Here is a 57,671-nt window from a genome sequence, read left to right as displayed (position 1 = left end):
TCAGTGACGGCTAATGCCGCCTTTATCATCCAGATTATCTCTTTATTTTCATATGTTTGTGATTTTATGACGGACCATCTTTCCGTGTTGGTCTGATAAATGCTTTGTGGGGGCAGACCGTGTTGTCACCTGCCAGGTGGGTGAGGGCGGTCGGGTGTAACGAACCATTTAGGATCCCTCTCTATGAACAGCTTCGTGATTGCAGATCCCAGTCTCTGTATTGGGTGTCGTACCTGTGAGGTGGCCTGCGCCGTTTCACACCAGTCAGGGTCCTGCAGCGGGACCCTTGAGCGGGAGGGCGGCCTGCATCTTGCCATCGAGGATGGACATCTGGTCTCCAAGGACAGCCATTTTCAGCCGCGGCTGAAGGTGATCGTGGGCAGCAAGGTGACCACGCCGGTGCTCTGCCGCCAGTGCGAAGACAAGCCGTGCGCCATGGCCTGCCCCAACAACGCCATCGTCACCGAGGATGGTTGCGTCAAGGTGCTGCAGGCGCGCTGCATCGGCTGCAAGTCCTGCGTGGTGGCCTGTCCTTACGGCGCCATGGCGGTGGTGGTGAAAGAGGTGGCCCCCACGGCCGATTCGCTCTTCAAGCGGCCGCAGACCAAGGCGCAGGCGCTCAAGTGCGATCTCTGCCAGCACCGCGAGGCGGGCCCGGCCTGTGTCGAGGTGTGCCCGACCCAGGCGCTGCGGCTGGTCACGCCGGCCCATCTTGACACCCTGAACCGGCAGAAGCAGCTGGCCAGTGCCGAGGCCCTGCTGGCGATGCCGACGCGGGTGTGAGCGGGCTTGCCGAGCCGTTTTTCGTTAACAAACAAGAGTGTGAGTCATGAAAAAAGTCATTACCGTGTGCCCCTATTGCGGCACCGGTTGCAAAATCAACCTGCTGGTTGAAAACGACAAGGTGGTGGGGGCCGAAGGCGCCAACGGCCGGACCAACGAGGGGCAGCTCTGCCTCAAGGGCTATTACGGTTGGGATTTCTTGAACGACACCAACCTGCTGACCCCCCGTCTCAAGAGCCCGATGATCCGCCGCGAGCGCGGTGGCAAGCTCGAAGCCGTCTCCTGGGATGAAGCCATCGAGTTCGCCAGTAGCCGCCTCTCTGCCATCAAGGCGAAATATGGCCCGGACGCCATCATGACCACCGGCTCTGCCCGTGGCCCCGGCAATGAAGCCAACTATGTGATGCAGAAATTTGCCCGTGCGGTGCTTGGGACGAACAACGTCGATCACTGCGCGAGGGTGTGACACGCACCCTCAGTCTCCGGTCTGGAGACAACTGTAGGTAACGGCGCCATGAGCAACGCCATTCCCGAAATTCAAGAGACCAAGTGCCTGCTGGTGTTTGGTTACAACGCTGCTGACTCTCACCCCATCGTTGCCCGCCATATCCTCAAGGCGAAGGCAAACGGGGCCAAGGTGATTGTGTGTGATCCCCGCATGGTGGAGACCGCCCGCATCGCCGATCAGTGGCTGCCGCTCAAAAACGGTTCCAACATGGCGCTGGTCAACGCCTTCGCCAACGTCTTGATCAATGAAGGGCTCTACAACAAGGCGTTCGTCGCCAACTACACCGAAGGGTTCGACACCTTCAAGGCCACTGTGGCCAAGTACACCCCGGAATATGTCGAGGGGATCACCGGCCTCAAGGCCGCCGATATCCGCGCCGCCATTCGCACCTATGCCGCATCGCCTGCGTCCATGATCCTGTGGGGCATGGGGGTGACCCAGTACGGTCAGGCGGTGGACGTGGTCAAGGGGCTGGCGGGGATTGCGCTGCTGACCGGCAACTTCGGTCGCCGTGGCACCGGTTGCGGGCCGGTACGCGGCCAGAACAACGTGCAGGGCACCTGCGACATGGGGATGCTGCCGCACCAGTTCCCGGGCTATCAGTCGGTGAGCGATCCTGCCATCAGCGCCAAGTTTGCCAAGGCGTGGGGGGTGGATGCGCTCTCCCAGAAACCGGGTTACCGGCTGACCGAGCTTGGCCACAAGGTGGAGGAGGGCAAGTGCAAGGCCTTCTACATCTTCGGGGAAGATCCGGCCCAGACCGAGGCCGATCTCGGTCAGTTCCGCCGTACCCTGGCGGGGATGGAGCTGGTGATCGTGCAGGATATCTTCATGACCCAGACTGCCGAGATGGCGGACGTCATTCTGCCCGCCACCAGCTGGGGTGAGCACGAGGGGGTCTACAGCTCGGCGGATCGCGGCTTCCAGCGCTTCTACAAGGCGGTGACGCCGCCGGACAACGTGAAGCCGGACTGGGCCATCTTCTCGCTGATGGCCACCGCCATGGGGTATCCCATGGAGTATCGCGACACCGAGCAGATTTGGGACGAGCTGCGCGGACTCTGCCCGCTCTACGCCGGGGTCAGCTACGACAAGATGGCCGATCTCAAGAGCGTGCAGTGGCCCTGTCCGACCGAGGATCACCCGGGTACCAGCACCCTGTTCGAGGGGAATGTGTTCACCACCCCGAGCGGCAAGGGCCAGCTGATCGCCTCCGAGTGGCGGCCGCCGCTGGAGCAGCCCTGTGCCGAGTACCCGCTGGTGCTCTCCACCGTGCGCGAAGTCGGTCACTACTCCTGCCGCTCCATGACCGGCAACTGCTCGGCGCTGCAGACCCTGGCCGATGAGCCGGGTTATGTGCAGATCCACCCGAGCGATGCCAAGAAGCTCGGGGTGAAGGATCAGGCGCTGGTCTGGATCTCGTCGCGCCGCGGCAAGGTGATCACCCGGGCCAACTACAACGAGCGGGTCAACGCCGGGGTGGTCTACATGACCTACCAGTGGTGGATCGGGGCCTGCAACGAGCTCACCATCGAGCACGTGGACCCCGTCTCCTACACGCCGGAGTACAAGTACTGCGCGGTGAAAATTGAGCGTATCGAGGATCAGCCGGGGGCGGAAGTGTACGTCCAGACTGAATACAGCGCGCTCAAGGCAAAATTGCGCAGCGCCGCCAAAGGGTAATCGTCGTTAATAAAGTGGATCCAGGCTCTGTATACAGGGCCCGGATCCGCTCATCCTTTTTTCAGCTGGCAGGTGTCCATCATGAAAAATGAATTAAATCTTTCGTTCGGGATCTTTTATGTCTCCGCTTATTTGCTGGTGATGTTGTTAGGGATTGGGTGTTTTCTATGGCACGACGAATTGATATTTCTGCTGGGGTTTGCCTTCTTCGGCTGTTTTATCGCCGCACGCATCGCCATGAGTGCCGTGCTGGCGGCATTGAGCGTGCAGGCGGCCTGGCTCATTGCCTTTCTCTCCACCACCCTGGTCAACTGCCTGCTGGCGGGCGTGCTGGGACTCGGGGTCTACCTCACCCATCGGGTGGTATCGGTGGAAATAGCTGACAATATCAGTGGGTTATTGCTGGGGCTTCAGCTCTTTTCCGCCGCCTTCATCTTCGGCGGACTGAAGCTGCACAACTACCGGCTGCTCTCCTCATGAACCTGCGACAGCGACAACAGGGGCAGAGGATGGGCCAGTTGGCGGCGATATGTGGCGAATGACGGCGATAGTGACGCCATATTTGGGCGTGGCGGGAAATATCCGCTGACGGAGCTGTAATATGTGCCAGGGCCGGCTTGGTTGTAATGGGGATGGGGCTAACTTATTATGCCAGCCATCCTGCGATAATCTGCGCGATGCTATTTCGCTGCATGTTAGTTTTTATAATTAAGCGTTAAGTTTTTAAAAATTAATTATAACATCTGACTGCGATGGCTGATGCATTGTTTACCGTTGTTGCCGTGCTGCAATTGGCCGGCAAGGGTACCCATCTAGATGTAATGCGAGGCCTGAATGCTGAATGTGAGTGCCATTCCGTTGACCGACATCTCACCCATCTGGGATGACGGCTTTCTCTCCCTCTCCAAGAACCTGCTCTCTGCCGTCACCCTGGACGACTTCATCAAGAAGCTGAACCGGATCCAGCCCTGCTTTCGCCAGGTGGATCGGGTCAACCTCATCCTCAACCTGGGGACGGGGGAGGAGGCGGTCTTCTACTACCTGGGGGAGCAGGGGCCGGCTCACCTCATCTGCCGCAAGGCCGATCTCCATTTTTCCCGCGAGCAGGCCATCGTGCTGCCGGCGAGCCGCTTTCGTCACCGCTGTGAACAGCTGGCGAGCACCCCTGTCTATGACGGCTTGCACTCCTATTGTCAGCTGCCCATCACCACCGCCCGCAGTCACCTGGGCGGGGTGGAGTTCATCAGCCGCGAGGCCAATGCCTTCCCGATGGAGACCCTGGCCAAGCTGACCCAGCTGGCGGCCATCGTCGCCATTGCGCTGGAGAACGTGCTGGACAAGGAGCGCACCCTGGAGCAGGCCAACTCCCTGCGCCTTGAGCGCGACAGCTGCAAAATCCTGGTGGACGTGACCAACGCGGTGATCAAGCTGGTGCGCATCGCCGAGCTGCCCCAGAGCCTGTTCACCATACTTCACCACCACTTTGGCATCAGCAGCCTGTGCCTGGCCGAGTACAACGCCACCTCCGACAGCTTCAAAAGCTACCTGGTCAATCAACAGCAGCGCGAACAGCCCGGCATCATCAACCATTCGTGTTTTGAGAAGAACTGCCTGCAGGGGGCGCTCGGCCACAGCGAGCCCTTCTTCCTCTATCGCGAGCAGGGCCACGGCTGTCAGTCGAGCTGCCGCTTTACCTCCCAGATCCTGCCCCCCGACGCCGACAGCTCCTGCATTCTGCCGCTGCGCTATCGGGGCAACCTGTTGGGGGTGCTGATCCTCTCTCACCCACAGGCGGATTTCTTCGCCGACCTCGATATCTCGCTGCTCGAACAAGTGGCGGCGCGCACGGCGATTGCCATGAACAACGTGCAGGCGCAGCAGGAGATCTCCAACACCACCGGTGCCAGGGAGAAGACCCTTAGGGTCGACGGACCCGCGCCGCAGGGAGACTTTGCCAACATCATCTACCAGAGCGCCGTGATGGAGAAGGTGCTGGAGAAGGTGAAGCTGGTGGCCCAGAGCGACTGCACCGTGCTCATTCTGGGGGAGACCGGCACCGGCAAGGAGCTGATCGCCCAGGCCATTCACGCCTTGAGCGCCCGCCACGATCACGAGATGGTCAAGGTGAACTGCGCCGCCATTCCCACCGGCCTTATCGAGAGCGATCTGTTCGGCCACGAGAAGGGGGCCTTCACCGGCGCACTGACCCAGCGCATCGGCCGCTTCGAGCGGGCCCACAAGGGGACTCTCTTCCTCGACGAGGTGGGGGACATGCCGCTCGATCTGCAGCCCAAACTGTTGCGGGTCTTGCAGGAGCACGAGCTGGAGCGGGTGGGCAACAGCAACCCCATTGCCATCGATGTGCGACTGGTGGCGGCCACCAACTGCGATCTGCTCTCCATGGTCAAGAACAAGCGCTTTAGAAGCGACCTCTATTACCGCCTCAACGTCTTTCCCATCGAGCTGCCGCCCCTGCGCGAGCGGCGCGAGGATATTCCGCTCTTGGTCAACTTCTTCATCAAGAAGATCGCCAAGCGGATGCGCCGCACCATCACCTCCATCCCGGCCGACGCCATGAAGATGCTGGTGTCGCTCCCCTGGTACGGCAACATCCGCGAGCTCGAGAACATCATCGAGCGGGCGGTGGTGATGACCCGCGGCCACGTGCTCAACCTCTCGCCGGACGAGCTGCTGCCCCTCAAGGGCTTTCACAAGATAGAGACCCTGGTCTATGACGAGCCGGCCCGGGAGCTGTTTCGCGAGCCGCTGCCCGCCTTGCCGCAGGGTGACGAGGCACAGGGGGAAGATGAGCGGGTCAGCATCATCCGGGCGCTGAAGGCGTGCAATGGCATCGTTGCCGGTGAGCGGGGCGCGGCCCAGCGCCTGGGCATGAAGCGCACCACCTTGCTGTCGAAAATGAAACGACTCGGGATCTCGGCCAAAGATCCCCGCACCCTCAACTAAGGGGCCCCAGATGTTGCTTGAACTTGACCCCGACACCCCGCAGGCGCTCAGCGCCCATCGCGAGGTGGTCCATTACCATCAGCGCGGCGTCACCACCGACAGCGCCATGCAGCTGCCTTGCGAAACCCCGGTGGCGCTGGTCTACAACGGCATCGCCCACAGCGTGATGATGTGCTCGGCCGCCGATCTGGAGGATTTCGCCATCGGCTTCTCGCTGTCGGAGGGGATCATCGACAGCCTGCTCGATATCCACGACATCGAGCAGCAGAGCGCCTGCCGCGGCATCGAGCTGCACATCACCCTGGCCAATCGCTGCGTCCATCGCCTGAAAGAGAAACGGCGCACCCTGGCCGGGCGCACCGGGTGCGGCATCTGCGGCAGCGAGAGCCTGGAGCAGGTGGTGCGCGCCCAGCCAAGGCTGCCCGACAGCCAGCGCTTTGCGGTGGGTCATATCGACAAGGTGCTGGCGGCGCTGCGCCCGCTCCAGCTGCTGGGGCAGAGCACGGGGGCGACCCATGCCGCCGTGCACGTGGACGGCGAGGGCAACATCCTCGCCATTCGCGAGGACGTGGGGCGCCATATCGCGCTGGACAAGCTGGTGGGGCACCTGCAGCGAAGTCAACGGCGCGACGGCGCCATCCTGGTGACCAGCCGCGCCAGCTTCGAGATGGTGCAAAAGTGCGCCAGCGCCGGGGTGGAGATCTTGCTCGCCATCTCGGCTGCCACCGAGCTCGCGGTGGAGCGGGCCGAGCAGACCGGGCTTACCCTGGTGGGCTTTTGCCGCCCGGGGCGGGCCGAGATCTACAGCGGCCGCCAGCGCATCCTGCTGGCGAGCGCGGCGTCATCCCCCGTTTCGGCAGAGGGCTGAGGGCACAAGGCCATTGGCGCTCGGGGTTGGCTCGGGTATAGTCCTGCGCCAACAAGAGAGGTTCGGTCGCGCTCCTTGCCCGTCAGGGCACCGCGGCCGACACAGCGTCAAAGGATACCAAGCCCATGAAATTCAGCCCGCTGCTGGATGAGATGATGAAAGCCCTGCAGGTGCTGCCGGGTGTCGGCCCCAAGTCGGCCCAGCGCATGGCATTTACCCTGCTCGAGCGTGAGCGCAGCGGCGGCCTGCGGCTGGCCCAGCTGCTCTCTCGCGCCCTGACCGAAATTGGGCACTGCAGCCACTGCCGCACCTTCACCGAGAACGAGCGCTGCGAGATCTGCGCCAATCCCAAGCGCGAAGAGAACGGCCTGTTGTGCGTGGTGGAGAGCCCGGCGGACGTGGCTGCCATCGAGCAGACCGGCCAGTTCTCCGGCCGCTACTTCGTGCTGATGGGCCATCTCTCGCCGCTGGACGGCATTGGCCCGGAGGAGCTGGGGCTGGAGATCCTGGAGCGACGCTTGAAAGACGAGGCGATCAGCGAGCTTATTCTGGCCACCAACCCCACCATCGAAGGGGATGCCACCGCCTGGTACATCGCCGACATGGCCCGCGCCGCTGGCGTCAAGGTGAGCCGGATTGCCCACGGGGTGCCGGTGGGCGGCGAGCTGGAGCTGGTGGATGGCACCACGCTCTCCCACTCCCTGATGGGGCGTCAGCCCCTTAATTGAGTCAGCGCCAGCCCCTCAATCGGGCCTGCGCTAGCAACTGAACTGAATTTGCGTCGCGACTCAGCAGAATACCAGAACCCGCCTCGGCGGGTTTTTTGTTGGGCAAGAGGGTCGATTGGCGCAAAAATCGCCATTCGCACGCCTCGACGTTTTGTCCCCCCTTGAAATGGCGATCGCCGGCCCCATCTTGGATCGGGAATATGTTCAACCCGAATCGCCTGAGGATAGTGTCGATGACCCAAAGCGTTCATGCCGAAACCCACGGGTTTCAGACTGAAGTCAAACAACTGCTGAGCCTGATGGCCCACAGCCTCTACTCCAACAAAGAAGTGTTCCTGCGCGAGCTGATCTCCAACGCCTCCGATGCGGCGGACAAGCTGCGCTTCAAGGCGCTTTCCGATGCCTCTTTGTTCGAAAACGACGGCCAGTTGCGCGTTCGCCTGGTGGTTGATAAAGAAAATCGGACCCTGACCATCTCCGACAACGGGATCGGTATGACCCGTGACCAGGTGATCGAGCACCTGGGCACCATCGCCAAGTCCGGCACCGCCGAGTTCTTCAAGAACCTCTCCGGTGATCAGGGCCGCGACTCCCAGCTGATCGGTCAGTTCGGGGTGGGCTTCTACTCCGCCTTCATCGTCGCCGACAAGGTGACCGTGGTCTCCCGCGCCGCCGGTACTGCTCCGGAGCAGGGCGTGCAGTGGGAGTCGGAAGGGGAAGGCTCCTTCACCGTGGCTGACGTGACCAAAGCCGGTCGCGGTACCGACGTCATCCTGCACCTGCGCGCCGAAGAGGACGAGTTCCTCGACGACTGGCGCCTGCGCTCCGTGGTGAGCAAATATTCCGATCACATCAGCGTGCCGGTGGAGATGTTCAAAGAGGGCACACCGGATCGGGAGGAAGACGGTGAGACCATCGTCGGCACTCCGGGTGAGTGGGAGCAGGTCAACCGCGCCACTGCGCTGTGGACTCGCAACCCGAAAGAGATCAAGGACGAGGAGTATCAGGAGTTCTACAAGCACGTCGCTCACGACTTCGAAGATCCGCTCTTGTGGGGCCACAACCGGGTGGAAGGGGCGCAGGAGTACACCAGCCTGCTCTACGTGCCGGCCCGTGCCCCGTTCGATCTCTACAACCGGGATCAGAAACACGGCCTGAAGCTCTACGTGCAGCGCGTCTTCATCATGGACGACGCCGAGCAGTTCATGCCAGCTTACCTGCGCTTCGTCAAAGGGGTGCTGGACTCCAACGATCTGCCGCTCAACGTCAGCCGTGAAATCCTGCAAGACAACAAGGTGACCGTCTCCCTGCGCAAGGCCTGCTCCAAGCGCGTCTTGACCATGCTGGCCAAGCTGGCCAAGGATGATGCCGAGAAGTACGCCAAGTTCTGGAGCGAGTTCGGCAATGTGCTCAAAGAAGGTCCGGCCGAGGATTACGCCAACCGCGAAGAGATCGCCAAGCTCTTGCGCTTTGCCAGCACCGCCGGCGAGGGCGAAGCCCAGACTGTGTCGCTGGAGGATTACGTTGGCCGCATGAAGGAAGGCCAGCAGAAGATTTACTACATCACCGCCGACTCTTACGCTGCCGCCAAGAACAGCCCGCACCTCGAGATCTTCCGCAAGAAGGGCGTCGAAGTGCTGCTGATGTGGGAGCGGGTCGACGAGTGGCTGATGAGCCACCTGACCGAGTTCGACGGCAAGCAGCTGGTCTCCGTCACCCGTGGCGAGCTGGATCTCGGCGATCTGGAAGACGAAGCCTCCAAGCAGGCGCAGGAAGAGGCTGAAAAAGCCAACGCCGGTCTGGTTGAGCGTGTCAAGCAGAGCCTCGGGGATGCGGTAAAAGAGGTGCGCGTCACCCACCGTCTGACCGACTCACCGTCTTGCATCGTCACCGATGCCCACGGCATGAGCACCCAGATGATCAAGCTGATGCGCGCCGCCGGTCAGCCGGTGCCGGAGCAGAAGTACATTCTGGAACTGAACCCTGACCACGCTCTGGTGAAGAAGTTGGGCGCCATCGAAGACGAGGCGCTGTTCGGCGAGTGGGTCACCCTCTTGCACGAACAGGCCCAGCTGGCCGAGCAGGGCGGGCTCAATGATCCGGCGAGCTTCGTCTCCCGTATCAACCGTCTGTTACTCCAGGCATGATGTTTGGGCCCACTGCGTGCAGTGGGCTCTTTCTTTTCTGGCGCCTGCCCCGTTTGGGGCGGGCGCCAGTTGCGTGCAGCACTGCTGCATTTTCACTCATTTTTCGTACACGGATCTGCGCCAATGGTCGTATTGCCATGTCGGAAATATGGTGAAAAATAAGCCACTCACACGGGGCAAGCTTGTGAAAATGGGCGAAACCGTGTAGTTTTTTGCCTTCTCAAGAATTGAATAACCAATCAATAGGAGCGTGTATGCGCATTGTTCTGTTGGGGGCTCCGGGTGCCGGCAAGGGTACTCAGGCTCAGTTCATCATGGAAAAACACGGTATTCCGCAGATCTCCACCGGCGACATGCTGCGTGCCGCGATCAAGGCGGGCACCGAGCTGGGCCTCAAGGCCAAAGCCGTGATGGACGCAGGTCAGCTCGTCTCTGACGACATCATCATCGGCCTGGTCAAAGAGCGTATTGCCCAACCGGATTGCGCCAACGGCTTCCTGCTGGACGGTTTCCCGCGCACCATTCCCCAGGCGCAAGCCATGAAGGACGCCGGTGTTGCCGTTGACTTCGTACTGGAATTCGACGTGCCGGACGAAGAGATCGTCAAGCGCATGAGCGGTCGTCGCGTTCACTCCGGCTCCGGCCGTACCTACCACGTGGTGTTCAACCCGCCGAAAGTGGAAGGCAAGGACGACGTGACTGGTGAAGATCTGGTGATCCGTGCCGACGACGAAGAGACCACAGTGCGCAAGCGTCTGGATGTGTACCATCAGCAGACCGCACCGCTCATCGGCTTCTACGGCAAGGAAGCGGAAGCGGGCAACACCCGTTACGTCAAGATTGATGGCACCCAGCCGGTGGATCTGGTCAGCAAGCAGCTGGCGACCATCCTGGGCTAAGCCCGCCATTGCCATCGCCCCCAAGGGGCCAGCGGTAATGTGCCAGTGAGACAAGGGCCCGGCATGGGCCCTTTCTTGCATTCAGACATAACAACAGAACGACAGGAAGCATACGTGACCACGAAAACCGGGATCTTGCTGGTCAATCTGGGTACCCCAGCCGCGCCCACCACGGCCGCCGTCAAGGCGTTTCTCAGCCAGTTTCTGCACGATCAGCGGGTCGTCGACCTGCCGCGCTACCTCTGGTGTCCTCTGCTCCACTTCATCATCCTGCCAACCCGCTCCCCCAAGGTGGCCAAGCTTTATCAGCAGGTGTGGACCGAGCAGGGCTCGCCGCTGATGGTGATAAGCAAGCAGCAGCGTGCGGCGCTGGAGCAGGAGCTCAAGCGCGAAGGGGTCGAGGTGCCGGTGGAGCTGGCCATGACCTACGGCTCCCCTTCGCTGGATGAGGGCTGGCAGGCGCTCAAGGCCAAGGGGGTCAACCGGGTGATCCTGTTGCCGCTCTATCCCCAGTATTCGGTCAGCACCACCGCCTCGGTGTTCGATGGCTGGGCCAAGGCGATGAAAAAAGAGCGCAATCTGCCGGTGGTGCGGCTCATTCGTGATTACCATGCTCACCCCGAATATATCCAGGCGCTGGCCATGAGCGTGCGCCGCCACTGGGAACAGCACGGCCAGGGCGAGCACCTGCTGATGTCGTTCCACGGCATTCCCGAGCGCTACGAGCGGGAAGGGGATCCCTATGGTCACCAGTGCCGGCGCACCGCCGCCCTGCTGGCCGAGGCGCTCGGGCTGGAGGCCAGCCAGTGGACCGCCAGCTTCCAGTCCCGCTTTGGCAAGGAGGAGTGGCTCAAGCCCTACACCGACGTGACCATCGGTGGCCTGCCGGCCACCGGGATCAAGCGGCTTGACGTGATTTGCCCCGCCTTTGCCGCCGACTGCCTCGAAACCCTGGAGGAGATCCAGGTGCAGAACCGGGAGATCTTCATGGCCGCCGGTGGCGAGCAGTTTGAATACATTCCGGCCCTCAACAGCGATCAGGCCCACATCCGCATGATGGTGTCGCTGATCTGCCGCGAGCTGGCCTGACAGACATACAGCCGGTGCGGCCCATCGGCACCGGCTGCCAGTCGTTCGCTATCCAAGGAGAAGGAGTTTCACCATGATGCATATCACCCTGATTTACGCCGGCCTCTTGGGGCTGCTGTTCCTCTTGCTCTCCTTCTGGGTGGTCAAGCGCCGGGCCCAGTTCAAGGTGATGATAGGGGAAGGGGAGGCACCCGAGATGCGCGCCGCCATCCGGGCCCACGGCAACTTTGCCGAGTACGTGCCGCTCACCCTGCTGCTGATGGCGCTGTGCGAGCTGGCGGGCGTCGGGGCGTTGTGGCTCCATGTCGGCGGCCTGGCGCTGCTGGTGGGGCGCATCCTGCATGCCATCGGCATCCAGATCCCCAAGGCGCCCAACCTGCCGAGGCTGGTCGGCACCCTGCTGTTCTGGCTGGCGCTGGGGCTCTTCTCGGTGCTGGCACTGGCCAGCGGGCTTGCCGCCGGCTGAGTCTTGTTCGCTGTAAAAACCACCTCCTTGCGAGGTGGTTTTTTTGATGGGTTTTGGTAAACGTTTTCCTCTGCAGGCCGTGTCTATACTGACTTCATATTTTAATCAGGCGACTTTTCGGCGCGGCGGATTGTGTTAAAATCCCGCCCCTCTTTCCCCCAGAGCACAAGAACATTGCCATGAAATTTCCCGGTCAGCGCAAGTCCAAACACTACTTTCCAGTGGATCGTCGTGATCCCCTCATCTCTCAGAGCGCGGTGCTTGCGGAGCGGGGCAAGGCCTATGTGGTCGGGATTGACCAGACGCTGGTCGACATCGAGGCGCACGTTGATCTGGCATTTCTCGAGCGTTACGGCCTGAGCCGCGGCCACTCCATGCTCATCTCCGATGACGTGGCCGAGCAGATCTACAACGAGCTCAAAAGCAACAACATGGTGGTGAGCGAATTTGCCGGCGGCACCATCGGCAACACCATGCACAACTACTCGGTGCTGGCGGACTCCCACTCCATCCTGCTCGGCGTCATGAGCCAGGACATCCGCATCGGCAGCTACGCCTACCGTTACCTGTGCAACACCTCGTCACGGGTCAACCTCGACTACCTGCAGCCGGTAGACGGCCCGGTCGGCCGCTGCTTCACCTTCATCACCGAAGGGGGCGAGCGCAGCTTCGGCATCAACGCCGGCAAGATGGATCATCTGGATGTGGCCCACATCCCCGAAACCATCATCAAGGAGTCCTCCGCCCTGGTCATCACCGCCTATCTGGTGCGCGGTGAAGATGGCACCCCGATGAAGGACGCGGCCATGACCGCGGTACGCTATGCCCGCGAGGCCGGCGTGCCGGTGGTGCTGACCCTGGGTACCCGCTTCGTCATCGAGTCCGACCCCCAGTGGTGGCGCGATTTCATCAGCGAGAACGTCACCGTGCTCGCCATGAATGAGGAGGAGGGCGAAGCCCTGACCGGCTTCTCCGATCCGCTGGCTGCCGCCGACAAGGCGCTGGACTGGGCCGACATGGTGCTCTGCACCGCAGGGCCGGTGGGGCTCTACATGGCTGCCTACACCGAAGAGGACTTCAAGCGCGAAACCACGCTGCCGCTGCTGCCCGGTGTCATCCCCGAGTTCAACATGTACGAGTTCAGCCGCCCCATGACCCGCAGTGGTTGCCGCGTGCCCAAGCGTATCTACTCCCACATCTCTCCCTACATGGGCGGGCCGGAGAAGATCAAGAACACCAACGGGGCAGGGGACGGGGCACTCTCCGCCGTGTTGCACGACATGGTGGCCAACGCCTATCACCGCAGCGCCGTGCCCAACTCCGCCAAGCACGTGGCCGAGTTCCTCACCTACTCCTCGCTCTCCCAGGTGTGCAAGTACGCCAACCGGGTGAGCTACGAGGTACTGGCCCAGAGCAGCCCGCGCCTGTCGCGCGGTCTGCCGGAGAAGGAAGACAGCCTGGAAGAGGTGTACTGGGAGCGTTGATCCCGCCCCTTGCGCTGAAAACGCCTCCTTCGGGAGGCGTTTTGTCAGGTAAAACCCGGCCGCGGGCAGTTTTTTGTGTGATAAACCCCAAGATGCTTGAGTCCATGTCACTTTTGCGACACCATTTGGCCACCGCATTGCCACTCGGCACTGCCGTGGCCGCAGCACCCGATAGAGAGAGAGCCCCATGAGTAAGTTAACTGACAATCTTGACGCCAATTTCCAACTGTTCATCGAAGAAGTCCGCGAGTCGGGTCAGGTATGGGGCTTGCGTTACGGTGAAGACTGGGTCGTCTGCCGCTCTGCCGAGTTCGAAGATGCTGACGTGATGCCGCTCTGGTCTGCCGAAGGGGATGCCCGCCTGCACTGCGTGGACGAGTGGGCCGACTACGAGCCGGAAGTGATCGAGCTGGAAGAGTTTCTCGACATCTGGATCAACGATCTGGACGAAGACGACGTGCTGGTCGGCCCGAACTGGAACGCCGATCTGGAAGGGCAGGAGCTCGAACCCATCGAGCTGGCCAAGGCGCTGGTGGAACTGGACGCCTGAACCACACTGCATTGAGCCGGGCCTTGGCCCGTCTGATTAGAACCGATATCCGCACAGGATGTCGGTTTTTTTATGGCCGGCTTGCAGAATACTGAATGAAAAGGCGATTTGGCTTTGCACCCGCCAAAGGGATGGTCCATCATCAACCTTTTGCCGAGCGGGAGGAGCCATGTTTGTATTCGACGTCACCGGCGTTGCAGGGGCGCGAGCCGAGATCCGGGTTCAGGCGCTGGACTGGGGGCAGAGCGGCCCCGTCACCTTCCGCTGCGATGACGATCAACTGGCGGTGCTGCTGCTGACCGACTGCCGCTGCGATGCGGTGGGCTTCTTCAATCTGCTGGCGGGCTGCAAGCCGCTCTACCTGGAGCAGTGGCTCAGCTATCTGCAGGAGACCGGTCGCATTGCCAAGCAGAGCTGCCAGCTGGAGAGCCCGGCCCAGGAGGATTACCTCGCCAAGGCCGGTCTTGAACACGAAGAGCTCAATGCTCTGCTGGGGCAGGTCTATCAGGTGGCGGGTTTCAACCGGCTGCAGATCAACCGTTACCTCAAGAATCGCCATAACCCCACCACCCTGGCGACCCGTTACGATCAGAAGGAGCTGGAGCGCTATCGCCAGCTCAACGACATTATTCTGACTCTGCTGAAGTTGAAGCATCCTCAGTAAACAGCCCGAGCTGGCTGATATCCGGTCGCAACTGCTGGGGCTTGGCGATGAGATAGCCCTGCAGCCCGTCCACATACATGCCCTGCAGCAGCTGCTTCTGACCCAGCTGCTCCACCCCTTCCGCAATCACCTGACACCCCATCCGGTGTGACACGTCGACGATCATCCGCACGAACTGCTGGTTGGTCAGATCCTGCTCCAGCCCGGTGATGAGGGCCGGATCCAGCTTGATGTAGTCGGGCTTGAGCTCGCGAAACAGGTTGAATGACCCTATCCCCTTGCCGAAGTTGCAGATGGCGGAGCGACTGCCGTTGCGCCTGAGCAGCTCGAACACCCGCTTGGCCCCGGTCAGGTTGCGCTCCAGATGTTCTTCATCCAGTTCGAACACCAGGTTGGCGCTGGTGTTGGGGTCGTTGAGCAGTTGTCGGTCCAGCCAGATCAGAAAGGCGCTGTTTTGCAGCAGGTTGCTGGAGAGGTTGATGCCCCAGCGACTCTGATTCGAGCCAAAGGCCCGGTATTGGCGCATGACGTGGGTCACCAGCATCTGTTCCAGCCGCATCACCATGTCCAGCCGCTGGGCCATGGCGAACAGGGTGTCGGTGGGTAGCACAGTGCCGTCGGCACTGCTGAAACGGGTGTAGATCTCGTTGTAGGCCAGCATGCTGCGGTGCATGGGCTGGATCGGCTGGTAGGTGAAGCTGATCCGCTCCTGCTCCAGCAACTCGGTCAGCACCAGCTTCCAGTGATGCTGCCCCTGCAGTTCCACCACGCTGTCATCCTGCTGGATGGCCCAGCCGTTGACCGTCTCGGTCTGGGCGCGGGCCAGCGCCAGATCCGCCCTGGCCAGAATGGCCTCGATCTTCTGGCCGCTGCTGAGCCGGGTCAGCCCGGAGTAGGCGGCGCTCTCCAGTTCATGCTGCTGCTGATAGTGATCGAAGGCGATTTTCAGATCCCGCCCGAGCAGGGGGGGTGGGATGTTGGCGACCGGTTGCACCAGCACCGCGAAGTCGGCCCCCGAGATGCGGTAGACCTGATGGCCGGGGAAGCGGCTCACCACCCTGGTGATGATATTGGCGATATCCTTGATGTAGGCGTCTCCCGACTGAAAGCCGCGCTGGGCGTTGAGCTTGCCAAGCTCGGTAGCGCGGATCAGCACCAGGGTGGCGGTCTGGGTGTCCTGATCCCGCTGCAGCAGCTCGGTCATGTCGCGGCGAAAGGCATGGCGGTTTTGCAGCTGGGTCAGTTCGTCCTGGGTTGCCTGATTGTGCAGCTCGCTGATCTGGCGGTGGGCGTCGCGCTCGGCCTCGTTGAAGTGGGCGAGCAGCTGCTGCAGGGCGGCCTGGGCCTCGGGGGTGGTCAGACAGGTGGGGTCACGCAGTTGCAGTGCCCGGCACCACACCTGCTCCTGGTGACTGCGCTCCACCTGCTGGAGGCGCAGGGTCAGCATGCTCAGCAAGCCAAAGCCGAGCAGGCTGGTGGCGAGGATGATAAGCAGGGTCAGCAGCGTGCTGGTGAAGGCGAGCCAGAGCCCCTGCAACAGCAGCAGGGGAGCACAGAGGAGAGCGATCACCAGCAGCTGGTTGCTCCCGAGCTTGTTCAACATGGTGTCATCCTTGATGATGTCGTTGATGCTGAAATTCTAACCAAGCTCGCGCCGCAAAGCATGAGATCCCGCTCAACTCCTGGAAAAGGGTCAATTGAAATCAGTTAAATGTGAGTGAAACCACTTTCATGGCGCCGGAAACAGGCGAAGATGAATCGAAAATGGACCAAAACAATGCAGAGGTAATTATGTTGTTAGAACCCGTAAATACTGCCAAAGCACGGCAACTATTGAACCAGAGTATGGCCTTGGTGCTCGCGGGGGGACGGGGCAGTCGCCTGAAGCAGTTGACCGACAACCGCGCCAAGCCTGCCGTCCATTTTGGCGGCAAGTTCCGCATCATCGACTTCGTGCTCTCCAACTGCATCAACTCCGGCATTCGCCGGGTCGGGGTGGTGACCCAGTACAAGTCCCACAGCCTGCTGCGCCACCTGCAATCAGGCTGGTCCTTCCTGCGCTACCAGATGAACGAGTTCATCGACTTGCTGCCCGCCCAGCAGCGGGTGGACGAGGTGCACTGGTATCGCGGCACCGCCGACGCCATCTACCAGAACGTCGACATCATCCGTGACTACGGCCCCAAATACATAGTGGTGCTGGCGGGGGATCACATCTACAAGATGGACTACGCCGCCATGCTGCTCGATCACGTGCGCCTCGGCGCCAAGGTGACGGTGGCCTGCATTGAGGTGCCGCGCGCGGATGCCTCCGCCTTCGGGGTGATGAACATCGACGAGCAGCGCAAGATCCGCGCCTTCGTGGAGAAGCCGGCCAATCCGCCCGCCATGCCGGGTAACGAAAACGTCTCCCTGGCCTCCATGGGCATCTACATCTTCGAGGCGGAGTACCTCTATCAGCTGCTGGAAGAGGACATCCACAACCAGGAGTCCAAACACGATTTCGGCATGGACGTGATCCCGCGCATCGTGGGGGAGGGCAAGGCGTTTGCCCACCCGTTCACCATGTCCTGCGTGGGGGCCAAGGAGGGGCAGAAACCCTACTGGCGCGACGTGGGTACCCTGGATTCGTTCTGGGAGGCCAACATGGATCTCGCCTCCGTGGTGCCCGAGCTCGACATCTATGACGAGAACTGGCCCATCTGGACCAGCCAGACCATGACGCCGCCGGCCAAGTTCGTGCAGGACAGAAATGGCCAGCACGGCATGACCATCAACTCCATGTTCGCGGGGGGCTCGATCGTCAGTGGCTCCTTCGTGCTCAACTCCGTGCTGTTCACCCATGTGCGGGTGCACTCCTTCTGCACCCTGGATCAGGCCATCATTTTCCCCGGTGTCGAGATTGGCTCGGGTTGCCGGTTGCGGCGGGTGGTGGTGGACAAGGGCTGCAAGCTGCCCGACGGGCTGGTGGTGGGGGAGAACGCCGACGAGGACAGCCGCCGCTTCTATCGCTCCGAGCAGGGTATCGTGCTGGTGACCAAGGAGATGCTGGCCAAGCTGGGGTGATGTCACGCCCAACACCAGACGCCACAACTAAAAAGGGAGCCGATATGGCTCCCTTTTTCTATTCAGCGAGTGGCTGATTATTTTTCGGTGATCAGCGCCTTGGCGGCCATCACCATGGCGGTGCCGTGCTTGCCACCGGCGGCGGTCACTTGCGGGACGCCATCTTCGTCGGTGTCACCACCGGCCCCTTCGATGACGTTCTCGCCGGAGTCGCCGATCCACTCGGCCATCTGCATGCCGCCGTTGACGGTGCCACGGAACCAGCTCACGTAGCGCTGGGTCAGCTGGGCCAGCTCCAGCGCCGGGGCTTTCTCGCCGCCTTCGTTGCGCAGGTTCAGCATGGCGGAGCGCAGGGCGCCGGAGATGGCGGCCTGGGTCCAGGGGGTGTATTCGCCCTGCTTGCCGGCGAGCCAGGTACCGGCCTTGGCATTGAAGTAGGCCTTGTCGGCGGCGATGAACAGCTCGCGCGCCGCCGTGCGGTACTTGGCATCCGAGGTCGCCAGGAAGGCGGCGGTCAGGCCGCGGATGGCGGCAAACTGCGCATCGATGGACTGGCCGGCATCGAGCTTGCCACCCAGGGTGATCCCATCGTGTACCAGCCCATTTTTGCCCTTGAGATTGGTGAGGATGAAGTCGGCCTGCTGGCGGATCAGCACCAGCGCCTGCTGGCCCTGAGCGGTCTTCAGGTTCAGCTCGCCATTGTCACCAGCGGCGTAACCGACCGGCAGTGCATTCTGGGCGCGCTGGAAGATCTGCAGGGCGACCAGGCTGTAGGCGGCGTCAAAGGTGGTGACGTGCTTGCCCTGTTTGCCGGCCTGCCAGCTGTCGACCAGGGTGCCGGCCTTGGGTTCGAAGTGCAGGGCATTGAGGTTCTTGAACACCATGCCGGAGAGGTTCAGCGCCAGGGAGAAGGCATCGTCACCCGCTACCAGCTTGGCGGCATCGCTGCCCTTGTTGGCGGCCGGTGCGGCGGCGAACGGGGCACCGTCAAACACGGCGTGGAAGGCCGGGTTCTGGTTGGTGTTGGCGCTGCGCTGATCGGTGAAGGCGTAGAACTCGGAGAGCGGCCACAGCATCATCCAGGCGTCGCGCAGCTGGGCGGAGCCGTCCACCACCTCGAGCTTGCCGATGGCGCCGACGTCGTTCTTGCCGGTCTCGGTCACTTTTACCTGATGGGGGAAGTAGACGATACCCTTGGCCGGATCGTACTGCGGGGTGATCTTGGCGCCCAGCTGCTTGCCGTCAAAGCCGAGCTGACCCTGCAGGATGGCCAGCTTGTCGATGGACTGCTCGGTCAGCATCATGCCGTTGAAGCCGTCGGCGGCAGAGACCCCCAGCTTGTGCTTGCCGTCCTGATCCATGGTGGCGGACGCGGCTTCCACCTCTTCATCGGTCTCGGCCACGTGCATGCCACCGAGGAAGTCCTGGGACCACATCACCTCTTTGAGCAGGATGCCGCCCACGGCTGCCGGCACCAGCAGATTGTCACTGCCGCTCCAGCGCAGGGTGGTGTAGTCGCGGAAGTAGGCCGGCACCTGGGTCTTGACGCTCTTCTCGTTGCCCTTGGCGGTCTTGATGGTGATCTGGTCGCCGTTGACCGGGGTGGCGTTGACGGCTTGCGCGAACTCCGGATTGGCGGAGGAGTAGGGCAGGGAGAGGGGATACATGCCCTGCGGCACTTCATCGGCCGGGAAGCCGACCGCATCGGCCATGGCCAGCACCCGCTGGCCGAGGGAGGCCATGGTGCCGCCGCGAGCCTGGTTTTGCGGCCCGTTCACCAGATGGGGGCCCATGCCGGATTGGTAGTTGAGGGCGTACATCGCCTCTTCGGAGTATTCGTAGGATTCGATGCCGGCGGCGAAGTCGAACGGGGTTGGCTCATTGGCGCGGTTGGCGTCCAGCACATCCAGATCCAGACCGAGGGCCTCGGCCAGCGGCTCGCCGGAGAGTTCGAACTCGGTGTAGGCCAGCATGTTGGCGGCAGTGTTGAATGTCTTGTCTTCTACCTTGACGGCGGCGTGTGCGGCGCCGCTCAGGATCGCGCAGGCGATCGCCTGGACCAGTACGGTTTTTCTCATGTCCCTTCTCACCATATGTTTGATTTTATTATGACGCTTCTCATGAATCTAAATGAGAATGGTGTGCATTATGAGGCAAAGGGGGAAGCTTGAGAAGAAAAAACCGCGCCCCTGGAGTTGAAGAGAAGAGGGGCGCGGTTGGGGGTCAGAGCAGCTTGAAGGGGATGACCAGCCGGCCGGGCTCCACCTTGAGTGCCTCGACTTTATCTTTGATCCTGGCTTCGTTCTTGCGACTGCCGTCCAGCCGGTAGACGGGGGTCTGGGAGAGGAACAGCGAGAGCGACTGGTTGAAGGTGGGCAGCAGCGGGGTGAGGGCGGTGCCCACGTCGGCCGGCTCGGTCTTGACCGAGATGAGCTCGAGATCGCGCAGGTAGATGGCGCCCTGCTCGGCCACGTAGTCGGGGCGGGCGCTCAGGGAGAGGCGGATCTTCATCTGCTGGCTGCCAAGGGGGCTCGCCACCTGCAGATCGCCGGCGGCATCCAGTTCGACCCGGTTGGCCTGGCGGCGACCGATGCGGCTTTGCATCTCATCGAGGCGGATCTTGCTCGACATGATGCCGGGGATCCCCAGCTGCTTTTCGAAGGCGACCCTCTCTTTGAGGTATTGGTTGATCTCCCCTTCGCTGACGTTGTACTGGGTGAGTGAACAGGCGGCCAACAGCAGGCTGAGGGGGAGCAGAAGCAGGTGCTTTAACATCGAGGATCCCGTGGGTTGAGACAATGGTCATAAAGATGGCGCCATCTTAGGGGGAAATGGCGTTCGCTGCCAGCGCGGGCGGCGAGCCCGCGGTTTTTGTCGCAGCCTCATATGGGGGGTTGGCTGTGGTGCTCATACGGACAAGGCTGGCCGGACCTGCACGGTGGGCCGCAGCAGCCGTGGCACATGCCATATCCACAGATAAGTTCCAGTTTTATCGGCATAAAAATCCCATTGACCGGGGGATTTCAAAGCGAGTATTTTACCGCCGCACAAATACAAACTGATAATCATTATCATTTTGAATCATATTTGAGGGTGTAACGTGGATACTCTTGTGATGGAAAATAGCGCGCCTGCCCAGGCTGCGTCTTCGCCCGAATTCTTGTTTACCTCGGGTCAGGGTACGCTCAGTGCCACTGATCTGGGCCTGCCTATCACCACCCCCGCCTGTGAATGGCCTTTGCTAGAACAACAGATTGCCGATGCGCTGGCAGCCGCCAGTGCCGCCGGCCAGGCCAACCCCCTGCTCATCGGTGCCTTCGCGTTCGACCCGGCGGAAGCCTCCTGCCTCTATGTGCCCGGCCGCTATGAGCGGGGCGATCGCCCTGTCCCGCCGGCACAGGTGCCGGCGACAGCGGCGATGGCAGAGCAGGCCGTCGAGGCCAACCGGGTCATCTCGGTGCAGAGCACCCCGCCGGCCAGCGAATTCCAGGCCTCGGTCAGTGCGGCGCTGGATGCGTTTGCACAAGGCCGGCTCGCCAAGGTGGTGCTGTCGCGCAAACTCACCCTTACCCTGCACCAGCCCGCCGACCCTAAGCGGGTGATGGCCCGTTTGATGGCCCAGAATCCCCACGCCTTCCACTTCTCCCTGCCGCTCGGCCAGCACCGCCGCCTGCTTGGCGCCAGCCCGGAGCTGCTGCTGAGGGTCAGCGGGGGAGAGGTGTTCACCCACCCGCTGGCGGGCTCCGCCCGTCGGGCGAGCGAGCCGGCGCAAGATGAAATGGTGGCCCGGGATCTGCTGGCTTCTCGCAAGGATCAGCATGAGCACCGCCTGGTGATCGACGAGATCCGCCGGGTGCTGACGCCCCACTGCCGCGAGCTGGCGATCCCCGCTCATCCTTCCCTGATGAGCACGGATACCCTCTGGCATCTGGGTACCCCCATCGCCGGGCGGCTCAATGGCGGCGAGGCATCGGTACTATCACTTGCCTGCCAGCTTCATCCCACCCCGGCCCTGTGCGGCTATCCCACCGATCTGGCCCGCCAGTTCATCCGCGAGCAGGAGCCCTTCCGGCGCGCCCTGTTCAGCGGCATCGTCGGCTGGTGCGACAGCCAGGGCAACGGCGAGTGGGCCGTGGTGATCCGCTGCGGTGTGCTCGACGGCCATCAGGTTGAGCTGTTTGCCGGCGCCGGTATCGTCGCGGGCTCGGATCCCGCCATGGAGTGGGCCGAGACCGGCACCAAGCTGGGCACCATGCTCAAGGCCCTTGGCCTGGATTTGGAGGTGGCGCAATGACCCAGTCCAACCGCTTCCTGCCCTATACCCGCTGGCCTGACGCATTGGCCCAGCTGTACCGCGCCAAGGGCTATTGGCGTGGCGAGCCGCTGACCGCCATGCTGGCGCGTCAGTGCGAACTGGCCCCCGACGCCGAGGCCATCCTCTGCGGCGAGCGCCGCTTCAGCTATCGCGAGCTGGACACCGCCTCGAGCCGGCTGGCCGCAAATCTGGCCCGCCACGGCCTGGGGGTGGGGGACACAGCGCTGGTGCAGCTCCCCAACGTGGCCGAGTTCTATCTGGTGTTCTTCGCCCTGCTCAAAGTCGGCATAGCGCCGGTCAACGCCCTGTTCAGTCACAACCGGCTGGAGCTCCTCTCTTATGCCGAGCAGATCACTCCGCGCCTCTTTGTCGGCTCGCTGGCTCATCCGCTGTTTGCGAGCAAGGGGCGCGAGAGCGAGCTGCTGACAACCATAGACGCCGAACTGGTGCTGCTCGATGGCGAGAGCGGGGAACTGGGGCTGACCCACTGGTTGACGAAGGTGGCTGAGAGTGAGCCGGTGAAATCTGGCCCGACCCCGGCGGACGAGGTGGCCTTCTTCCAGCTCTCCGGTGGCAGCACCGGCACTCCCAAGCTCATCCCCCGCACCCACGATGACTACCTGTACAGCGTGCGCCGCAGCAATGAAATATGTGAATTGGGGCCCCATACCCGCTATCTGTGCGCCCTGCCGGCGCCCCACAACTTCCCCTTGAGTTCTCCGGGTGCCCTGGGGGTGTTCGAGGCGGGCGGCACCGTGGTGCTCGCACCCGACCCCAGCCCCATCAGCTGTTTCCCGCTGATCGCCCGCCACCGGGTCAACCTCACCTCGCTGGTGCCGCCGGCGGTCTCGCTCTGGCTGCAGGCAGCGGAAGCGGACCCCGCTGCGCGCACTCAGCTCGAGAGCCTCGACTTGCTGCAAGTTGGCGGCGCCAAGCTGGGGGAGGCGGTGGCCAGCAAGATAGGGCCGCTGCTCGGTTGCCGGCTGCAGCAGGTGTTCGGCATGGCGGAGGGGCTGGTCAACTACACCCGGCTGGACGACCCCGATGAGAAGGTGATTCACACCCAGGGCCGCCCCATGAGCCCGGACGACGAGGTGCGCATCCTCGATGAGGCGGGCAATCCGGTCGCCCCCGGCCAGCCTGGCGCCCTGCACACCCGCGGCCCCTATACCTTCCGCGGTTACTACCAGAGCCCGGCTCACAACACCCGGGTGTTTGATGCCGAGGGCTTCTACTGCTCCGGCGATCTGGTGGTACAGGATGCCGATGGTTACCTCACCGTGGTAGGGCGGCAGAAGGATCAGATCAACCGGGGCGGTGAGAAGATCGCAGCGGAAGAGGTGGAAAACCAGCTGCTGCACCACCCGGCCATCACCCATGCGGCCCTGGTCTCCATGCCCGACAGCGCCATGGGGGAGAAGAGCTGCGCCTTTATCGTCACCACCGAGCCGGGGCTCAAGCCGCTGGCCTTGCGCAAGTTTCTGCGTGAGCGCGGGGTGGCGGACTTCAAGCTGCCCGACCGTTTCGAAACCCTGGACGCCCTGCCCATGACGGCGGTGGGCAAGATTGACAAGCAGGGGCTGCGGGCGCGCATTGCGCACGCCATCGCCGCCAACCAGTCCCTGACAACAGCATAAAACTAAAAGGAATCATGACGTTATGGCTATCCCAACCCTGAACAATTACGCCATGCCCAGCCAGTGGAAGGCCAACAAGGTCAACTGGACCCTGGATCCCAAACGCGCCGCCCTGCTGATCCACGACATGCAGGAGTACTTCACCGCCTTCTATGGTGAAAACAGCCCGCTGATCGCAGCGCTCACCGAGCGCCTGGCCGCCGTGCGCAAACAGTGCAAGGCCCTCGGCATCCCGGTCTTCTACACCGCCCAGCCCAAGGATCAATCCCCTGAAGATCGCGCCCTGCTCAACGACATGTGGGGCCCGGGTCTCAACAAGCGGCCAGAGCAGCAGCAGGTGGTGGCGGCGCTGCGCCCAGAGCGTGACGACACCGTGCTGGTCAAGTGGCGTTACAGCGCCTTCCAGCGCTCCGAGCTTGAGCAGATGCTCAAAGCGCTGGGGCGGGATCAGCTGATCATCGGCGGCATCTACGGCCATATCGGCTGCATGATGACCGCCTGCGACGCCTTCATGCGCGACATCCAGCCCTTCTTCCTGGCGGACGGGGTGGCGGACTTCTCCCTGGCCGATCACCAGATGGCGCTCGACTACGTGGCGACCCGCTGCGGCAAGGTGATCCCCTGCGAGGAGGTGCTGGCCCTTGCCCCGGCGTCCGCTTCTGCCGCCCAGACTAATCCGCTCCTGACCAATCCGTTGCTGACGTATGAGGGGCTCAAGGCGCGGCTGCTGAGCCATATCGACGAGGACGAAGGGGAGTTTGACCCCGACGAGAACCTCATCGACTACGGTCTGGATTCGGTGCGGATCATGGCCCTGCTCACCGAGTGGCGCGCCGCCGGGGTGGAGCTCGGCTTCGTGGATCTCGCCAAGCTGCCGACCCTCAACGGCTGGTGGCGCCTCATCGAGGCCAAGCTGGCAGCCCAGGCGCTGGAGGTGGCCCCATGAACCGCTTCCCCTTGACCATTCCCCAGCAGGGGCTCTGGTCCGGACATCTGTTAAACGACGACAAGGCGATGTTCAACACCGCCGAGTGCATCGCCTTCGACGGCAAGGTCGAGGCGGCCGTGCTGGCCGCAGCCCTTGCCAAAGCGGTGGGGGAGTGCGAGGCACTCAAGGGCTACTTCGAAGACGATAAGGAGGCGGTCTGCTTCGTCTCGCATGAGCTGCCCCTGGCCTATGAAGAGGTCTCCCTCGAGCGCGATGACGAGACGCTGGCCCGCGCCTGGGCCTGGGCCGATCTGCGCCGCCCGTTCGAGCTGACCCAAGAGGCGCCCTGCCGTTTCGCCTTGCTGCGCGGCCCCGGCCGCGATTATCTCTACAGCTGCGTGCACCACATCGCCCTCGACGGCTTTGGCACTACCTTGCTGTTCCAGCGCATCGCCGAGTTGTATGCAGAGGGGCTGGCCGGTGAGATGAACTCCCCATCCCCCTTCGGCTCGTTGGCGGAGGTGCTGGCCGAAGAGGCGAGCCGCGAGCAGAGCGGCAAGAACGCCGCCGCTCGCGCCTTCTGGCAGGAGCAGTTGAAGGAATGGCCCGAGGTGACATCCTTTGGCGAGACCCGCGCGCCCATCGCCGCCGAATTTATCCGCGAGAGCTGCCCGCTGCCGGCGGTGCTGTGGCAATCCCTGACCGGCTTTGCCGACGAGCACAAGCTGGGCTGGCCCGATCTGCTGCTGGCCGGCCTGTCTGCACAGCTGTCGCTGTCGAGCGGCCAGGATAAGACCCTGCTTGGCCTGATGATGATGAACCGCATCGGCTCGGCATCGTTGACTGTGCCCTGCATGCAGATGAACATCACCCCCCTTGCTCTGGAGCTCGAAGAGGGGCTGAGTCTGGCGGGAGCCGCCGGCGCCGTGGCCAAGGCCAAACGCGGGGTGCGCAAACACCAGCACTACCGCTACGAGCTGCTACGCCGCGACCTTGGCCTGGTGGGGGGCGACAAGCGCCTGTTCGGCCCGCTGGTCAACATCATGCCGTTCGATCACGCTCGCCGCTTCGGGCCACTATCTGCCCATATTCTCAACATCAGTGCCGGCCCGGTGGAGGATCTCACCATCGAGGTGCAGGTTGGCGTCGATGGCCAGCCCAGACTGGATCTGGACGCCAACCCCGGCTGCTATCAGCAGGGGGATCTGGCGGCCATCGCCGATACCCTGTTTACCCTGCTGGGCCGCTGGCTGGCCGAGCCCGCCCAGACGCTGGGGGCGCTCAAGGCCGACTGGCTGGCGGAGCAGCGGGCCAGCGCCCTGATCGCCGGCCCCACCCATGAAGTGATCAAGACGCGGCCGGTGCTGGAGGCGCTCTGCCACTTCGCCGCCCAGACCCCGGACAAGATCGCGCTGGAGCAGGGAGAGGCCCGCTTCAGTTATGAGGCGCTGCTGGCCCGATCTGAACAGATGGCGGCCGCCCTGCAGGCCGCAGGCGTCGCCCCCGGCGACAAGGTGGGGGTCATGCTGGCCCGCACCCCCCAGGCCATCTTCGCCCAGCTGGCGGTGCTGCTGGCGGGCGCCGTCTACGTGCCGCTCGACCCCGAGCAGCCGCTGGAGCGCCAGGGCCATATTCTGCGGCTGGGGGAGGTCAAGACTCTGATCACCCAGGCCGAGTACCGTCACAAGCTGGCCAGCCTGTTTGAGGGGCGTACTCTCTTGGTTGGGGATCTTCTGGCGGGGGATCTGGTGAGCGATAACCGCTTGAATCAGCCGGCCGCCGGCCGCGCCGTCGCCTACCTGATGTTCACCTCGGGCTCCACCGGCCTGCCCAAAGGGGTGGCAGTGAGCCACGGCGCGCTGGATCACTTCGCCGCCGCCGCCCGCTGCCGTTATCACCTGGATGAAGAGGCGCGGATGCTGCAATTCGCCCCCTTCAACTTCGACGCCAGCATCGAGGAGGTGTTCGCCACCCTGAGCGCCGGTGCCACCCTGGTGCTGCGTACCGACGCCCTGCTCGAATCCATGCCCGCCTTTGCGGCCGGGGTGGAGCAGATGGGGATCACCCACCTCGATCTGCCCACCGCGTTCTGGAACGAGTGGGTGGTGGCGCTGACGGCGGGCCAGGCCCATATCCCTGCCAATCTGGCCACCGTCATCATTGGCGGCGAGGCGGTCTACCCCGAGCAGCTGGCCCAGTGGCAGCGCCAGGGCCGCTCCGATGTGCGCCTCTTCAACACCTACGGCCCCACCGAAACGACCGTGGTGGTGACCACCCAGGAGTTGCAACAGGAAGACCCGAGCCAGACCCAGTTGCCCATCGGCCTGCCGCTGCCCGGCATGCAGGCGCTCATCCTGGGGGCGGGGGAGCAACCCGCCAGCGAGGGGGAGCTGGTGCTGCTCGGCCCGCAGCTGGCCAACGGCTATGTGGGCAGCGCGCAGAGCGCGAATGTGCAGAGTGCGCAGGGCGGTTTCGGCACCCTGCGGGTTGGCGCGGAGCAGATGCCCGTCTATCGCACCGGCGATCGGGTGCGCCTGGTAGACGGCCGGCTGGTCTACCTCGGTCGGCGCGACAATGAATTCAAGATAAGCGGCTATCGCATCCAGCCCGGTGAGGTGGAAGCCCAACTGCTGGCCCTGCCGGGGGTGGACGAGGCCTGCGTGCAGGGGGTGAGCATCGGCAGCGTGCGCCGGCTGGTGGCCTTTGTGGCGGGGCCGGAGTGCGACAGCCGGGTCATCAAGGCGCAGCTGGCCAAGGTGTTGCCTGCCGCCATGATCCCCACCGACTATCGCCACTATGACCAGCTGCCCCGCACCGGCTCCAACAAGCTGGATCGCAAGGCCCTGCTGGCCGCCTACCAGGCGGGCGGCGAAGCCCTGACCCTGGGCAGCGAGACCGAGAACCGGGTCGGCGCCATCTGGCAGCAGATCCTGGGGCTCGCCACCATGGCGCCCGCCGACAACTTCTTCGAACTGGGGGGCCAGTCCCTGCAGACCATTCAGATCGTCAACCGGCTCGGCGCCGAGTTTGGGGTGCAGGTCAAGGTCTCCGATGTGTTCGATCACCCTCGCCTAGACGACTTCTGCCGTTTCCTCGACGGCCTGCTTGCCGAGGACGAAGAGAGCGTGGAGATGGTGTGGTGATGAACAAGGAGCAACAAGCAATGGCCTTTGATTTCACTGGCAAGCGGGTCTGGGTGACCGGGGCCGGGCGCGGCATCGGCCGCGAGGTGGCGACGCAGTTCGTGGCAGCCGGAGCAATCGTGGTGGGGCTGGATCTGGCATTTCCCGAAGCCGACTACCCCTATGCCACCCGGCTGCTCGATATCGGCGATTCGAAGGCGGTCAACGCCTGCTGCGCAGCGCTGCTGGCGGACGGCGGGCTCGATGTGCTGGTGAACGGGGCCGGGGTCTTGCGCCTCGGTTCTACCGAAGTCCTGAGCGATGACGACTGGCACGACTGCATGACGGTCAACGCCAGCGGCGTCTTCTATCTGCTGCGGGCCCTGGTGCCCCACTTCAAGGGGCAGCGGCGCGGAGCCATCGTCACCATCGGCTCCAACGCCGCCCATGTGCCGCGCATGCAGATGGCGGCCTACTGCGCCTCCAAGGCGGCGGTCACCAGCTTGACCCAGACGGTGGGGCTGGAGCTGGCACCCTTCGGCGTGCGCGCCAACCTGGTGTCGCCGGGCTCGACGGATACCCCCATGCTGCGCGGCATGCTGCCGAATGAAGAGGCCATGGCCCGCACCATTGCCGGGTTGCCGGAGCAGTTCAAGCTCGGCATCCCCCTGCGCAAGGTCGCCACCCCGGCGGAGATCGCCCATACCGTCCTCTTCCTGGCCTCGGATCTGGCCAGCCACATCACGCTGCAGGATCTGGTCGTCGACGGCGGCGCCACCCTGAGTGCCTGAGGCTTGAGAAACAGATGAACAATATGATTTTGCTGTTGAAACAGCTGGAACGGCAGGGGGTCAAGCTGGCGCTGAACGACAAGGGCCAGCTTATCTCCCAGTCGAGCAAGGAGGCGGTGACGCCGGCCATCGGCGCCACCATCAAGGCCCACAAGGATGAGCTGGTGCGCTGCCTGGCGGCCCGTGCCGCCTTCGAAGAACCTATCGTCGCCGAGGGCGCCCGGCAGGGCCCGCTCTCCTCGTCCCAGAGCGGGCTCTGGTTTATCGAGCAGTACGAGGAGGCCTCCCACCTCTACAACATGCCGGTCTATTTTCGCGTCAAGGGAGAGCTGGATACGGCGGCGCTGGAGTTTGCCTTCGACCACCTGTTTGCCCGCCACCCCAGCATGCGCACCCGCTTCATCAAGGACGAGGCGGGCAGGGGCGCCCAGGAGATCCTGCCCCACACGCCTTTCAAGTTGCAGATTGAGGACGTGAGCGCAGAGCCCGCTGCCGAGCGTGAGGCCTATGTGGCCCGCCGGGTGCGGGAAGAGATTGGCCGCCCCTTCTCCCTGACCCAGGGGGATCTGAGCCGGGTGCACCTGATCCGGCTGGGCAGCCGCGAGCACGTGCTGCTGATCACCCAGCACCACATCATCTCCGACGGCTGGTCGGTCAAGAACATGTTCGCGGATCTCAAGCGCGCCTTTCTTGCCCATCAGAACCGCGAGCCCCTGCAGGTGAGCGAACTGCCGCTCACCTACATCGACTATGCCCGCTGGTTCAACTCACCGCGTTTTCTCGATTATCACGCCGAGTTCAAGCCGTTCTGGGTCGACCGGCTCGGTGGCAGCCCCGAGGTGCACGGCCTGCCGCTGGACAAGCCGCGCCCGGCCCATCAGGACAGCGGCGGCGAGCTGGTCTTCTCCACCATCGACAACGATCTGTGGGAGAGCTTCAAGCGCCTCTGCCAACGTCACAGCACCTCCAACTTCATCGGTCTGCACGCCCTGTTTGCCCTGCTGATGGTGCGCCAGAGCGGCGAGAAGGAGGTGGTGATCGGCACCCCGCTCGCCTATCGCGAGCGCCATGAGATCGAGTCCCTGGTGGGCTTCTTCGTCAACACCCTGGTGCTGCGCACTCAACTCAGCGGCAAGCCCAGCTTTGTCGACTATCTGCAGCAGTGCCGGGAGGAGGATCTGGCGGCCTTCGATCACCAGCTCTACCGCTTCGAGGCGCTGGCCGAGGCCATCGGCGCGGATCGCACCACCGCCATCAACCCCATCTTCCAGATCATGCTGGTCTATCAGGCCAAGGTGGACTTCAACGATCTCATCCCCGGCTGCCAGCTGGTGGAGGAGACCTCGCCTGTGCTGCCAGCCAAGACCGACATCTCGGTCAAGGTGACCGAGCTGATGGATTCGGTCAGGGTGGACTGGCTGTTTGCCACCGCCCTGTTCGAGCGAGAGACCATCCAGGCTCTTGCCGATCGCCTGCTGCACCTGATGCGCGCCATGGTGGCGGCCCCCGAGACCGACATCTGGCAACTGCCGCTGGAAGCGGGCACCGATCAGGCCGCGCTGGCCGCACAGCTTGCCGACTTGCCGCGGGATTACCCGAGCCGCGACACCCTGCTCTGCCATATCGAGCGGCGCGCTATTCAGTTGCCGGACGCGCTGGCGGTGAGCGACGGCGCGCAATCGTTGACCTATGGCGAGCTGGAGGTGCGTGCCAACCGGCTGGCCCACTGGCTGCAGGCCCAGGGCGTCACCCCGGGTGCCGCCATCGGCATCCAGGCCAGACGCGATGTCGCTTTCGTGATTGCCCTGCTCGCCTGCTGGAAGGCGGGGGCAGCCTATGTGCCGCTCGATCCTGCCTATCCCGCCGAGCGGCTGGCCCATATCTTAGGCGATGCATCCATCAGCCTGGTGTTGGGCGGCGTGCCGGACCCGCGGCTTGGCGAGGCGCTGGCGGGCACGACTGCCGAATATCACGATCTGCACGGGCTTGCACTGGACAAGATGCCAACCAGCACGCCCGCACTACCCCGGGACGCCGCCATGCTGGCCCAGATCATCTACACCTCCGGCAGCACCGGCCTGCCCAAGGGGGTCATGGTGGAGCAGGGCAGCCTGGTCAACCTGATGGCGGATCACGGCGAGCGCATCGCCCTTGATCAGAATGGTGCCATGTTCAACTGCATGTCCCTCTCGTTTGATGCGGGCAACATGACCAGCTTGCTGCCCCTGTACTGCGGCGCGGCCCTGCACTTCGGCGAGCCGGGCGAGGGGGTGATCGGTGCCGCGATCGCTTGCGGCGCCAGCCATATGATCCTGCCCACGGCGCTCTTGGCGAATCTATTGCCAGCGGCGGATCTCGGCTCCCTCAAGGCTATCGGCTTTGGCGGTGAGGCGTGCCCGAGCAGCCTGGTGGAGCGCTGGGGGGAGCGGGTGGCCTTGTTCAACATGTACGGCCCGACCGAGTGCACCGTCACCGCGCTCTGCGCGCGGCTCACCCCGGGGGAGCCCATCACCATAGGTCGCCCCGTCAACAACCTGAAGGCGCTGATCCTGGACGAGGCGGGCAACCTCTGCCCGGTGGGGGTCCCCGGTGAGCTCTGCCTGGCGGGGCTGGGGCTGGCCCGCGGCTACCTCAATCTGCCAGAGCGCACCCAGGAGGCCTTTATCGAGCTGGCGTTGGCGGAACGTACCCATCGCCTCTATCGCACCGGCGATCGGGCCCTGCTGCGCCGCGATGGCAACATCCAGTATCTGGGGCGGACAGACGAGCAGATCAAGCTGCGCGGCTATCGTATCGAGCCGGGGGAGATAGAGACCCGGCTTGCCGAATTGTGCCCGGTCATCCGCCAGATCAAGGTGGTGGTGCAGGAGGGTCGTCTGCTCGCTTACGCCTGTTTGCTGGCCGGGGCGAGCGAGCCCGACGGCGACGCCCTGCTACAGCGGGCCGGCGAGTGCCTGCCCGAATACATGGTGCCGGCCCGCCTCTGCTGGCTGCCCGAGATGCCGCTCACCCCCAACGGCAAGCTGGATTTGCGCCGCCTGCCCGCCATCGTCTGGCAGCAGAGCAAGGGCGAGCCGCAAAACGAACTGGAGCAGACCGTGCTTGCCATCTGGCAAGGGGTGCTCAAGCAGCCGCTCGGGGTGGAGGATGACTTCTTCCGCTTGGGTGGTGACTCCATCCTCAGCATCCAGCTCACCACCCGGTTGCGGGATGCGGGGCTGCACTGCAGCGTGAAGGACGTGTTCGAAGCCAAGACGGTGCGCCGCCTCTGCCGCCAGCTCGGCCAGCAGCAGGCGGTCAGCCACAGGAGCGAGCAGGGCAGCCTGACCGGCGAGTTCCCGCTCCACCCTATTCAGCACTGGTTCTTCGAACAGGGCTTTGCCAAGTCCGGTCACTGGAACCAGGGGGTGATCCTGCGCCTGCCGGCCGGGGTGGACGATGAGGCCCTGGGTGGCTGGCTGAATGCGTTGCGCCAGCATCACGATGCCCTGCGCCTGGCGGTGACCCCGACCGGCCAACGCTATTTGGCCGAGCTGGCATTGCCGCCGCTGCCGACCCTGGATGCCGCCAATCTCGACGAGGCCGGGCTGCAGGTCCGCCTGACCGAGCTGCAGGGAGATTTCGACCCTGCCAGCGGCCACACCCTGGCCTGGGCCCGCTTGCGCAATCTCTCTCTGGAAGGTGAGCGGGAGGGCGAGCGCGAGACGGTGGAGGGGCTCTTCCTCGCCTTCCATCACCTGGTCATCGATGCGGTTTCCTGGCGCATTCTGGCCGAGGATCTGGCACGGGTGAGCAGGGGTGAGCCGCTGCCCGCCAAGGGCAGCAGCTATCGCCAGTGGGGCGAGGGGCTAGCGGCCTACGCCAAACGGGAAGAGGAACAGCTTGGCTTCTGGCTGGCTCAGGGGGAAGGCAGCCAGGGTCACCTGCTGGAAGCGGCGCGCGCCGCCGATGGCCGCGCCGCCGCCAGCTTGCTGCAGCTGAGTCAGGAGACCACGGCTCGTCTCATCGACTCCGCCAACCAGGCCTACTTCACCCGGGTGCCCGACCTGTTGCTGGCGGCCCTGACCCGTACCCTGAGCGAGCAGGGTTACGGCAGCCGTCACTGCGTGATGCTGGAAGGGCATGGCCGTGAGGCCATCGATGCGGAACTCGACGTGAGCCGTACCCTGGGCTGGTTCACCAGCACCTACCCGTTGGCGCTGGCAGATGCCGGGGCGTGGGATGCGCTGGTGTGCGCCACCAAGGAGCAGCTGCGCGCCGTGCCGGACAAGGGGGTGGGCTTCAACGCCCTGCGGCTGCACCACCCACGTGGCTGGGCACTGCCCGAAGCCCTGGTGGTCTTCAATTACCTGGGGGTCAGCCATCAGGGCGAGGCTGCTCAGCCCTGGCAGCCCCTGCCGCTGGCGCCGGGGGCACCCACGTCCCCTGACAACCTGCCGCGCGAGCTGGTGAGCCTGCACGGGGGCGTGTTTGATGGCCGTCTCACCCTGCGCCAGGTGGGCGCCCTCAACCAGCAGGCGAGCGACGCCCTGATGACGCGGCTGGCGGACAACCTGACGGCGCTGGTGGAGCACTGCTGCGCGGTGAAGGCCCCGCGCCATACCCCGAGCGACTTCCCGGGGCTTGGCCTCTCGCAAGCTGCGCTCGATCGGGTGCTGAACGGGCGCGAGGTGGAGACCCTGCTGCCCATGACCTCGCTTCAGCAGAGCATGTTCCATCACAGGGCGCTGCTGCCCCGGGATCACGCCTATCACCTGCAGACCGAGATCGCCTATCACCAGCCGCTGGACGTGGCGGTCTACCGTCAGGCCTGGCAGGGGCAGATCGCCCGTTGGCCGGCCCTTCGCAGCGAACTGGTGCTGGCGGATGGGGTCGCGCTGCAGCGCATCCTCAAGCATGCCGAGTTGCCATTCCACTATGAGGACTTGTCCGAGGTGGGGAATGAGGCGGGAGAGGCACGGGTCCAGGCCTATCGCGAGCAGGATCTGGCCCGTCCGATCCCGCTGGAGCCGGCGCCCCTGCTGCGCCTTGCCTGCTTCAAATTGGCCCCCGATCACCACAAGGTGATCTTCAGCGCCCATCACGGCGTGCTGGATGGCTGGAGCGGCCCCGTGTTGCTGGGTTCCTTGCATCGCGGCTATCAGGCGCTGATGAACGGCCTGCTGCCACAAGCCGAGCCGGATACCGCCTGGCTCGAATTTGGCCGCCATATCGCCAGCCAAACCCGCAGCGCCGACGCCTACTGGCAGGGGCGTGGCGAGCTCCTGGCAACGCCTAACGATCTCGCCTGCCTGTTCGGGGTGACGCTGGACGCGGGCTCCAGCGGGCGCCATACCCAGCAGCGACCGGCGGTGTGCGCCACGGCGTTGCCGGCCGAGGTGGCGACCTTGCTCGCCCATCGTGCCCGCGACCTTGGCGTGACCGCGGGTCTGTTGGCCCAATATGCCTGGCACCGGCTGCTGGCACGCCGCTCTGGCGATGCCGTCACCCTGGTGGGCAACGTGACCCCAGGGCGTGACTATCCCATCGAGGGGATCACCGTGAGCGTCGGGCTCTACATCAACAGCCTGCCACTGGCCCTGGCGTGGCGCACCGAGCTGACCCTGGCCGAGCATATCGCCCGGTTGCAGACCGACCTGATGGCGCTCAATGAGCATGGCACCCAGTCGCTGGCGGCACTGACCAAAGGCCGGGCACGTCTGTTCCAGAGTCTGTTCGTGTTCGAGAACTACCCCATGCCGGCGGCCCCTGCCGCCCCCGAACCCCACCAGCTGGTGCCGCGCTTTGGCACCGTGGTGGAGAAGGTGGAGCTGCCGCTCTCCTTGGTGGTCAGCAGCCGGGGCGAGACGCTCCAGCTGCGCCTCGAGTTTGACGGCGAGCAGATCCCCGAGGTCCGGGCCGAGGCGGTGCTGGCTGACTGGCTGGCCGAGCTCGACTGGCTGGCGCAGGCGGATCTGAGCCAGCCGGCCAGAGTGGCGGCGGTACAGCCCCCGGTGATGCCACAGGTGGCCTCCACCAGGGCGGAGTCCGGCCTGGCTCAGCCGCCGGCCGAGGCCCGTGTGCTGGTGGCCCTGTGGGAGCGCCAGTGCGGCGTGCCCGGCATCTGGCAGCAGACCCTGTGTGAACTCGGGGTGGATTCGGTGCAGCAGCTCGCCCTGCTGGCGGCCCTCAACGAGGCGTTTGGCCAGGATCGGGCGCCGCTCACCCTGCAGACCCTCAAGGCCCATCCATCCCCCAGCCGGCTCTATCGACACTGGCTGGTGCGCCAAACGGAGGCCGCGCTATGACAGTGACCATCAAGCATGAGGCTCCGCTCATGCAAACCCGGCCTGCCCCCCGTGAGGGGGCGGCCAACCTGGGCGCGCGGCTGGCGGCATGTCTGGCCGCCACCCCGCTGGCCCCCGCCATTTGTATGGGCGGGGAGTACCTCAGTGAGGGCGGATCAGATGAGCAGTGGCTTAGCTATGGCGCGCTCAATGATCGGGTGGCCCGGATTGCCGCCCGCCTGCAGGGGCTGGCGGTGGGGGAGCGGGTCGGCCTCTATCTCTCCCGCAGCCCCGATCTGGTGGCCAGCCTGCTGGCCTGCCTGCGGCTCGGCCTCACCTTCGTGCCCCTTGAGCCGGACTTTCCGGTGGAGCGGCTGCAGGGGATCGCCCGCCAGGCGCGCCTGTCGGCGGTGATCTGCGACGGCGACAGACCGGCCCCCGCCTTTGGCTGTCCGCTGCGTACCCTCGACGGGCCCGCAGCGGCAGGGGCCGTCTCCTGGCCTCAGGTGGATGACGCCCTGGCTGCCTACATGATGTTCACCTCGGGCTCCACCGGCGAGCCCAAGGGGGTGGTCATCAGCCGGCGGGCCCTGCTCTGCTTCCTCGACGGGATCCGCGAGCGGCTCGGGCTCTCACCGAACAGCCACTGGCTCTTCATCACCACCCCGGCCTTTGATATCTCGCTGCTGGAGATGCTGGGGCCGCTCTGGGGCGGTGGCCGGCTGACGGTGGCTGGCGGTGAGCACAACAAGGATCCGCTGGGGATGCTGGCGCTGCTCGAGGCCGACCCCTCCATCAACTGGCTGCAGGCCACCCCGGCCTGCTGGCGCATGCTGCTCAAGGCCGGTTGGCAGGGGCGCAATACCCTCACCGCCCTGTGCGGCGGCGAGGCACTGGACTCAGTGTTGGCCGAGCAGCTCTGTGCCCGCACCCGGCGACTGTGGAACTGCTACGGGCCCACAGAGGCCACCGTCTGGTCGCTGGTGAGCGAGGTGCGCTGGCCGCCGACTGATGGCCAGATCACCATCAGCCACAGCCTGCCCGGCTATCGGCACTGGGTGCTGGACGAAGCGGGGCAACCGGTGGCAGAGGGGGAGTGCGGGGAGCTCTGCATCGAGAGCCCGGCCCTGTGCGAGGGGTACTGGCGCAAGCCTGCCTTGACCAGCGCCGCCTTCCTGCGCCTTGCCACCCATCGCCTCTATCGCACCGGCGATCGGGTACGACGGCTGGGGGCGGACAGCTTCCTCTATCTGGGTCGGCGCGACGATCAGGTCAAGCTGCGCGGTTTTCGCATCGAGCTCGGCGAGGTGGAGGCGGGGCTGCGCCGCCAGGCCGGGGTGCAGGAGGCGGCGGTGCGTCTGGTGGGCGAGGGGGACGATGCCATGCTGGTGGGCTACGTGGAGGCGAAAAGCGGGGTGACCCTCAACCGGCTTGCCCTGCGCAAGGGGCTGCAGGCGACGCTGCCGCACTACATGGTGCCGGCGCGGCTCATCCTGCTGGATGCCCTGCCCAAGACCGGCAGCGGCAAATTGGATAGGAAGGCGCTGCCGCTAAACGAGTAAGAGATATGTCGGAAGGCCATAAACCCGAAATAAAATAAAAAAGCCCCCGCACCTAGGTGCGGGGGCTTTTTTGACGATGATTGCCGGGCGCGTTACTGGCTGCTGAACAGCTTGGTCTGGGGAGTGGACTGGGCGGTCAGGCTCATGCGACCGGAAGTCTCCAGCCAGGATTTGATCCGCTTGGCATCGGCCACTCGGGCATTGGGGGTATCGGCATTGAGCAGCACCATGATCACCGGCTCGCGGTTGATCTGGGTGGCCATCACCAGGCAGCGACCCGCCTCGCGGATATAGCCGGTCTTGGAGAGGGAGATGGGCCAGCTCCCTTCGCGCACCAGCCGGTTGGAGTTGAGGTAGTGCAGCTGACGCTTGCCGTTGCGCACCATGCGCTCCTCGGTGGAGGAGTACTGGCGAATAAGCGGATAGGTGGATGCCGCCGCCACCAGCTTGGCGAGATCGTGGGCGCTGGAGACGTTGCGGGGGGTGAGGCCGGTACTGTCGGAGAACTGGGTGCTCCACATGCCGAGCATGCGGGCCTTGGCGTTCATCGCCTCGATGAAGGCGCGCTGGCCACCCGGGTAGTTTCTGGCCAGCGCCGAGGCTGCGCGGTTTTCCGACGACATCAGGGCGATATGCAGCATGTCGGCCCGGCTCAGGCGCGAGCCCACCGCCAGCCGCGATCCGGTGCCCTTGAGTCTGTCCACGTCGGCCATGGTGACGGTCAGCATCTCGGAGAGCCGCTGGTTGGCATCGAGCACCACCAGCGCCGTCATCAGCTTGGTGATGGAGGCTATCGGCATCACCCGGTTGGCGTTGCGCTCCGACAGCACTTCACCGGTGCGCGGGTTGGCCACCACGAAGGCGGCGGAGCTCAGCGCCAGATCGTTGCGCTGCTCCAGAAAGCTGTTGGGGGAGTGGGACTGGGCTGAAAACGGATTGGCCTGGGCGCTCTCCATGCTGACGGGAACAAGGAAGGCACCGAGCAACAGGGTAAGAAAAGGGCGAGTAATCATGATTTGACGCTACCGTACGGCTGACAGGGATATTTGGCTAAGTTATATGACGGTAATTGATGCTTCACAACGTCTAATGGCCCGATATTTCAATTTTATGGGATGGCGCACCTTGAAATAACGGTAATGGCGGCTATGGGTGGCTTCATACGAGTAATGATGGGGTGGGGAGGAATGGAGAACCTGGTCGAGGTGCGCGGCTGACGGCGCCCCCTGGCCGCCAGATAGTGACTTTTTTACCTCTCTCTGCTGCTTGTTTCCTTCCTCTCGCTCATTCTGGGTGATCATCTCTGCTGAAAACGGCCTGATCAGGGTCGACAACATGCGCTGATGGTCGCCATGGCCGGATGTGGATCATCACAGGATCAAGGGGATAACGGCAGGGCTCTTGGCATGCACCCGCTATGGTGTCATGGCCACCCGCATCAGCGTCGAGGGGCTGTTTTCGACAAAGTAGTGCCAGAGGTGATCATAGAGTGCCTGCTGGCCGGGGAAGCCCGCCAGCGCCTTGGCCTCGGCCAGGGTGCACCAGCGGTACTCGGTGTGCTCGTGGTTGAGGGTCACCGCCTGCGTTGGCGGGCAGTAGACCACGAACACCGGCACCAGACAGACGGTGTTGGTGGCGTGCTCGTAAAACTGCTCCAGATACTGGCCGTTGTAGAGTTCGTGCACGACGATGCCGGTCTCCTCGCGAAATTCGCGCACTATGGTTTGCCAACCGGTTTCCCCTGCCTCGACCGTGCCCGCCACATGACACCAGAAGCCGCCCTTGACCCGTTTCATCATCAGCAACCGGGTCTCGCCCTGGACGGTGGAGAGCGCAGCGCCGGAGACGGTGTGACAGCGAATGGGGATCATGGGAGAGGCTCCAGAAACAGGTTCAATGGACGCCTATGTTCGGCCGCCGACGGGAGGTTGGCAAGTCATTTCCCTGCCGGCGGCGCTTGTGCGGGCCCAACGTGACAGGGGCATTCAGCCCCTGTCACGCGCGCGGTCAGCCTCCCATCATGCGGGCGGTCTGGATCGCCTCGATCAGCGCGGTCCGGTTGATGCGGGGGCGCTCCTCGTCCAGCAACTGCTGCCAGAGGGCGATGGCCTGGGAGTAGCGGCCGTGCAGGAAGTGATCGGAGGCGAGCAGCATCAGGGCGCTCACCTCACCTTTGTCCTGCTTGAGCGCGCTACCCAGCAGGCGCTGCGCCTCCGGGGTCAGCTGCTGGCCCGCCTGGTAGTAGAGCGCAGTCGCCTGGGCGGCCTGGGTCGCGGCGCTGGCCCCCCCTTCTTGCAGAGCGAGGCGCTGGTAGGCGAGCAGGGCGTTGGCGTACTCGTCCCGATAGAGATAGAGCTGGCCGAGCGCCGCCCAGCCGTCGAGATCGGCAGGGTTGGCTTGCAGACGCTGGTGCAGGGCGCCCAGCTCCTTGTCCTGCAGATCCCGCGGGCTCAATCCCGCCAGCGGATCGGGGCGTGACTGATAAGCCTGCCACGCCTGATAGCGGCCGGTGCCGGCATAAATACCGACCATCAGCGCCAGCAGCAGGGCTCCAAGCAGTATCCAGGCACGCAGCCAGGGCAGCGGACGGGCGGTGCGATCTCTTACCAGCCGATCGCGCAGAGCTTGCTCGGCGGTTGGGGTGGCGTTGGCGAGGCGGGCCAGCTCCAGCTCCCGGTAGAGGCGGCTGTGGGGGGCAAGCCCCGCCTGCTGCTCGGCCATGATCAGCCGGTTCAGCTCGGCCCTGGGGTCGTGGGCGAGCATCCCCTCGGCTCTGTCGCCGATAAGCGGCACCCGCGCCGGTTGCCGACGATGCAGGCTCCTGCGCAGGCGGTTGAGCGCCAGCAACAGCAAGAGGGCGGGGCCGCCCCACAGCAGCGCCGTGCTGCGCTTGAAGGGGGGATCGTAGCGCACGAAGTCACCGAAGCGCTCCGTCATGCGGGCGATCACCTGCTCATCAGACTGCCCCTCGTCCACCCAGCGATAGACTTCGAGCCGCAGATCCCGGGCGATGGGGGAGTTGGACTCCACCAGGTTCTGGTTCTGGCACTGGGGACAGCGCAGGGCGCGGGCCAGCTCCTGAGCGCGGGTCTGCCGCTCGGGGTGGCGAAACTCATAGGTGTCGACCCCGCTGGCAAGGGCCCCGAGGCTCAAGGCCAGCAAGAGCGGCGCGATCAGGGCGTGGCCGAGGCGGCTCATGGCATGCTCTCCTGCACTTGTCTCCCCACTTCTTTCTCCACGTCGGGCGGGCTGGCGGTGTTGCTGCGGGCCTTTGCAAGCAGGGGGGCAAACTGGCGTTGCCAGATCTCCCGGGTGAGCAGGCCGGTATGGCGGGTCAGCAGGGTACCGTCGCCGGCGAAGAGATAGGTTTCCGGCGTGCCATAGACGCCAAGCTCCAGTGCGAGTCTGCCGTCGGGGTCGGCCAGCACGGCGCGATAGGGGTTGCCCGCCTGAATAAGCCAGGCGCGGGCGGCATCGCCCTTGTCCCGGTAGTTGAGGCCGTAGAGGGGCACGGCGCTGGCCAGCTCACCCAGCAGCGGATGCTCGGCGCGGCAGTTGGGGCACCAGCTGGCCCAGACGTTGAGCACGAAGGGCTCCCCCTTGAGCGCCGCGGTGTGAATGGGGGCGCCGCCAAGCAGATCGTCACTCTGCCAGGCAGGCAGGGTGCGCCCTGCGACGGCCTCATCCTGGCTGTAGGGGTTGTTGCCAAGGCCGAGCCAGAGCAGAGCACCGAGTCCCAGGGTGAGCACGAGCGGCACGAACAGGCGCAGACGGGCGTTCATAAGGTCTCCTGTTCAAGCCGAGGGTAGGGGGCGGCAGCTGGGGCTGGATGGCTAGCCAGCAGCGGCCGGCGGGCGAGCAGGCGCAGGGTACCGCCCGCCATCATCAACAGGCCACCTAGCCAGATCCAGCGCACCAGCGGCTTGTAGTGCAGCCGCATGGCATAGGCGCCGGGCCCCATCTTATCGCCAAGCACCACGTAGAGATCGCCAAACACTCCCCACGCGATGCCGGGTTCGTTCATGTTCATGGTGCGCACGCTGTAATGGCGCCGCTCCGGCGTTAGCCGCGCCACCTCTTTACCGTCCTTATGCACGCTGAGAGTGATGCGCTCGGCGGTGTAGTTGGGGCCGATGATCGGCTCGCTCCCCTCATAGCGAAACTCGAAGGCGCCGAGCCGATAGGGCTGGCCTGCGGCGAGTACCGCTCCCCCCTCCTGACTGTGGTGACTCACCTGCGCAATGCCGAGGGCGCACACCGCCACCCCGAGGTGGGCCAGCAGGCTGCCGAACCGATTGAGGGTGAGCTCGTGCCGCGACGTCGGTTGCAAGAGCGGGAGCAGCAGGCTGGCCATCAGCCAGAGGCTCAGCACGTTGGCCGCAAGCCCGAGCCAACCGCCCCGCAGCGGCTCGGGATAGGCGAGGCTCAGCAAGGCGCCCCCCAGCAGGCCGAACAGGCATGGGAGCAGCACCTTGATGCGGCGCTGGGCTGCCAGATGCTGCCAGCGCAGGCGCGGCAGCTGGGTCATCAGCGCCATCAGGCAGAGGGCCAGCGGCACGAAGATGGTATTGAAATAGGGGGCGCCCACCGAGAGCGAGCCCAGATGGAGCGACTGGAACACCATGGGGTAGAAGGTGCCGAGCAGCACGCTGGCGCAGGCCACGCTGAGCAGTAGGATGGCGGCGCCGAGCAGCCCCTCTTTTGACAGCAGGCCAAAGCGGGCATAGGGGGCGCGAATGTCCGCCCGCAGGGCAAACAGGGTGAGGGCGCAGGTCAATAGCAAGCCGAGCAGCAACAAGAGGGTGAGGCCGCGGCTGGGGTCGACCGCAAAGGCGTGCACCGAGGTGAGCACCCCGGAGCGCACCACGAAGGTGCCGAGCAGGCTCAGCGAAAAGGTGAAGATGGAGAGCAGCAGCACGGCGTGGCCGTAAGCGCCGCGCTTCTCGCACACCACCAGGGCGTGCAGCAGGGCGGTACCGAGCAGCCAGGGTAAGAGAGAGGCATTTTCCACCGGATCCCAGAACCACCAGCCGCCCCAGCCGAGCTCGTAATAGGCCCACCAGGAGCCCAGCACGATGCCGGCGGTGAGAAACACCCAGGAGCCGAGCGCCCAGGGGCGGCTCCAGTGGGCCACGGCGCCATCGAGCCGACCCGAGTGGAGCGCTGCCATGGCGAAGGCGAAGTTGACCGAAAAGCCGACATAACCGAGATAGAGCAGGGGCGGGTGAATGATGAGGCCGATGTCCTGCAGCATGGGGTTGAGATCGCGTCCCTCCAGCGGCCCCGGGAACTGGCGGTCAAACGGGCTGGAGAAGATCAGGGTATAGAGGCCGAACAGCCCGACGATCAGCCCCATGATGGCCAATACCCGGGTGCGGATGAGCGGATCGACCCGCCTGGAGCAAAGGGCCACCAGGGCGCCCCACAGCCCCAGCGCAAAGACGAAGAACAGCATGGAGCCCTCGTGGCCGCCCCACACGGCCGCCAGCTTGAAGCCCAGCGGCAGGGCGCTGTTGGCGTGCTGGGCCACATAGACCAGGGTGAAGTCATCCTGGCCAAAACAGCTGGCGAGCAGCAGCAGAGCGGCCCCGAGCAGGAGCGCGACCAGGAGGGCCAGCGGTGTTGCGCAGCCCAGCAGCAGGCGTGAGGCGAGCCGCAATCCCAGCCAGGGCAGGGTGCCTTGCAGCAGGGCGAGCCCGGTCGCCAGCAACAGTGAGAGATAGCCGAGCTCCGCCAGCACACAACCTCCAGTCAATCATTCGTCTATGTTATGCCGCAGCGTCTGCACCGTACCGGCGCTGGGGGATAACATCCACATTTCTGGCAACAATCAATCGCAACAACTCATCGCAACAAATAAGCGCCAGTCACCCGAGGGTGGCTGGCGCTGGTGATCATACCTTTAAACTACCGTCATCTGGCCGGCATAGAGCACGAAGTAGCGCAGCAGCAGGATCCCCACCAGGGTCAGGCTGCAGACCAGCACCAGATAGCCGTTTTTGGCCCGCAGCGGCGCGGGGGCCAGCAGAGCCAGCAACTGGGGCAGCAGCATGCCGATGCCCACCACCCCGAGCCAGAACACCTGAGCCCAGAAGCCGCTGCCAATGGCGGCCCACATGGCAGCCTCCTTCTGGCCGCCACCGAAGTAGAGGCCGGTAAAGAAGCAGACCAGCAGCAACACCTCCACCGCCAGCACCGGCCGCTCGAAGCGGTGGACAAAGCTCACTCCCTGGCTGTGATGGTTCTCCTTGAACAGGGTGACCGCCAGCAAGATGGTGGAGGCGATGCCGGAGCTGACGCCGGAGATGAGGAACAGCACCGGTAGCACCGGGTTGTTCAACAGCGGATAGGTCTTGAGCGCCGACAGCAGAAAGCCGGTGTAGGCCCCCAAGAGCACGGCGAGCAGCAGCAAGAGCGGCGCCAGCAGCCGCTCGATGCGGGCAAGCCAAGCGATGAGATTATCCACAAAGGCGAACTTCTCTTGCAGCAGGTGACGGCGCAATGTCTCGATCTCGAAGCGAAACACCACCGCCAGCCAGGCGAACAGCACCGCCATGTAGACCTGGAACAGCATGACCCCCATCGACATCACGGAGTCGAACTGGTAGTGGAACATCAGCTTCCAGAAGGTCCAGGGGCGGGCCAGGTGGAAGATGAGGATCAGTAACCCCAGCACCACGCTCACCGGCGCCAGAATGGCGGTCGCCTTGATGATGCCGCTCTCGCTGCCGGCCCCCTTGCGGCGCAGCAGCACCGAGAGGGTAGTGGCCCCGGCGGAGATGCCGAGCAGAAAGAGATAGATGGCGATGGGCCAGTCCCACACCAGCGAGGAGAAGTGAAATGCGTCATGCAACATGATCCATTCCTCCTTCTGTTACTGCGGTAGATGGCGATCGGACAAATCCCCACACGAAGGAAGGGAAGTGAAACGCCTCTTGCATCGTCATGACTTTATCTCCCCTTTGGGCACGCGGTACATCTTGGGCGAGGTGCCGAGTGCCTGCTTGTAGCGATAGGTGGTCTCCTTCACCAGCCGTTTGGCGATGGGGCTGTCCGGGTCATCCAGATTGCCGAACACCAGCGCCTTGGTGGGGCAGGATTCCACGCAGGCCGGCTCCTTGCCCGCCGCCAGGTTGGTCTTGCGGCAAAAGTCGCACTTGTCGGCCACCTTGGTCACAGGGTTGATGAAGCGCACCTGATAGGGGCAGGCGGCCAGACAGTACATGCAGCCGACGCACAAGTCCGGGTCCACGTCGACGATGCCATCCTCCTTGCGGATATGGGAGGCACCGGTCGGGCAGACGTGTACGCAGGGGGCGTTGTCGCAGTGCTGGCAGGACTTGCGAAAGAAGTGGTACTCGGCATCGGGGAAGGTGCCGATGGGGCCGGAGCGGATGATCTCGAGGCGCGAGACCCCCTCTGGCACCTGATTCACCTCCCGGCAGGCATCCATGCAGGCGGTACAGCCGATGCAGGCCGTTTCGTCGTGGAGCATGCCAAAGCGTACCCCGTCGATGGTCTGGCTGTGGGCGAGGGTGGTGGCAAGGGAGCGGGTGTTGGCACGAGCAGCCCCCGTCATCATGATGAGGGCCCCCGCGCTCATCCCCGCCATGAAGTGACGGCGAGAGCAGCTCATTGTGCCTCCTTGCCCGAGGTGGTGTTCGCCTTGGCCGCCTTGACGGCCTCATGCTGCTTGCTGTGGCAGTCGACGCAGAGCTTGATGCGGGACTTTTCCGGGATCGCCACCATGGGCTCTTTGGCCGGGTGCAGCTGGTGGCAGCTGGTGCAGGTGAGCTTGGTGGCGTGCACGTCGTGGGCCCAGAGCGCCTCGCGCAGCGGTTTGGGTTCGTGACAGCTCATGCAGACCCCGTTCTGCTCGGCGATGGGGTAGCTCTCGGTGCTCTGCTTGTCCTTGAAGCTGTCGCTAAAGCGCATCACATCCTTGACCCCTTCCCGGTGTTTGGGGGAGGGCTGACCATGGCAGTTGGTACAGGTGACCGGCGCCAGGTTGTTGGGGTTGGTCGCCTGACCGTGCTTGCCGTGCATGCCGTATGCCTGCTCCTTGTGGCAGTCGGTACAGGCGGCATCGGGATTGCGCAAAAACTCCACCTCGTGTGTGGCAGAGACAGGTGTGGCGGGGAGGGCCGCAGGCTCATTGGCCGCATCGGCGGCCTGGCCCTGCAGGCTGGTCAGCAGCATGGCTGCCATCAGCATCAGTCGTAAGAAATCCATTGTTAAATCACCCATAGGAAGCCTCCATCCGGCTGCGGGCCCGACACTGCGGGCCCGCATGCCTCGTCATTGTGCGAGCCGTCCGGCCGCTTTGGCCTCGGCATCCCAGGCGGGGACTGTGGTCTTGAGGAACTGGGCCTTGTCGCTGTTGAACTGCTTCATGTCCATGCCAAGAGCGGCCTGGGCCTTCTCCTTGCTGGAGATGTCAGGAATGGCGATCTCGTGGCTGATCCCCTTGGCGGCCAGCAGACGTGCCAGCTTGGTGCGGGCATCGGCGGCCTTGTCCAGAGCGGTTCCCAGCATGCGCAGCGCCACTTCCGGGGCGTGCATCTGCACCCCGTGGGAGGCGATGGAGAAGTCCCAGCGCCATTGGGCGTGACGGATGTCCTGCAGAATGTCCTTCATTTCGGCCTCGGTGGCGCCGGCATCCCAGGCGGCCTTGGCTTCAAAGTGGGCGTGCACCAGTTGCTTCTCGACTTTGAGCTTGATCTCGGTGACGGCATCCTTGCGCTGCTTGACCACCCCTTGCAGCATCTCCTTGCTCTGGGTGTGGCAGTTGCGGCAGGTCTGGTCGAAGCGATCGAAGGGGTTGCCTACCTTGTGATCGGTGTAGACCTTGCCTTGCTCGTTCTGCACCTTGGGCATGTGGCAGTCGACGCAGGCGACATTGTTCTGGCCGTGAATGCCGGCGCGCCAGGTCTCGTACTCGGGATGCTGGGCTTTGAGCATGGGGGTCTTGGAGAGGGCATGGGTCCAGTCGGCAAAGCCTATTTCATCGTAATACTGCTCCATCTGCTCAACAGTGGTGCCCTTGTCCCAGGGGAATTTCACCGCCTTGGTGGGGCCGCTGAAGTAGTACTCCACGTGGCACTGGCCGCACACCTGAGACTGCTGATCGAAGCGCCCCTGCTCTTTGAACGGCTTGCCGATGGCAGTCATGGCACGGTCGGCATAGGGACGGGAGAGGTGCAGGGCGGGTTTGCCCTCCTTGAACTCTTTCGAGGCGGTATCGTGGCAGTCGGCGCAGCCGATGGTGTTGACGATCTCGGGGCCGCCTTTTGCCCACATCCCCTTGAAGTAGCCATCCTCACCCTTCTCGTCGATGACGCGAGCCACGTCCGGGCCTTTGCAGCTCCAGCAGGCCATGGGCAGCGGACCGTCTTCGGCGGTCTTGGGGGCGCCGGTACGCAGGGTTTCCCGCACGTCGGTCAGGGCATAGAAGTGGCCGCGCGGCTTGTTGTAATCCTTGGAGAAGGGGTAGCCGGCCCAGAGCACCACCATCTGCGGATCTTCCGCCAGGGCGTCGGTGCGCTCGCGGCTCTCGCTGGTGCCTTTCCAGCTGGTGAACTGGTCGGCGTGATCCTTGGCGAACAGCTCGCTGCGCGCCTCGATCTTGCCCTTGGGTTGTGCCTCGTCGGCCGCCTGTGCCCAGCCGCTGGTGCCAAGGCAGGTGGTAAGCAGCAGGGCGGCGAGGCCCAGCCTGGTCTGTCTGTTGTGTGAACTCACGATCATCACTCCCAAATCGATCTCATTGCCAAGCCTGACCGTTCCATCCTGGATGTGGGCATCAGCCCCCGCACAAGGCAGGAGCAGGCAGGCCGATTAATTGTTATTAGTGAATAAAACCCATGTATTTATGCGATTGCTCGAGCTGGATATTACCAAATGGGTAAAACGAATGATGATTTATCGGGAGCGGGATTGCGCTAGATCAATTGTCGAAGCAGGCAACAAGCGGAAATGAGATCCCGGTTAAATTATGAGGAAACTCAACTTATTGCATCATTGTTAATGCGGTGCACCACGCACCCTGGCGGCCATGGCCCGCCAGCCCGCGTCCCGCAAGGGAATGTGCGTCAAATGGCGCGAGCTGTATTCATTTAGGGATAGAAAATTTTCTGTGAATAGATATGCATTATTCAGATCAGGGAAGGGAGCCATGATGATCCCCTGATTGCCGGATTCAATCAGGGGGACTACGGCGTCTGCGTCACCTTTTGCCATACTGGATCCGTCCGCGCAGGAAGGGATCCTGTCTGATCATCTTCATATGGAATCTTGTCTCGCAAGGGAAACGTTTTACGTGCAAAAAAGCGTATGGAATGGTCTGGATGGCACATTTTCTGTCGAAATTATGGGGGGATCCACCAGTGATATGTCGATAAAATAAGCGCTCACAAAATGACCCGATTTGGCACCGGGCCCGCTCAATATTTGCTGGAGGTTGTATGGCCGAGCTGCGTATCGAAAAACCCACCGTCATGACTCAACTGGAGGGAACCGTCTTTGTCATTCATGACGATGGCACCGTAGTGCGCGCCAGGGCCGGCGTCTTGTTGCAACCGGGCGACCGGATCCTGAGCGGCGAGGAAGGCAGCTACCAGCTGGCCGACACCGTCGAGCTCGCTCATCAGGAGGAGGCTGCGGTCGAGGTGGCGTCGTCCACCGCGCAGCCAGTCGAGCCGACAAGCGGTGGCGACAGCGAGCTGGCCGCCCTGCAGGCAGCGATCCGCGCAGGCACCGACCCCACAGCCCAGTTCGAGGCGAGCGCCGCCGGCAACCCGGCGGCGGGCGGCACGATTGGCGGCGTGGCCGGTTCCAGTTCCGGGGGCTTCGTGGTGGTCGATCGCACCAATGACGCCACCCTGGCCGAGGCCGGCTTCGATACGGATCACGCCGATATGCCCCGGGGCGACGAGCCGTTGCTGGAAGGCGAGCGGGATCTGTTTGCCGCCATCACCATCACCGAGCCGCAGACCAGCGACAACATCATCAACGCCGACGAGGCGACCGGCGTCATCATCCGCGGCACCGTGGAGGATGTGGAAGTCGGCCAGCCGGTGACCGTTACCCTGCTGGATCAGGATGGCAACCGGCTCACCGTCACTACTGTGGTGCAGCCCGGCCTGGTCTGGGAGGCCAACTTTGGCGACCTCACCGGCAAGCTGGTGGACGGCCCCCTCATCATTCAGGCCGATACCCAGGATGCCGCCAGCAACCGGGCCAGCGATCTGGGCCAGACCCTGCTCGATACCATCACCACCATCACCCTCGATCTGGCCGATGAGAGCGACACCGGTGCCAGCCCGAGCGATGATCTGACCCGCGACAATACCCCGCTGCTGCAGGGCAAAGGGGAGCCCGGCGCCACCGTTACCCTGTCTCTTGGCGGCAAGGTGCTCGCCACTCTCACCGTCGATGGCAACGGCAACTGGCAATATCAGCTGCCCGATACGCTGGCAGACGGGGCCCATGATTTTCGGGTCGATTCGGTGGATATCGCCGGCAACCGGGCCAGCGACATCCTCACCATTGAGGTCGATACCCAGGCCGCCATCGACATCGATGATCTCGACGCGGCAGCTCTTTTTGGCAACGGCAATGCCACCCTGAGCGGCACCACCGCCAATGTGGAAGCGGGTCAGAGCGTGACCATCACCCTGGTTGGCAGCAACGGGCAGGCGCTGCTCACTACCTTTGCACTGGTGGGGGCCGATGGCCGCTGGCAGGTATCAGGTCTCAATCTCTCTGGCATCACGCAATCTTTTGAGGTGCGCGCCAGCGTCACCGATCTGGCGGGCAATTCGGCCTTGGATGGGGCACCGCTGATCGGCCAGAGCGAGACGCTCCCGCTGTCCGAAGCCGGACTGGCCGATGGGCCGGTCACGGCGACCGGCAGCCTCAATACCGGTGCCGGCATCGATGGCAATCTGCAGGTCACCTTCGCCGCCGATCAGAGTGCATTGGCAGGGCTGGAGCTCGTCAGCCAGGGCGCGCCGCTTGGCTACTCCGTGAATGGCCAGACCCTGACCGCCACTGCCGGTGGGGCGACTGTTTTCACCCTGACCCTTGGCAATGACGGCAGCTATCGCATCGTCTGGAGTCAGAGCCTGGATCACGGCCAGGATAGCCTGCGTCTGCCGTTCAACCTCGAATATCGCGACAGCGACGGTGATCTGGTGACAGCGCCGCTGGTGATCAATCTGCTGGACAGCAATCCGCCGAGCTTCGAGATCCCGGCCATCACCCTCACCGAGGATGACTTTATCAACGGCGCCGCCGTGATCGGGGAAAGCCGCTTCGTGGTTGGCCACACCGCCGATCCCCTGCTGGCCGACTCGCTGGTGTTCAGCAACCAGAGCGACACCCTGGCGACCCTCAATGGCTCGGGCCTGGCCAGCGATGGCCATTCGCTTGCCTTTGAATTTGCCGATGATCGCACCCTGCTGGGCTACTACCCGGGCAGCAATGGTCAGCGGGTTGAGGTGTTGCGTGCCCAGCTGCTGGCCGAACAGCAGGGCAGCGATGTGGGCGGCCGGGTGGTGGTCACCCTCACCGGTCCGCTCGATCATCAGGGCAGCGACAGCCTCTCGCTGGGGTTGCAGGTGAGCGCCAACGAGATTGATGGCGACACCACCAGCGCCAACCTGACTCTGACCATCGACGACGGCAGTGATCCTTCGCTCGGTCTGGACAAGGGGGGTTCGCTGCAAGAGGGGGGCAACCAGAGCATCGATGGTCAGCTGCCGGTCACGGTGGGCAGCGATCGCCTGGTCTCTCTCAATTTTGAGGCGAGTCAGCCGGCCCTAGCGGGCCTCACCAGCGGCGGCAAGCCGACCAGCTATCAGGTGAACGGCAATCTCCTCACCCTGCTGGACGCAGAGGGCAAGGGCATCCTGACCGTCACCCTGGATCTCGATGGCAAGTACCATCTTGAGCTCAACGGCGTGCTGGATCAGCCGGTGGCCACCGACAGCATCAAGCTGGGCCTGCAGGTGGTGGGCCGCGATTTTGACGGGGACCAGAGCAACCTCGGCACCCTCAACATCACCATCATCGATGGCGTCTTGCCGCAGGTTGACCCTGTTTCCCTGACCCTCACCGAAGACAACGACTGGCAGCTTGGCCAAACCCTTGGCGGCGAGCTTGCCATCACCGCGGGCAGCGACCCGCTGGTGAGCATCGCGTTTGATGTCAGCCAGCCGGGCCTGCAGGGGCTCAGCTCGGGCCAGCAGAGCGTGACGATCACGGTGGCCGATCACCTCATCGAGGGGCGTACTCCCGATGGCCAGCTGGTCTTTACCCTGACTCTGGGGAGTGGCGGCAAATACGGCTTTACCCTCCATCAACCGCTGGATCAGGGCAGTGCCGACAGCCTGCTCAAGGCGGGCTTTACCCTGCTCGACAGCGATGGCGACAAGGTCTCCTCCACCATTACCGTGGCGGTTGGTGATGGCGCCAACCCGACCATCTCCGCCGTGACCGGCACCGCCATCACCGAGATGGCGCAAGGGGAGGCGGCCGCGGTCAGCACCATGAGCTTCGCGGTGACCCACGGCAGCGATGCCCTCGACCCTGCCTCCCTCGGTTTTGACATCGCCACCATCCAGAGCACCCTGACCGGACTCACCAGTCACGGCAGCCTGCTCAGCTTCTCCCTCGATGGCAACGGCCAGCTGGTCGGCACCACGGCAGATGGTCGCGAGATCCTGCGCGCCGAGCTGAGCCTGATCGAGCAAAGCGGCAACTGGAGCGTGACCGCCAGGGTGACCCTGACGGGTGAGCTGGATCATCAAGGGAGCGAATCCCTCAACCTGCCGCTGGCGGTCACCCTGGCCGACAAGGATGGCGATCGCATCGGTACCACGCTGCCGCTCACCATCGCGGATGGCAAGGCGCCGAGCTTTATACCGGGCACTGGCGTGACCCTGGATGAAGGGGGGCTCACCGGCAACAACAGCCTGAGCCAAACCGGTCACTTTGACGTGCAAGCCGGGTCGGATCGGGTCGTCGAGGTGGCCTTTGCGGATGCTAACGAACAACCTGCGCTGACCGCATTGGGTAAACCCGTGCAATACGAGCTGGTTGATGGCAACAGCGCCATTCCCGGCAGCCAGCTGCTCAAGGGCTTTGTGTTGGTCGATGGCCAACGGGTCGAGGTGTTTGAGGTACGGCTGGTCGGCACGCTGGATCAGGCGGGCAAGAACGGTTTTGACTATCAGGTGACCCTCTATCAGGGGCTCCATCAGGGCGCCAACGCCGTGACCGAGTTGCCCATCAAGGTGATCGTCAACGACTACGACAAGGCGGGCGGCAACAACGACAGCACCAGCGGCACCCTCGCTATCCAGATTGGTGAAGGAGAGAAACCGACGCTGACGCTGACCGGCGTGACCCTCGGCGAAGGGCGCTTTGATGGGGCCGCCAACAACCAGACTGCGGATGACCAGCATGCCACCGGCACGATCACCATCACCGCCGATTCCGACCCCGTGATCGATGTGCGTCTGGCCTTTGCGGGCCAGGTAGTGGATGCCAACGGCAACCCCATCACCCACAATGGCGAGGCCTTGACCTGGCAGGCGGTGGGCAGCGATAGCCACAGTTTCCAGGCGGTCACGGCCGGCGGCCTGATGGTGATGACGGTGACTCTGGGGCAGGTGCCGGGGACTATCGGTGCTCATACCAGCGCGACCATCGATTACCAGGTAACGGTGCATACCAACCTGGATCACGGCGCCGATGACCAGCTTGAGCTGACACTGCCGGTGCAGGTCACCGACAGCGATGGCAGCCAGAGCCAGGGCGCGACCACCATCAGGGTGACGGATGGCGTGGATCCCGTCATCTCTGCCATCGACGCGGTTGCAGTGAAAGAGTCTGCTCTCGATGGCGCTGCCGACCAGCATCCGGGCACCATGCCCTCCGATCGGGGTGAAACCGCCAGCGGCAAAGTGACCATCAGCGCCGGTTCGGATCGGGTTGCCTCCCTTGAGCTCGACGTGGCGGCCTTCAATCAGGCCAACCAGCTGACCTCCAACGGTCAGGCAGTGACGCTGGCCGCCCACAGCCCGAACTGGTATCTGGCCACGGCAGAGGGTGGCAAGGCAGTGTTCTGGATCCACCTCGATGTCAGCGGCAGCTACAGCGTCTATCTGGTGGGGCAGCTCGATCATGGCGTGCAGGGTAGAGATGATCTTGCCATCGTGGTGCCGCTGTTTGTCACCGATCACGATGGCGATCGCAGCCCCAATGTCAGCGTGACCGTGACGGTGCAAGATGACATGCCCATTGGCACCGTGCTGGCGCATACCCTGAACGAGGGGAGCGCCACCGTCAGCGGCGATCTGCTGCCAGCCGCCAACGAAGGGGCTGATGGCGCCCGGGTCGAGTCGGTCACCATCAATGGTCAGACTTATGCCGTCAATGGCTCCCTCATTCAGGATGTGATGAGCCCGGATGGCAAGCAGGTGATGGGCTCTCTCACCATCTCGGCCGATGGCAGCTACCGTTTCACGTCGGCACCCGGCTTTGATCACGACAATGCCCAGCTGAGTCAGGTCATCACCGCCCATCTGGTGGATGGCGACGGTGACCGGGCCGACAGCACGCTGACCCTTCATCTGTGGGACGAGCCGGTGAGCTTCACAGTCGTTGCGGCAACCGGCAACGAAGATCAGGGGGCGCAGGATCCGGCCGCCGGCATCCCCATCAACATGCAGCTCGATATCGGCGATTTCGACCGGGGCGAGCATGTGGAGCAGCTCCTTGTCCAGGCGCCGGCCAATGCCCATGGCACCTTCTATTACAACGGGGTTGCCCTTGCCACCACCGCAGATGGCAACTGGTTTATCGTCCCGCCCGCGGCCATGGTGACCAGCGATAACGTGCACTATAGCGCCCAGGGGGTGACCTTTGTGCCGGATGCCAACTGGTCTACCTGGAGCAACCAGGGCCAGCCGCTGCACTTCCAGGTGCAGTTGCAGGTGGGGGTGACCGAGGGGGATGTCCCTGCGGCGGTCACCGGCGATCTTGCCATCACGGTACGCGGGGTGGCCGACAAGCCGGTGTGGGACGCAGGTCACACCAGCAAGCACTACGACACCAGCGAAGACAGCAGCGGCATTGCCCTCAATGTGAAGGCGGGCCTCACCGATACGGATGGCTCCGAGACCCTGAGTTACCAGGTCAAGTGGGAGGCGGGCAAGGGCACGCTGATGCTCAACGGGGCTGAACTCAAGCCAAACGGCAGCGGGCTTTACAGCGTCTCGGCCGCCAACATCAACAAGGTGAGCGTGGTTCCGGCCAAGGATTTCAGCGGCGACATCAAGCTGTCGGTGACCCCGATCAGCACGGAGAAGACCCCGGTAGCTCCGGGGCAGGGAACGGCGCAGGGAGAGAAGATTGAGCTGGTGATCAACGTCAATCCGCAGGCGGATGACGCCAAACTCACCGTGCGCGACATTCAGGGCAAAGAGGATACCTTGCTGGATCTGGGCAGCAAGATTGGCCTGGCCCACCTGGGTGACACCAGCGATGGCTCCGAGCAGCTCTTTGTGCGCATCAGCGGCCTGCCCGTCGGGGCAACGCTGCTGCTGGGCGGCGTTGCCGTCAGTCAGCATGCTGCCGGGTATTACGAGGTGCCCTTTGATCGCATCAATGAGCTCAAGTTGCAGCCGCCCAAAAACAGCAACGTCGATTTCGATCTGACCATCAAGGGGGTGGTCAAGGACAGCGCCGCCCTGACCGATGCCAATGGTCAGACCCATGTCGTGGTGAACGAGAAGGAGACCGGCGCCCAGACCCTGCATGTGGATCTGGTGGGGGTGGTAGACGAGCCCCATTTCGACCTCAATACCTCCGGCTGGACCGCCGATGGCAATGGCTACACCACCACGGTTCAGGAGGATGGCCGGGCCCCGCTGGACTTCAAACTGACTTCCGGGGAGTGGACCGACACACCGCTGGATCATTCGGAAACCTTGAACCTGGTGCTGGAAGGGCTGCCGGAAGGGGCCCGGGTATTTGATGCCAGCGGCAAGGCGTTGACCCTCACTTATGCCGGGCTCGACGGCAAGGGCAACCCCCTCTATCAGGTGGATGTCTCCAGCCTTGGCAACCTGCAGATCCAGCCGCCGGCCAACAGCACCGCCGACATTCACCTCATCGGCCACGTGGTGGTGACCGAAAACGACGGCGACAGCAAGCGCTTCGACGTGCCGCTTACCATCAAGGTGGATCCGGCCATCGATGCCACCGACTACGCCAAGACCAGCCAGGGTCTGGAAGATGCGTTTACCGTGCTGGACTGGCAGCCAACCCTCACCGATGGCGCCGAAAAGGTCACGGCGCTGAGCCTCTCCGGGGTGGAAGATGGTTACCAGATCTGGCTGCGCGCCGGCGGCGTGGAGAGCCCGCTGACCGTGCTGGATGGCAAGCTCACTCTGACCGCCGCCCAGCTCGACAGCCTGCTCAACGGGGGGCAACTGCTGGTGAAGGCGCCGGAGGATAGCGATCGGGATACCACTCTCCAGAGCCACGTCACCGTGACCCAGCATGATGTGGATTCGGGTGCGGTGGCCGAGAAGGTGATCGACGGCAATCTGCACGTCGATATTCAGGCGGTGGTGGAGCCCGATGGCGTGCTGACCCAGACCGGCGGGGCACTCGTGGGGCAGGGGGGGGCCGATATCGATCTGGCAGGACGTTTCCTCTTTACCGATCTCGACCCCTCCAGCGTGGAGGAGATCGACTATCTGGTGATCAACCTGCCGGTGTTGAACGGTGGCGCAGGGGATCAGTTCGTGGTGATCGGCGGCATCAACAACGGTGATGGCAGCTGGATCGTACCGGCCGGCAACCTCGGCAGCTTCCAGCTGCATGCGCCGGACGGGTTTGTCGGCAAGGTCGAACCGCTCCGCATCGATGCCATGGTGATCGACCGTGGCGACGATGGCGATGCCAGTGCCCATGTCAAGGTGAGCCTCACCACGGAGGCGACCTTCGAGGCGACGCCGACGACCAACAAGGAGCCGGCGGCGACTGTCGATATCGACGACCACGCCGTGCTGGTGGGCAAGGAGGATATCCGGGTCGATTTCGGCGCCCAGCTCAAGGGCGTGATCCACATAGGCGCCGCCGATCAGGCCAGCGACGAGGTGACCATCGTCCTCAAGGGGTTGCCGGCGGGCGTCACCATCAGCGGGGCCGAGTACAACATCTCGACCGGTGAGTACGTCATCAAGGTGCCGCCGTCACTGGCGGGCCTCGAAGGGCTGACCCTCGGTTTGCCGCAGGACTTTGCCGGTTCGCTCGATATCGAGGTGAAGGTGGTCAACACGGATACCGCCAGTGGCGACATCAAGGTCGACAGCAGCACGGTACGGGTCGATGTGGCCCCCGTGGTCGATGTGAACGGCGGCGCTGACGGCCACCCGGAGCTGACGCTGACCGTGCTGGACACCAACCATGACGGGCAGCCGGACAATCTGGAAGACAGCGAGATCCACCTCGATCTCTCGGTGAAACTGGCCGACATCAGCCCCTCCATCACGGGTGGCGGCCTCGAAACCGTGGAGCGGGTCACCATCACGGCGGATGTAAAATATGGCTATTTCCTCGATGACAGCGGCCAGCCGGTCAACACCCTGATCGTGAGCGACATGGCGGCCCTCAAGGATCTGGTGTTTGTGCCCAAGGCGCATTTCAGCGGTCAGGTGCCGCTCGACATCCAGGTCGATGTCGTCGATACCGCGCTGGTCGGCGGCCAGCTGGTGACCGACAGCGGCAGCTGGAGCGGGCAGGTCGGCTTTGAGGTGAGACCGGTCAACGACCCGGCTGTGCTCACGCTGCACGATGTCGCTGGCGACGAGGATGGCGCCATCAGCCTGGCTGGCTTTGGTGCCGCCCTCATCGACAAGGATGGCTCCGAGCAGATAGTGGCGCTGCAGATCAAGGGGGTACCGGATGGTTTTACCCTCTCGGTCCCTGCCGTGAACAACGGTGGTGGTGTCTGGCAGGTCCCCGTGGGCACCGATTTTGCCAAGCTGACCCTGATCCCGCCGGCCGATTTCAGCGGCAGCGTGGATCTGTCACTCAGTGCCTTTACCCTCGACCGGGGGCTGGTGCTGCCGCTTGAAACCAGCGGCAGCTTCACCGTGACCGTCAATCCGGTGGGGGATGCGCTCATCAGCGATCTGCTGCCCAATGCCAGCGGGGTGGAGGGCGACAGGATCCTGCTCAATCTGGGACTGGAAACTCGCGATACCCATGCTACCGGCGGGAGCGCTAGCAACGTACATGAAAATGGCGCCGAGCAGGTGCGGGTGACCCTCCGCAACGTGCCGGAAGGGGCCTCCATCGCCCTGCCTGACGGGGTGGCCGGTGAGGCCATCAGACTGCCGAACGGCGACTGGCAGGTGACCACGGTGGGTGGCAACCTGGCAAACCTGGTGCTGGTGACCAACGACGTCAATGGCACCCTCACACTCGAGGTGATCGCCCAGAGCCTGGACAACGGCGCGCTGGGACCCGAGGTGAAGGGCGACATCGATGTCACCATAGCGGCGGTCAACGACGCGCCCGAGAATATTCTGCCCACGGTGCCGCTGGTGGCCGAAGAGGATATGCCTTACCGCATTGATGGCCTGCAGGTCAAGGATGTGGATGCGGGCAACAGCACCATCGAGGTGCGTCTCTCTGTTGGCCACGGCACCCTCACTCTGGCGGATGGCAGCGGGGTGACCCTGACCGGCAACGGTACGGGCTCGCTGGTGCTGAGCGGCTCGCTCGATGCCATCAATGCATTGCTGGCGGGCGGCGTGACCTATCTGGGTGAGCAGGACTTCAACGGCCAGGATCAGCTCACCATGGTGACCAATGATCGTGGCAACACCGGCAGCGGCGGCCCCTTGAGCGACACCGACGTGGTGCCCATCGAGGTGCTGCCGGTCAACGATGCGCCGGTCAATCAGCTGCCCGGCAGCATGACGGTGAAAGAGGATGGCTCTCTGTCGCTATCCGACATCAGCGTGAAGGATGTGGATGCCGGCAGTGCGCCCATGGCCATGGTGCTGCGGGTCGAGCACGGGGTGCTGACCCTGCTGGGGGCGGCGGGCGCGGTCTCGGTACAGGGGGCGGGCAGCAACGAGATGACCCTGGTGGGATCGCTGGCCGACCTCAACCAGCTGCTGGCCGGCAACCTGCACTATGAACCGGCCAAGGATTTCTGGGGCGAGGACAACCTCACCATCACCACCTCGGATCAGGGCAACAGCGGCGTGGGCGGACCCTTGAGCGACACCGACCAGGTGACCATCACGGTGACGGCTGAACCGGATCTGCCGAGCCTGGCGGTGGGGATGCACGAGGTCCATGCCCTGCAGGGTGCCATGGTGCCCCTCAATCTGACCGCCAGCGTGGTGAACCCGGCACCGGGCGAGCTGTCGCTGCGCATCAGCGGCCTGGCGGGAGCCCAGGTGCTGGATGAGCAGGGGCTGCCGGTCGGCCATGCCGACGGCAACGGTGACTGGCTTATTCCGGGTGGCCACTCGCTGCCGCTCTACCTGGATGGTCTGACGGCGGGAGACCATGTGCTGGGGCTGAGTGCCGAGTCGAGCGCAGGGGGGGCCACCATCAGCTCCCCCCTCGATACCGTGACCATCCATACCCAGGCCGGTCATACGCTGCTGGGGTCGGATCAGGGGGATTGGCTGTTTGGCAGCGCGGGGGATGATCGCCTGCTGGGTGGCAAGGGCGACGATATCCTCACCGGCGGCGCCGGCAGTGATCTCTTCGTCTGGCAGCAGGGGGATGCGGGGAACGCGAGCCAGCCCGCCATCGACACCATCACCGACTTCCATCCGGAAGAGGGGGACAGGATCGATCTGGCGGACCTGCTCAAGGGAGTGACCGACAGCAGCGTGGATGGCTTGCTGGGCCACTTGCAGGCGTCAGTGACCAGCGTGAGCAACGGCCTGAGCGACGTGAACCTCTCGGTGTCGCCGGCAGGGGATGGCCAGGTGACCCAGCAAATCACCCTGAAGGGGGTGGACTTGAGCAGCTGGCAGCTTGGCGGTACCTCGTCCCACGACATCCTGCAGAGCATGCTGGATCAGCACAGCCTGATCATCCAGCACCC

At 63.9% G+C, this 57,671-nt stretch carries 35 protein-coding genes (1 of these 35 running past the window's edge); 22 read left to right on the top strand and 13 right to left on the bottom strand.

Annotated elements, in window-relative coordinates; translation table 11 throughout:
* Positions 1-183: 183 nt before the first annotated feature.
* The 13 genes from ACPW75_RS09865 (at position 184) to ACPW75_RS09805 (ending at position 14,833) form a co-directional block, all read left to right on the top strand.
* Positions 184-783: a 4Fe-4S binding protein gene (locus ACPW75_RS09865; RefSeq protein ID WP_077096585.1), complete on the top strand. Its 600-nt coding sequence runs from the start codon at positions 184-186 to the stop codon at positions 781-783.
* 46 nt (positions 784-829) lie between these two features.
* Positions 830-2,974, top strand: a complete 2,145-nt coding sequence (fdhF, locus tag ACPW75_RS09860; RefSeq protein ID WP_081398610.1) for a formate dehydrogenase subunit alpha — start codon at positions 830-832, stop codon at positions 2,972-2,974.
* Positions 2,975-3,055: 81 nt separating this feature from the next.
* Positions 3,056-3,454, top strand: coding sequence for a hypothetical protein (locus ACPW75_RS09855; RefSeq protein ID WP_005301849.1), 399 nt, complete (start codon positions 3,056-3,058; stop codon positions 3,452-3,454).
* Between the two features lie 354 nt (positions 3,455-3,808).
* A complete protein-coding gene (locus ACPW75_RS09850) occupies positions 3,809-5,938 on the top strand; it encodes a sigma 54-interacting transcriptional regulator (protein ID WP_011706322.1) in 2,130 nt (709 codons plus the stop codon).
* A gap of 10 nt (positions 5,939-5,948) precedes the next feature.
* Positions 5,949-6,806 carry a formate dehydrogenase accessory sulfurtransferase FdhD gene (gene fdhD / locus ACPW75_RS09845; protein WP_017784686.1) on the top strand — a complete coding sequence of 286 codons (858 nt, stop codon included), beginning with the start codon at positions 5,949-5,951 and terminating at the stop codon, positions 6,804-6,806.
* 125 nt (positions 6,807-6,931) lie between these two features.
* Complete coding sequence (gene recR / locus ACPW75_RS09840) at positions 6,932-7,534, top strand: recombination mediator RecR (RefSeq protein ID WP_010633741.1); 603 nt, start codon at positions 6,932-6,934, stop codon at positions 7,532-7,534.
* A gap of 233 nt (positions 7,535-7,767) precedes the next feature.
* A complete protein-coding gene (gene htpG, locus ACPW75_RS09835; protein WP_077096584.1) occupies positions 7,768-9,681 on the top strand; it encodes a molecular chaperone HtpG in 1,914 nt (637 codons plus the stop codon).
* Positions 9,682-9,935: 254 nt separating this feature from the next.
* Positions 9,936-10,580 (top strand): adenylate kinase, encoded by a 645-nt coding sequence (adk, locus tag ACPW75_RS09830; protein ID WP_011706319.1) that lies wholly within the window; start codon positions 9,936-9,938, stop codon positions 10,578-10,580.
* A gap of 114 nt (positions 10,581-10,694) precedes the next feature.
* Entirely contained in the window at positions 10,695-11,669 is a 975-nt protein-coding gene (gene hemH / locus ACPW75_RS09825; RefSeq protein WP_026080103.1) for a ferrochelatase, read from the top strand.
* Positions 11,670-11,742: 73 nt separating this feature from the next.
* The gene (locus ACPW75_RS09820) at positions 11,743-12,135 is read left to right on the top strand and encodes an MAPEG family protein (protein ID WP_077096583.1); all 393 of its coding nucleotides are present in this window, start codon (positions 11,743-11,745) and stop codon (positions 12,133-12,135) included.
* A 179-nt stretch (positions 12,136-12,314) separates the two neighbouring features.
* Positions 12,315-13,619: an inosine/guanosine kinase gene (locus ACPW75_RS09815; RefSeq protein WP_042067042.1), complete on the top strand. Its 1,305-nt coding sequence runs from the start codon at positions 12,315-12,317 to the stop codon at positions 13,617-13,619.
* Positions 13,620-13,806: 187 nt separating this feature from the next.
* Entirely contained in the window at positions 13,807-14,169 is a 363-nt protein-coding gene (locus tag ACPW75_RS09810) for a DUF2750 domain-containing protein (protein WP_010674427.1), read from the top strand.
* A 169-nt stretch (positions 14,170-14,338) separates the two neighbouring features.
* Positions 14,339-14,833 (top strand): hypothetical protein, encoded by a 495-nt coding sequence (locus ACPW75_RS09805; RefSeq protein ID WP_017408190.1) that lies wholly within the window; start codon positions 14,339-14,341, stop codon positions 14,831-14,833.
* On the opposite strand, the gene ACPW75_RS09800 is transcribed toward ACPW75_RS09805, so the two are convergent.
* A complete protein-coding gene (locus tag ACPW75_RS09800; protein WP_139389593.1) occupies positions 14,796-16,436 on the bottom strand; it encodes an EAL domain-containing protein in 1,641 nt (546 codons plus the stop codon). The two genes, ACPW75_RS09805 and ACPW75_RS09800, sit on opposite strands and share 38 nt — an antisense overlap.
* Before the next feature lie 188 nt (positions 16,437-16,624).
* Here ACPW75_RS09800 and glgC point away from each other — a divergent pair, with 188 nt between their 5' ends.
* A complete protein-coding gene (gene glgC / locus ACPW75_RS09795) occupies positions 16,625-17,899 on the top strand; it encodes a glucose-1-phosphate adenylyltransferase (RefSeq protein WP_077096860.1) in 1,275 nt (424 codons plus the stop codon).
* A 77-nt stretch (positions 17,900-17,976) separates the two neighbouring features.
* Here the strand turns inward: glgC and ACPW75_RS09790 are convergent, their stop codons facing one another.
* Positions 17,977-19,977, bottom strand: coding sequence for a hypothetical protein (locus ACPW75_RS09790; protein WP_077096856.1), 2,001 nt, complete (start codon positions 19,975-19,977; stop codon positions 17,977-17,979).
* Between the two features lie 145 nt (positions 19,978-20,122).
* Entirely contained in the window at positions 20,123-20,674 is a 552-nt protein-coding gene (locus ACPW75_RS09785; protein WP_077096854.1) for a lipoprotein, read from the bottom strand.
* 325 nt (positions 20,675-20,999) lie between these two features.
* Between ACPW75_RS09785 and amoC the strand changes: the two genes are divergently transcribed.
* The 7 genes from amoC to amoH are packed head-to-tail and all read left to right on the top strand — an operon-like array spanning position 21,000 to position 36,520.
* Complete coding sequence (amoC, locus tag ACPW75_RS09780) at positions 21,000-22,193, top strand: amonabactin biosynthesis isochorismate synthase AmoC (protein WP_077096852.1); 1,194 nt, start codon at positions 21,000-21,002, stop codon at positions 22,191-22,193.
* Entirely contained in the window at positions 22,190-23,851 is a 1,662-nt protein-coding gene (amoE, locus tag ACPW75_RS09775) for an amonabactin biosynthesis (2,3-dihydroxybenzoyl)adenylate synthase AmoE (RefSeq protein WP_077096850.1), read from the top strand. Before amoC ends, amoE begins: the two co-directional genes overlap by 4 nt.
* Before the next feature lie 22 nt (positions 23,852-23,873).
* Entirely contained in the window at positions 23,874-24,797 is a 924-nt protein-coding gene (amoB, locus tag ACPW75_RS09770; protein ID WP_077096848.1) for an amonabactin biosynthesis bifunctional protein AmoB, read from the top strand.
* Positions 24,794-27,922: an amonabactin biosynthesis non-ribosomal peptide synthetase AmoF gene (gene amoF, locus ACPW75_RS09765; protein ID WP_264098223.1), complete on the top strand. Its 3,129-nt coding sequence runs from the start codon at positions 24,794-24,796 to the stop codon at positions 27,920-27,922. The genes amoB and amoF overlap by 4 nt, the downstream gene beginning before the upstream one ends.
* Positions 27,923-27,942: 20 nt before the next feature.
* A complete protein-coding gene (gene amoA, locus ACPW75_RS09760; protein ID WP_077096846.1) occupies positions 27,943-28,692 on the top strand; it encodes an amonabactin biosynthesis protein AmoA in 750 nt (249 codons plus the stop codon).
* A gap of 14 nt (positions 28,693-28,706) precedes the next feature.
* Positions 28,707-34,979, top strand: a complete 6,273-nt coding sequence (gene amoG, locus ACPW75_RS09755; protein ID WP_143239005.1) for an amonabactin biosynthesis non-ribosomal peptide synthetase AmoG — start codon at positions 28,707-28,709, stop codon at positions 34,977-34,979.
* Positions 34,976-36,520, top strand: a complete 1,545-nt coding sequence (gene amoH / locus ACPW75_RS09750; RefSeq protein ID WP_077096844.1) for an amonabactin biosynthesis glycine adenylation protein AmoH — start codon at positions 34,976-34,978, stop codon at positions 36,518-36,520. Before amoG ends, amoH begins: the two co-directional genes overlap by 4 nt.
* Before the next feature lie 92 nt (positions 36,521-36,612).
* On the opposite strand, the gene pbpG is transcribed toward amoH, so the two are convergent.
* The 10 genes from pbpG to ACPW75_RS09700 all read right to left on the bottom strand — a co-directional run bounded on the left by pbpG (position 36,613) and on the right by ACPW75_RS09700 (position 46,756).
* Positions 36,613-37,533, bottom strand: coding sequence for a D-alanyl-D-alanine endopeptidase (pbpG, locus tag ACPW75_RS09745; RefSeq protein WP_011706303.1), 921 nt, complete (start codon positions 37,531-37,533; stop codon positions 36,613-36,615).
* A gap of 402 nt (positions 37,534-37,935) precedes the next feature.
* Complete coding sequence (locus tag ACPW75_RS09740; protein ID WP_077096842.1) at positions 37,936-38,391, bottom strand: NUDIX hydrolase; 456 nt, start codon at positions 38,389-38,391, stop codon at positions 37,936-37,938.
* A 136-nt stretch (positions 38,392-38,527) separates the two neighbouring features.
* Positions 38,528-39,718, bottom strand: a complete 1,191-nt coding sequence (gene nrfF, locus ACPW75_RS09735; protein WP_077096840.1) for a heme lyase NrfEFG subunit NrfF — start codon at positions 39,716-39,718, stop codon at positions 38,528-38,530.
* A complete protein-coding gene (locus ACPW75_RS09730) occupies positions 39,715-40,302 on the bottom strand; it encodes a DsbE family thiol:disulfide interchange protein (protein WP_077096838.1) in 588 nt (195 codons plus the stop codon). The genes nrfF and ACPW75_RS09730 overlap by 4 nt, the downstream gene beginning before the upstream one ends.
* Entirely contained in the window at positions 40,299-42,260 is a 1,962-nt protein-coding gene (gene nrfE, locus ACPW75_RS09725; protein ID WP_077096836.1) for a heme lyase NrfEFG subunit NrfE, read from the bottom strand. The genes ACPW75_RS09730 and nrfE overlap by 4 nt, the downstream gene beginning before the upstream one ends.
* Positions 42,261-42,422: 162 nt before the next feature.
* The gene (gene nrfD, locus ACPW75_RS09720; RefSeq protein WP_077096834.1) at positions 42,423-43,376 is read right to left on the bottom strand and encodes a cytochrome c nitrite reductase subunit NrfD; all 954 of its coding nucleotides are present in this window, start codon (positions 43,374-43,376) and stop codon (positions 42,423-42,425) included.
* Positions 43,377-43,463: 87 nt separating this feature from the next.
* Positions 43,464-44,156, bottom strand: coding sequence for a 4Fe-4S dicluster domain-containing protein (locus ACPW75_RS09715; RefSeq protein WP_077096832.1), 693 nt, complete (start codon positions 44,154-44,156; stop codon positions 43,464-43,466).
* Positions 44,153-44,767, bottom strand: a complete 615-nt coding sequence (nrfB, locus tag ACPW75_RS09710; RefSeq protein WP_077096830.1) for a cytochrome c nitrite reductase pentaheme subunit — start codon at positions 44,765-44,767, stop codon at positions 44,153-44,155. Before nrfB ends, ACPW75_RS09715 begins: the two co-directional genes overlap by 4 nt.
* A 51-nt stretch (positions 44,768-44,818) precedes the next feature.
* Positions 44,819-46,264: an ammonia-forming nitrite reductase cytochrome c552 subunit gene (nrfA, locus tag ACPW75_RS09705; protein WP_077096828.1), complete on the bottom strand. Its 1,446-nt coding sequence runs from the start codon at positions 46,262-46,264 to the stop codon at positions 44,819-44,821.
* Between the two features lie 276 nt (positions 46,265-46,540).
* Positions 46,541-46,756: a hypothetical protein gene (locus tag ACPW75_RS09700; protein WP_077096826.1), complete on the bottom strand. Its 216-nt coding sequence runs from the start codon at positions 46,754-46,756 to the stop codon at positions 46,541-46,543.
* Positions 46,757-46,980: 224 nt separating this feature from the next.
* Here ACPW75_RS09700 and ACPW75_RS09695 point away from each other — a divergent pair, with 224 nt between their 5' ends.
* A protein-coding gene (locus ACPW75_RS09695) for a retention module-containing protein (RefSeq protein ID WP_252410689.1) crosses the window boundary here: on the top strand, positions 46,981-57,671 show its 5' portion. It continues 4 nt past the right edge of the window; the window shows 10,691 of its 10,695 coding nt (coding positions 1-10,691); the start codon lies at positions 46,981-46,983; its stop codon lies beyond the right edge, outside the window.

Source organism: Aeromonas sp. FL131 (assembly GCF_049860615.1).
GTDB lineage: Bacteria > Pseudomonadota > Gammaproteobacteria > Enterobacterales > Aeromonadaceae > Aeromonas > Aeromonas hydrophila.
This window is presented reverse-complemented; position numbering and strand designations above follow the sequence as displayed.

Coding starts and splice junctions, on each gene's coding strand:
- ACPW75_RS09865 (WP_077096585.1), top strand. CDS start 184: ATGAACAGCTTCGTGATTGCAGATCCCAGTCTCTGTATTGGGTGTCGT.
- ACPW75_RS09855 (WP_005301849.1), top strand. CDS start 3,056: ATGAAAAATGAATTAAATCTTTCGTTCGGGATCTTTTATGTCTCCGCT.
- ACPW75_RS09850 (WP_011706322.1), top strand. CDS start 3,809: ATGCTGAATGTGAGTGCCATTCCGTTGACCGACATCTCACCCATCTGG.
- fdhD (WP_017784686.1), top strand. CDS start 5,949: ATGTTGCTTGAACTTGACCCCGACACCCCGCAGGCGCTCAGCGCCCAT.
- recR (WP_010633741.1), top strand. CDS start 6,932: ATGAAATTCAGCCCGCTGCTGGATGAGATGATGAAAGCCCTGCAGGTG.
- htpG (WP_077096584.1), top strand. CDS start 7,768: ATGACCCAAAGCGTTCATGCCGAAACCCACGGGTTTCAGACTGAAGTC.
- adk (WP_011706319.1), top strand. CDS start 9,936: ATGCGCATTGTTCTGTTGGGGGCTCCGGGTGCCGGCAAGGGTACTCAG.
- ACPW75_RS09820 (WP_077096583.1), top strand. CDS start 11,743: ATGATGCATATCACCCTGATTTACGCCGGCCTCTTGGGGCTGCTGTTC.
- ACPW75_RS09815 (WP_042067042.1), top strand. CDS start 12,315: ATGAAATTTCCCGGTCAGCGCAAGTCCAAACACTACTTTCCAGTGGAT.
- ACPW75_RS09810 (WP_010674427.1), top strand. CDS start 13,807: ATGAGTAAGTTAACTGACAATCTTGACGCCAATTTCCAACTGTTCATC.
- ACPW75_RS09805 (WP_017408190.1), top strand. CDS start 14,339: ATGTTTGTATTCGACGTCACCGGCGTTGCAGGGGCGCGAGCCGAGATC.
- ACPW75_RS09800 (WP_139389593.1), bottom strand. CDS start 16,436: ATGTTGAACAAGCTCGGGAGCAACCAGCTGCTGGTGATCGCTCTCCTC.
- glgC (WP_077096860.1), top strand. CDS start 16,625: ATGTTGTTAGAACCCGTAAATACTGCCAAAGCACGGCAACTATTGAAC.
- ACPW75_RS09790 (WP_077096856.1), bottom strand. CDS start 19,977: ATGAGAAAAACCGTACTGGTCCAGGCGATCGCCTGCGCGATCCTGAGC.
- ACPW75_RS09785 (WP_077096854.1), bottom strand. CDS start 20,674: ATGTTAAAGCACCTGCTTCTGCTCCCCCTCAGCCTGCTGTTGGCCGCC.
- amoE (WP_077096850.1), top strand. CDS start 22,190: ATGACCCAGTCCAACCGCTTCCTGCCCTATACCCGCTGGCCTGACGCA.
- amoB (WP_077096848.1), top strand. CDS start 23,874: ATGGCTATCCCAACCCTGAACAATTACGCCATGCCCAGCCAGTGGAAG.
- amoF (WP_264098223.1), top strand. CDS start 24,794: ATGAACCGCTTCCCCTTGACCATTCCCCAGCAGGGGCTCTGGTCCGGA.
- amoA (WP_077096846.1), top strand. CDS start 27,943: ATGGCCTTTGATTTCACTGGCAAGCGGGTCTGGGTGACCGGGGCCGGG.
- amoG (WP_143239005.1), top strand. CDS start 28,707: ATGAACAATATGATTTTGCTGTTGAAACAGCTGGAACGGCAGGGGGTC.
- amoH (WP_077096844.1), top strand. CDS start 34,976: ATGACAGTGACCATCAAGCATGAGGCTCCGCTCATGCAAACCCGGCCT.
- pbpG (WP_011706303.1), bottom strand. CDS start 37,533: ATGATTACTCGCCCTTTTCTTACCCTGTTGCTCGGTGCCTTCCTTGTT.
- ACPW75_RS09740 (WP_077096842.1), bottom strand. CDS start 38,391: ATGATCCCCATTCGCTGTCACACCGTCTCCGGCGCTGCGCTCTCCACC.
- nrfF (WP_077096840.1), bottom strand. CDS start 39,718: ATGAGCCGCCTCGGCCACGCCCTGATCGCGCCGCTCTTGCTGGCCTTG.
- ACPW75_RS09730 (WP_077096838.1), bottom strand. CDS start 40,302: ATGAACGCCCGTCTGCGCCTGTTCGTGCCGCTCGTGCTCACCCTGGGA.
- nrfD (WP_077096834.1), bottom strand. CDS start 43,376: ATGTTGCATGACGCATTTCACTTCTCCTCGCTGGTGTGGGACTGGCCC.
- ACPW75_RS09715 (WP_077096832.1), bottom strand. CDS start 44,156: ATGAGCTGCTCTCGCCGTCACTTCATGGCGGGGATGAGCGCGGGGGCC.
- nrfB (WP_077096830.1), bottom strand. CDS start 44,767: ATGGGTGATTTAACAATGGATTTCTTACGACTGATGCTGATGGCAGCC.
- nrfA (WP_077096828.1), bottom strand. CDS start 46,264: ATGATCGTGAGTTCACACAACAGACAGACCAGGCTGGGCCTCGCCGCC.
- ACPW75_RS09700 (WP_077096826.1), bottom strand. CDS start 46,756: ATGGCAAAAGGTGACGCAGACGCCGTAGTCCCCCTGATTGAATCCGGC.